Origin of the sequence: Paractinoplanes pyxinae, from assembly GCF_026626335.1 — a bacterium.
GTDB lineage: Bacteria > Actinomycetota > Actinomycetes > Mycobacteriales > Micromonosporaceae > Actinoplanes > Actinoplanes pyxinae.
Window position 1 is genome coordinate 55,200 of the sequence record NZ_JAPNTZ010000017.1, and the last position, 56,883, is coordinate 112,082.

The 56,883-nt window shown below is 70.7% G+C and carries 51 protein-coding genes and 1 tRNA gene (2 of these 52 running past the window's edge); 26 read left to right on the plus strand and 26 right to left on the minus strand.

Features of this window, described 5'->3' with window-relative positions; translation table 11 throughout:
- The 5 genes from OWR29_RS38085 to clpB form a co-directional block, all read right to left on the minus strand.
- Positions 1-246: the 5' portion of an ArsR/SmtB family transcription factor gene (locus OWR29_RS38085; protein ID WP_014440216.1), read on the minus strand. The gene continues 132 nt to the left of window position 1, outside the view; only the first 246 of its 378 coding nucleotides appear in the window; it begins with the start codon at positions 244-246; its stop codon lies beyond the left edge, outside the window.
- A gap of 57 nt (positions 247-303) precedes the next feature.
- Positions 304-699: a hypothetical protein gene (locus OWR29_RS38090; protein WP_267568367.1), complete on the minus strand. Its 396-nt coding sequence runs from the start codon at positions 697-699 to the stop codon at positions 304-306.
- Between the two features lie 560 nt (positions 700-1,259).
- The gene (locus tag OWR29_RS38095) at positions 1,260-2,717 is read right to left on the minus strand and encodes a hypothetical protein (protein WP_267568368.1); all 1,458 of its coding nucleotides are present in this window, start codon (positions 2,715-2,717) and stop codon (positions 1,260-1,262) included.
- Positions 2,718-2,788: 71 nt separating this feature from the next.
- Complete coding sequence (locus OWR29_RS38100) at positions 2,789-3,661, minus strand: hypothetical protein (protein WP_267568369.1); 873 nt, start codon at positions 3,659-3,661, stop codon at positions 2,789-2,791.
- A 623-nt stretch (positions 3,662-4,284) separates the two neighbouring features.
- Positions 4,285-6,876, minus strand: coding sequence for an ATP-dependent chaperone ClpB (clpB, locus tag OWR29_RS38105; protein WP_267568370.1), 2,592 nt, complete (start codon positions 6,874-6,876; stop codon positions 4,285-4,287).
- Between the two features lie 142 nt (positions 6,877-7,018).
- Between clpB and OWR29_RS38110 the strand changes: the two genes are divergently transcribed.
- The 4 genes from OWR29_RS38110 (at position 7,019) to OWR29_RS38125 (ending at position 10,591) form a co-directional block, all read left to right on the plus strand.
- Positions 7,019-8,245 carry a sugar efflux transporter gene (locus OWR29_RS38110; protein ID WP_267568371.1) on the plus strand — a complete coding sequence of 409 codons (1,227 nt, stop codon included), beginning with the start codon at positions 7,019-7,021 and terminating at the stop codon, positions 8,243-8,245.
- Positions 8,246-8,267: 22 nt separating this feature from the next.
- Positions 8,268-8,765, plus strand: coding sequence for a cation:proton antiporter regulatory subunit (locus OWR29_RS38115; protein WP_267568372.1), 498 nt, complete (start codon positions 8,268-8,270; stop codon positions 8,763-8,765).
- 40 nt (positions 8,766-8,805) lie between these two features.
- A complete protein-coding gene (locus OWR29_RS38120; protein WP_267568373.1) occupies positions 8,806-10,014 on the plus strand; it encodes a cation:proton antiporter in 1,209 nt (402 codons plus the stop codon).
- A 127-nt stretch (positions 10,015-10,141) separates the two neighbouring features.
- Positions 10,142-10,591: a hypothetical protein gene (locus OWR29_RS38125; protein ID WP_267568374.1), complete on the plus strand. Its 450-nt coding sequence runs from the start codon at positions 10,142-10,144 to the stop codon at positions 10,589-10,591.
- A 125-nt stretch (positions 10,592-10,716) separates the two neighbouring features.
- On the opposite strand, the gene OWR29_RS38130 is transcribed toward OWR29_RS38125, so the two are convergent.
- The 4 genes from OWR29_RS38130 to dnaK all read right to left on the minus strand — a co-directional run bounded on the left by OWR29_RS38130 (position 10,717) and on the right by dnaK (position 14,978).
- Positions 10,717-11,151, minus strand: a complete 435-nt coding sequence (locus OWR29_RS38130) for a heat shock protein transcriptional repressor HspR (protein ID WP_267568375.1) — start codon at positions 11,149-11,151, stop codon at positions 10,717-10,719.
- Positions 11,152-11,177: 26 nt separating this feature from the next.
- On the minus strand, positions 11,178-12,380 hold the full coding sequence (dnaJ, locus tag OWR29_RS38135) for a molecular chaperone DnaJ (RefSeq protein WP_267568376.1): 1,203 nt from the start codon (positions 12,378-12,380) through the stop codon (positions 11,178-11,180).
- Between the two features lie 67 nt (positions 12,381-12,447).
- Complete coding sequence (grpE, locus tag OWR29_RS38140; protein ID WP_267568377.1) at positions 12,448-13,089, minus strand: nucleotide exchange factor GrpE; 642 nt, start codon at positions 13,087-13,089, stop codon at positions 12,448-12,450.
- Positions 13,086-14,978, minus strand: a complete 1,893-nt coding sequence (gene dnaK, locus OWR29_RS38145; protein WP_267568378.1) for a molecular chaperone DnaK — start codon at positions 14,976-14,978, stop codon at positions 13,086-13,088. Before dnaK ends, grpE begins: the two co-directional genes overlap by 4 nt.
- Positions 14,979-15,187: 209 nt before the next feature.
- On the opposite strand from dnaK, the gene OWR29_RS38150 reads away from it, so the two are divergent.
- The 3 genes from OWR29_RS38150 to OWR29_RS38160 are packed head-to-tail and all read left to right on the plus strand — an operon-like array spanning position 15,188 to position 20,134.
- Positions 15,188-17,194, plus strand: coding sequence for a GTPase domain-containing protein (locus tag OWR29_RS38150; RefSeq protein ID WP_438872707.1), 2,007 nt, complete (start codon positions 15,188-15,190; stop codon positions 17,192-17,194).
- A gap of 26 nt (positions 17,195-17,220) precedes the next feature.
- On the plus strand, positions 17,221-18,885 hold the full coding sequence (locus tag OWR29_RS38155) for a GTPase (RefSeq protein WP_267568521.1): 1,665 nt from the start codon (positions 17,221-17,223) through the stop codon (positions 18,883-18,885).
- Between the two features lie 37 nt (positions 18,886-18,922).
- Positions 18,923-20,134, plus strand: coding sequence for a hypothetical protein (locus OWR29_RS38160; RefSeq protein ID WP_267568379.1), 1,212 nt, complete (start codon positions 18,923-18,925; stop codon positions 20,132-20,134).
- On the opposite strand, the gene OWR29_RS38165 is transcribed toward OWR29_RS38160, so the two are convergent.
- Positions 20,135-21,394 carry a hypothetical protein gene (locus OWR29_RS38165; RefSeq protein ID WP_267568380.1) on the minus strand — a complete coding sequence of 420 codons (1,260 nt, stop codon included), beginning with the start codon at positions 21,392-21,394 and terminating at the stop codon, positions 20,135-20,137.
- Between the two features lie 568 nt (positions 21,395-21,962).
- On the opposite strand from OWR29_RS38165, the gene pdhA reads away from it, so the two are divergent.
- The 6 genes from pdhA to OWR29_RS38195 all read left to right on the plus strand — a co-directional run bounded on the left by pdhA (position 21,963) and on the right by OWR29_RS38195 (position 32,426).
- Complete coding sequence (gene pdhA / locus OWR29_RS38170; RefSeq protein ID WP_267568381.1) at positions 21,963-23,102, plus strand: pyruvate dehydrogenase (acetyl-transferring) E1 component subunit alpha; 1,140 nt, start codon at positions 21,963-21,965, stop codon at positions 23,100-23,102.
- Positions 23,099-24,088 carry an alpha-ketoacid dehydrogenase subunit beta gene (locus tag OWR29_RS38175; protein WP_267568523.1) on the plus strand — a complete coding sequence of 330 codons (990 nt, stop codon included), beginning with the start codon at positions 23,099-23,101 and terminating at the stop codon, positions 24,086-24,088. The genes pdhA and OWR29_RS38175 overlap by 4 nt, the downstream gene beginning before the upstream one ends.
- 5 nt (positions 24,089-24,093) lie before the next feature.
- Positions 24,094-25,515 (plus strand): dihydrolipoamide acetyltransferase family protein, encoded by a 1,422-nt coding sequence (locus OWR29_RS38180; RefSeq protein ID WP_267568383.1) that lies wholly within the window; start codon positions 24,094-24,096, stop codon positions 25,513-25,515.
- A 165-nt stretch (positions 25,516-25,680) separates the two neighbouring features.
- Entirely contained in the window at positions 25,681-25,821 is a 141-nt protein-coding gene (locus OWR29_RS38185; protein WP_267568384.1) for a hypothetical protein, read from the plus strand.
- A 293-nt stretch (positions 25,822-26,114) separates the two neighbouring features.
- Positions 26,115-30,572: an LppU/SCO3897 family protein gene (locus OWR29_RS38190; protein WP_267568385.1), complete on the plus strand. Its 4,458-nt coding sequence runs from the start codon at positions 26,115-26,117 to the stop codon at positions 30,570-30,572.
- A gap of 60 nt (positions 30,573-30,632) precedes the next feature.
- Positions 30,633-32,426 (plus strand): NHL domain-containing thioredoxin family protein, encoded by a 1,794-nt coding sequence (locus tag OWR29_RS38195; protein WP_267568386.1) that lies wholly within the window; start codon positions 30,633-30,635, stop codon positions 32,424-32,426.
- Here OWR29_RS38195 and OWR29_RS38200 read toward each other — a convergent pair.
- Positions 32,423-33,460 carry an aldo/keto reductase gene (locus OWR29_RS38200; RefSeq protein WP_267568387.1) on the minus strand — a complete coding sequence of 346 codons (1,038 nt, stop codon included), beginning with the start codon at positions 33,458-33,460 and terminating at the stop codon, positions 32,423-32,425. The genes OWR29_RS38195 and OWR29_RS38200 overlap by 4 nt on opposite strands.
- Before the next feature lie 23 nt (positions 33,461-33,483).
- Entirely contained in the window at positions 33,484-33,945 is a 462-nt protein-coding gene (locus tag OWR29_RS38205) for a VOC family protein (protein WP_267568388.1), read from the minus strand.
- A gap of 89 nt (positions 33,946-34,034) precedes the next feature.
- On the opposite strand from OWR29_RS38205, the gene OWR29_RS38210 reads away from it, so the two are divergent.
- Complete coding sequence (locus OWR29_RS38210; RefSeq protein WP_267568389.1) at positions 34,035-35,003, plus strand: helix-turn-helix transcriptional regulator; 969 nt, start codon at positions 34,035-34,037, stop codon at positions 35,001-35,003.
- Here the strand turns inward: OWR29_RS38210 and OWR29_RS38215 are convergent.
- The 3 genes from OWR29_RS38215 to OWR29_RS38225 are packed head-to-tail and all read right to left on the minus strand — an operon-like array spanning position 34,993 to position 37,167.
- On the minus strand, positions 34,993-35,745 hold the full coding sequence (locus tag OWR29_RS38215; RefSeq protein ID WP_267568524.1) for a LamB/YcsF family protein: 753 nt from the start codon (positions 35,743-35,745) through the stop codon (positions 34,993-34,995). The two genes, OWR29_RS38210 and OWR29_RS38215, sit on opposite strands and share 11 nt — an antisense overlap.
- Positions 35,741-36,565, minus strand: a complete 825-nt coding sequence (locus OWR29_RS38220) for a 5-oxoprolinase subunit C family protein (RefSeq protein WP_267568390.1) — start codon at positions 36,563-36,565, stop codon at positions 35,741-35,743. The genes OWR29_RS38215 and OWR29_RS38220 overlap by 5 nt, the downstream gene beginning before the upstream one ends.
- A complete protein-coding gene (locus tag OWR29_RS38225) occupies positions 36,562-37,167 on the minus strand; it encodes a 5-oxoprolinase subunit B family protein (protein ID WP_267568391.1) in 606 nt (201 codons plus the stop codon). Before OWR29_RS38225 ends, OWR29_RS38220 begins: the two co-directional genes overlap by 4 nt.
- A 67-nt stretch (positions 37,168-37,234) precedes the next feature.
- Here OWR29_RS38225 and trhA point away from each other — a divergent pair, with 67 nt between their 5' ends.
- Positions 37,235-37,915: a PAQR family membrane homeostasis protein TrhA gene (trhA, locus tag OWR29_RS38230; protein ID WP_267568392.1), complete on the plus strand. Its 681-nt coding sequence runs from the start codon at positions 37,235-37,237 to the stop codon at positions 37,913-37,915.
- Here the strand turns inward: trhA and OWR29_RS38235 are convergent.
- Positions 37,912-38,283: a winged helix-turn-helix transcriptional regulator gene (locus OWR29_RS38235; RefSeq protein WP_267568393.1), complete on the minus strand. Its 372-nt coding sequence runs from the start codon at positions 38,281-38,283 to the stop codon at positions 37,912-37,914. The genes trhA and OWR29_RS38235 overlap by 4 nt on opposite strands.
- 117 nt (positions 38,284-38,400) lie before the next feature.
- Between OWR29_RS38235 and OWR29_RS38240 the strand changes: the two genes are divergently transcribed.
- Positions 38,401-39,249, plus strand: coding sequence for an SDR family oxidoreductase (locus tag OWR29_RS38240; protein ID WP_267568394.1), 849 nt, complete (start codon positions 38,401-38,403; stop codon positions 39,247-39,249).
- Positions 39,250-39,314: 65 nt separating this feature from the next.
- Here the strand turns inward: OWR29_RS38240 and OWR29_RS38245 are convergent, their stop codons facing one another.
- A complete protein-coding gene (locus OWR29_RS38245) occupies positions 39,315-39,611 on the minus strand; it encodes a DUF6458 family protein (protein WP_267568395.1) in 297 nt (98 codons plus the stop codon).
- Between the two features lie 88 nt (positions 39,612-39,699).
- On the opposite strand from OWR29_RS38245, the gene OWR29_RS38250 reads away from it, so the two are divergent.
- Entirely contained in the window at positions 39,700-40,218 is a 519-nt protein-coding gene (locus tag OWR29_RS38250) for a SixA phosphatase family protein (RefSeq protein ID WP_267568396.1), read from the plus strand.
- Between the two features lie 59 nt (positions 40,219-40,277).
- Here OWR29_RS38250 and OWR29_RS38255 read toward each other — a convergent pair whose 3' ends face one another.
- Together OWR29_RS38255 and OWR29_RS38260 are read right to left on the minus strand one after the other, a co-directional pair.
- Complete coding sequence (locus OWR29_RS38255; protein ID WP_267568397.1) at positions 40,278-42,134, minus strand: acyl-CoA dehydrogenase; 1,857 nt, start codon at positions 42,132-42,134, stop codon at positions 40,278-40,280.
- 455 nt (positions 42,135-42,589) lie between these two features.
- Positions 42,590-43,717: a PP2C family protein-serine/threonine phosphatase gene (locus OWR29_RS38260; protein ID WP_267568398.1), complete on the minus strand. Its 1,128-nt coding sequence runs from the start codon at positions 43,715-43,717 to the stop codon at positions 42,590-42,592.
- 100 nt (positions 43,718-43,817) lie between these two features.
- Between OWR29_RS38260 and OWR29_RS38265 the strand changes: the two genes are divergently transcribed.
- Positions 43,818-44,360 (plus strand): phosphoribosyltransferase family protein, encoded by a 543-nt coding sequence (locus tag OWR29_RS38265; RefSeq protein WP_267568399.1) that lies wholly within the window; start codon positions 43,818-43,820, stop codon positions 44,358-44,360.
- Here OWR29_RS38265 and OWR29_RS38270 read toward each other — a convergent pair.
- Positions 44,357-44,632 carry a YciI family protein gene (locus tag OWR29_RS38270; protein WP_267568526.1) on the minus strand — a complete coding sequence of 92 codons (276 nt, stop codon included), beginning with the start codon at positions 44,630-44,632 and terminating at the stop codon, positions 44,357-44,359. The two genes, OWR29_RS38265 and OWR29_RS38270, sit on opposite strands and share 4 nt — an antisense overlap.
- A 33-nt stretch (positions 44,633-44,665) precedes the next feature.
- On the opposite strand from OWR29_RS38270, the gene OWR29_RS38275 reads away from it, so the two are divergent.
- From OWR29_RS38275 to OWR29_RS38285, 3 genes are all read left to right on the plus strand, one after another.
- Positions 44,666-45,640: an LLM class F420-dependent oxidoreductase gene (locus OWR29_RS38275; RefSeq protein WP_267568400.1), complete on the plus strand. Its 975-nt coding sequence runs from the start codon at positions 44,666-44,668 to the stop codon at positions 45,638-45,640.
- 109 nt (positions 45,641-45,749) lie between these two features.
- Positions 45,750-46,229: a YcxB family protein gene (locus OWR29_RS38280; protein ID WP_267568401.1), complete on the plus strand. Its 480-nt coding sequence runs from the start codon at positions 45,750-45,752 to the stop codon at positions 46,227-46,229.
- A gap of 86 nt (positions 46,230-46,315) precedes the next feature.
- Positions 46,316-47,062: a hypothetical protein gene (locus OWR29_RS38285; RefSeq protein WP_267568402.1), complete on the plus strand. Its 747-nt coding sequence runs from the start codon at positions 46,316-46,318 to the stop codon at positions 47,060-47,062.
- Positions 47,063-47,147: 85 nt separating this feature from the next.
- On the opposite strand, the gene dcd is transcribed toward OWR29_RS38285, so the two are convergent.
- Entirely contained in the window at positions 47,148-47,726 is a 579-nt protein-coding gene (gene dcd / locus OWR29_RS38290; RefSeq protein WP_267568403.1) for a dCTP deaminase, read from the minus strand.
- A 103-nt stretch (positions 47,727-47,829) separates the two neighbouring features.
- On the opposite strand from dcd, the gene OWR29_RS38295 reads away from it, so the two are divergent.
- From OWR29_RS38295 to OWR29_RS38305, 3 genes are all read left to right on the plus strand, one after another.
- Positions 47,830-48,330: a pyridoxamine 5'-phosphate oxidase family protein gene (locus tag OWR29_RS38295; RefSeq protein WP_267568404.1), complete on the plus strand. Its 501-nt coding sequence runs from the start codon at positions 47,830-47,832 to the stop codon at positions 48,328-48,330.
- 54 nt (positions 48,331-48,384) lie between these two features.
- A tRNA-Gly gene (locus OWR29_RS38300) sits at positions 48,385-48,455 on the plus strand.
- Positions 48,456-49,285: 830 nt separating this feature from the next.
- The gene (locus OWR29_RS38305; RefSeq protein ID WP_267568405.1) at positions 49,286-50,293 is read left to right on the plus strand and encodes a hypothetical protein; all 1,008 of its coding nucleotides are present in this window, start codon (positions 49,286-49,288) and stop codon (positions 50,291-50,293) included.
- Here the strand turns inward: OWR29_RS38305 and OWR29_RS38310 are convergent.
- Both OWR29_RS38310 and OWR29_RS38315 read right to left on the minus strand, forming a co-directional pair.
- Positions 50,178-51,089 (minus strand): hypothetical protein, encoded by a 912-nt coding sequence (locus OWR29_RS38310; RefSeq protein WP_267568406.1) that lies wholly within the window; start codon positions 51,087-51,089, stop codon positions 50,178-50,180. The genes OWR29_RS38305 and OWR29_RS38310 overlap by 116 nt on opposite strands.
- A gap of 85 nt (positions 51,090-51,174) precedes the next feature.
- Positions 51,175-51,675 carry a hypothetical protein gene (locus OWR29_RS38315; RefSeq protein WP_267568407.1) on the minus strand — a complete coding sequence of 167 codons (501 nt, stop codon included), beginning with the start codon at positions 51,673-51,675 and terminating at the stop codon, positions 51,175-51,177.
- Positions 51,676-51,752: 77 nt separating this feature from the next.
- Between OWR29_RS38315 and OWR29_RS38320 the strand changes: the two genes are divergently transcribed.
- Positions 51,753-52,949, plus strand: a complete 1,197-nt coding sequence (locus OWR29_RS38320) for a helix-turn-helix domain-containing protein (RefSeq protein WP_267568408.1) — start codon at positions 51,753-51,755, stop codon at positions 52,947-52,949.
- Here the strand turns inward: OWR29_RS38320 and OWR29_RS38325 are convergent.
- From OWR29_RS38325 to OWR29_RS38335, 3 genes are all read right to left on the minus strand, one after another.
- Positions 52,933-53,802 carry a laminin G domain-containing protein gene (locus tag OWR29_RS38325; RefSeq protein ID WP_267568409.1) on the minus strand — a complete coding sequence of 290 codons (870 nt, stop codon included), beginning with the start codon at positions 53,800-53,802 and terminating at the stop codon, positions 52,933-52,935. The genes OWR29_RS38320 and OWR29_RS38325 overlap by 17 nt on opposite strands.
- A 98-nt stretch (positions 53,803-53,900) precedes the next feature.
- Positions 53,901-54,956: a hemolysin family protein gene (locus OWR29_RS38330; RefSeq protein WP_267568410.1), complete on the minus strand. Its 1,056-nt coding sequence runs from the start codon at positions 54,954-54,956 to the stop codon at positions 53,901-53,903.
- Positions 54,949-56,277: a hemolysin family protein gene (locus OWR29_RS38335; RefSeq protein ID WP_267568411.1), complete on the minus strand. Its 1,329-nt coding sequence runs from the start codon at positions 56,275-56,277 to the stop codon at positions 54,949-54,951. The genes OWR29_RS38330 and OWR29_RS38335 overlap by 8 nt, the downstream gene beginning before the upstream one ends.
- 100 nt (positions 56,278-56,377) lie before the next feature.
- Here OWR29_RS38335 and OWR29_RS38340 point away from each other — a divergent pair, with 100 nt between their 5' ends.
- Positions 56,378-56,883 carry the 5' portion of a GOLPH3/VPS74 family protein gene (locus OWR29_RS38340; RefSeq protein WP_267568412.1) on the plus strand. 163 nt of this gene lie beyond the right edge of the window, so only the first 506 of its 669 coding nucleotides appear in the window; the start codon lies at positions 56,378-56,380; its stop codon lies beyond the right edge, outside the window.

The following is a 56,883-nucleotide window of genomic DNA, read 5'->3' on the forward strand; positions in this document are numbered from 1 at the left end:
CAGGATCCGCAGGTGGTGGCTCACCGTCGGCTGCGACAGACCCAGCGGAGCGGTCAGGTCGCAGACACAGGCTTCGCCGTCCGTCGCGGACTGGATAAGGCTGAGCAGCCGAAGCCGGGCCGGGTCGGCCAGTGCCTTCAGCACTCCCGCCAGCCGCTCGGCGTCGGCACGTTCAATAGGCTCGCCGGCAAGCGGCGAGATCTGAGGCATTGTCATTTCCGCCAACGCAGTTCCCACGATCTCCATCCTTCCACCAACTGCATCGATTCTCCTGCATGTGCGCAGGAACGAACCGGCTAACTTTCAGGCCGTAAGGCCGACGTCGATCACCGGGACGGTCGATCGGGAGTGGCCGGCAACCCGAGCCTCCGATGCAACCGATACCGCCGTACCGACTTCGGTCTCTGCCTCCTGCAACGCCTCAGCCGCCATGAGGACGCTGCCCATCTGTGTCGAGGTCTCGATCCCCGCCCCGGGAGTGAGACGCCCCACATTGGCAATTCCTCGATCCATTCTGGGTGGCTGATCCGATTCGCCCGGGGCCCGCACCCGCCCCGAGGTCTTCATCTCGCCACCCTGTGTGCTCTTCCGGACCGGGCGGCCCGGCACCGGAAGTTCACGACCCGATGAAAGCACGGCGCCACGCTGCGCGACGGGCAATTCAGTGATGAATTTACGCAGGTCGTGCCGTGCTTGCATGCATCGAGCGTACTTGCTGGAACGAAACCGGAACCTTTCGCCCTGGCAGTGCGCAACGTAACTATTGACGCACAGCATTGGGTCGATCTAAAAAGAAACCTTACAGATGTGGCGGTCCCTTTCGCCCGAAGCCGGGAACATCGATGCAGCTCAAAGCTCCTATGCCGCGGGTCACATGACGGTCGGCCGACAGATCACCCGGTCGAGGGGCTGAGAAGGTGCTGTGAATCGCGCCGACGGACGTTTACCCATCCAGCGAAAAACCCCCTCCGACTGGCCGTGGCGCGCTATCCGGACAGTCGATTGAGCGACATAGCTGGATGACAAACTTACCCGTTCGGGTGACCCATACCCATCAATGTGAGGGGGTCACGCCATCAATATGAGGGGGTAACTGACCGGTAACAACACGGCCGCCCCCTGTCCGGAACTCATCATGCGACTGGGCCCACACCGACGCGCACCCGGGGTCGCGCCTTCGAATGAGGCGCCGCCGCTCCGAACTGGGGACTGAAGCCCCGAATCCGCCCGGAAACGGCCGGCGGCATCCGTCGCGTCCTTTACTTGTTATCCGTCATCTGTTCCGGGGCCGGCGGCTGAACTTCCGCCGGCAGGTGTTCGACCGACGGCTGGCTCGCGGACGGCTGCTCCGTGGGCGGCTGGCTCGCGGCCGACGGGTTCGTGGACGGCCGGTCCGCGGGCGGCTGATCCCCGGACGGTCGCGGGTCTGTGGTGGGCGCCGGCTCCGAGGAGCGCTGGTGGTCCGAAGCCTGGTGGATCGGCGACGGCTGCTCGGGCGCGGCCGGCGCCTCCCCGGTTGCCGGGTGGTCGCTGGCGGGGCGGGCGTACGGGGAGTTGGGGTCGGCCGGCGGGTGCTGGGCGGACGAGGGCTGTACGAAAGCCGGAGGCGTGAACGCCGCATCCGGTGCGTGGCCGGCGGGCCGGGCGTAGGGCGACGGGCCGGCCTGCTCGGAGCCGGGCTGAGCCGCCGACGGGTGAGCCGCGCCGGGCGGCAGGCCGTAGCCGGGAGCGGGCGGGTATGCGCCGCCCGGAGAGCCGGTCGGAGCGTTATAACCCGCGGCAGCCGGCTGGCCCGCCGGTGATGGCAACCCCGAGGTGGGGTAGGCCGAGGACGGGTAGGCGACGCCGGGCTGACAGGAGGCAGGGTACGCCGACGATGGGTAGGCAGCGTCGGGCTGACCGGGAGCGGGGTACGCCGACGACGGATAGGCAGCGTCGGGCTGACCGGGGGCGGCGTAAGCGCCGCCGGGCTGACCGAGCGCGGGATACGCCGACGACGGGTAAGCGCCCCCAGGCTGACCAAGCGCGGGATACGCCGACGACGGGTAGGCGCCGGCGGCCTGGCCGGGCGCGGCGTTGGCGGGGATGCCGTAGGACGGCGTGCCGTAGGACGGCTGCGGGGCCGAGGGGGCAGCCGGGCGGCGGAAGAACGCACGCGGGGCCGTCAGGACGAGCACGCCGACCAGGGCGTAGCCGAGGATCTGGGCGATCGACAGGCCGGCGTTAGTGCCGATCCAGCCGTCGGGGTAGGCGTCGCTCAGCTGGGCGCCCAACGACCACGGCGCCGAGTTTCCGCTGCGCTGGGCGGCGAGCGTCAACACGGCCGCCGTGCCGCCCAGGATGCCCAGGATGCTGACGACCAGCGCGGCGATGCGGGCGGCGTTGCTGCCGCGGCGCAGGGACAGGCCCACCACCACGAACAGCGCGAACGCGATCACGGCGAGGGCCAGCGCGATCGCCGCGCCGAGCCAGACGACGGCCACGTAGTACTCCGGGTCGCTGTCGCCGGTGAAGCTGCGGGACGCCGGCACGGCCGTCACCTCGCGGAAGCGGCTGACCGTGCCGGGCACGATCGCCACCGTCGCGATGGCGTAGACCAGGCCGACCCCGGCCATCAGCCACAGCAGGGCGGCGGCGAACGTCACGGCGGGCGGCCGGCCCGCCGGCGACGCCGGTGGCGTGGTGGCGATCGGCGGCGGCTGGACTGGGTACGACATCGACGACTCCCCGCGGTGATCCGTTGCGCCGAACCTACCCGGGAGCGGGCGCGAGCGGGGTGCGAACCCCGTCAGGCCGGATCGGACGGCGGCTTCGGCGGCTGGTCACGGTCGTCGCCGGACGACGGAGGGTTGGTCGGCGGCGCGAACGGGTCGGAGGCCGGCGGGAACGAGGAGCCCGGCGGCGGCCCGGACTGACCCGGGTACGACGGCAACCCCGGCGCCGGCTGACCCGGCTGACCCTGCTGCCCGGGGTAAGACGGCCCGGACGCCTGGCCGGGATAGGGCTGAGCCGGGTAGGACGGCCCAGACGAAGGCTGCCCCGGGTAGGGCTGAGACGGGTAGGACGGCCCCGACGACGGCTGCCCCGGGTAGGGCGGATATCCCGGCTGCCCGTAGCCGGCCGGCGGGTACGGCATCGACGGGTCCCAGGCGGCGGCCGCCGGCTTGCGGAAGAATTCGTTGGCGGCGGGCAGCGCGAGCAGGATGACCGTGCCGAGAATCGCCAGCAGCGCGAGCACCGACAGCGTTGTGTTGGACGCCGAGTACCAAGACGGAAGCGCGTCCTCGAGCCGGCTCTGCACCTCGGCCTCGGAGGGCCCGCCGGTTGTCGTGCCGGTGCCGACCGAGCTGGTCAACGCCGTACTGCCCAAGCTGGCGCCGAAGCAGCAGAGCGAGATGCCGCCGATCACCCAGGTGACGATGCGCGCCGGGTTCTTGCCCCGGCTGTCGAACACCGCCAGGACGGCGAACCCGATGCCGATCAGCAGGTTGACCACCGCCCCGCCGATGAAGACGACGCCGACGACCGATTCCGCGCCCTCGGCCTCGGTGCCGGCGTAGACGTCGCGGATCGCGTCGGTGAGCCGCCCGGAGATCGCGAAGGTGGTCAGCGCGTTGATCACCTGGATGACGGCCACCACGTAGAGCAGGTAGACCGCCACGGTGACGACCGTCGGCCGCGGCCGGGCTTCGGGTGCCGAAAAACCTGGAACGGTCACAATGCCCCCCAAAACTTGATCCATTCACGGTATCGGGCGGCCGCCAACTGCGCGACCGGGCCGCGCAGCCGGGCAAACTATGGCAACATCGGCCGACGATGCCCGATATATCCATAAATAGGTCGCTCGTTCAGGGGGCGACACGGGTAGGCCGTGATCTCTACACTTTCGTCCGTGGCATCGACGCGGCAGCACCAGCCTCCCGCGATGCCCCCTGCCCGCACGAGTCGCCCGCCCCGCGTAAAGAGCGCCTGGGCCGAGGCAGACCGTCGCCGGGCAAGAGTCCCGTTACGCCGGCCGCGTGACCACACCGCGGCGGCCCCAAACCTGTTAAGGACCGGTGAGTCCCATGCCCCACGCCGACACTCTGACCGTCGTTCACCATGACGACACGAGGACCCGATTCAAAGACGTCCGATATCAGCTCCACCGCGACGGCATCCGGATCTGGTCCGACGAGGGAGAGCAGGTCGTCACCGACGTCCTGCTGACGCACGCTTACCGGCAGCGGCCGGCCACAACTTAAGAGAGAGGTCCCGGGCGAAAAGCCCGGGACCTCTTCGCATCTACAGACCTCGCGTCACCACGAGGCCGTCCTTGGCCTCGCTGAGGTCGACGATCACCGTGTCGCCGTCCCGGATCTCCCCGGCCAGCAGGGCCTTGGCCAGCGCGTCGCCGATGGTCGACTGCACCAGCCGGCGCAGCGGCCGGGCGCCGTAGATCGGGTCGTACCCGTGCTCGCCCAGCCAGTCGATCGCCGGCGTCGTCACCTCGAGGGTGAGCCGCCGCTCGGCCAGCCGGGTCCGCAGCCGCCCGAGCTGGATGTCGACGATCGAGGCGAGGTCGTCGCGGGTCAGCGCGTGGAACACCACGATGTCGTCGAGCCGGTTGAGGAACTCGGGCTTGAAGTGCCCGCGCACCACGGCCAGCACCTCGTCGCGCCGCTCCTCGTCGCCCATGGTGATGTCGGCCGTCTGCGAGCCCAGGTTCGAGGTGAGCACCAGGATCGCGTTGCGGAAGTCGACCGTACGGCCCTGCCCGTCGGTCAGCCGGCCGTCGTCGAGCACCTGCAGCAGCACGTCGAAGACGTCGGGGTGGGCCTTCTCGACCTCGTCGAGCAGCACCACGCTGTACGGACGTCGCCGCACCGCCTCGGTCAGCTGCCCGCCCTCCTCGTAGCCGACGTAGCCGGGAGGCGCCCCGACCAGCCGCGCGACCGAGTGCTTCTCGCCGTACTCGCTCATGTCGATCCGGACCATCGCCCGCTCGTCGTCGAACAGGAACCCGGCCAGGGCCTTGGCCAGCTCGGTCTTGCCGACACCGGTCGGGCCCAGGAACAGGAAGCTGCCGGTCGGCCGGTCGGGGTCGGCGATGCCGGCCCGGGCCCGGCGCACGGCGCTGGCCACCGCGGCCACCGCCTCGGCCTGCCCGACCACCTTGGCCCGCAGGGACTCCTCCATGCGCAGCAGCTTGGCGGTCTCGCCCTCCATCATCCGGCCGGCCGGGATGCCGGTCCACGACGAGATCACCTCGGCGATGTCGTCCGCGCCGACCTCTTCCTTGACCATCGGCGGCTCCTCCGACGACTCCTCGTCGACCGCGGCCGCGGTGGCCAGCTCGGATTCCAGCGCCGGGATCTCCTGGTATTGCAGCCGGGAGGCCGTCTCCCAGTCCGCGTCACGCTGGGCCCGCTCGAGCGAGGCCTTGATCTCGTCCAGCTGCTTCTTCAGCTCGCCGACCCGGTTGAGGCCGCCGCGCTCGCGCTCCCACCGGGCGTTCATCATGGCCAGCTCGCGGTCGCGGTCGATCAGGTCGCGGTTGAGCCGGTCGAGCCGGGCCACCGAGGCCGGATCGGTCTCTTTCTCGAGGGCCAGCTTCTCGACCCGCATGCGGTCGACCTGCCGCTGCAGCTGGTCGAGCTCGACCGGGCGGGAGTCGATCTCCATGCGGAGGCGGGACGCGGCCTCGTCGATCAGGTCGATCGCCTTGTCGGGCAGGAACCGGTCGCTGATGTAGCGGTCGGACAGCGAGGCCGCGGCGACCAGGGCGGCGTCGGTGATCTGGACCCGGTGGTGCGCCTCGTAGCGGCCCTTGAGCCCGCGCAGGATGCCGATCGTGTCCTCGACCGTGGGCTCGCCGACCACGACCGGCTGGAAGCGCCGCTCGAGGGCCGGGTCTTTCTCGATGTGCTCGCGGTACTCGTCGAGGGTGGTCGCGCCGACCATGCGCAGCTCGCCGCGGGCCAGCATCGGCTTGAGCATGTTGCCGGCGTCCATCGAGCCTTCGCCTTTGCCCGCCCCGACGACAGTGTGCAGCTCGTCGAGGAACGTGACGACCTGGCCGTTGGAGTTGCGGATCTCTTCGAGGACGCTCTTGAGCCTTTCCTCGAACTGGCCGCGGTACTGCGCGCCGGCCACCATCGCGCCGAGGTCGAGCGAGACGAGCTTCTTGTCGCGCAGCGTCTCGGGCACGTCGCCGGCCACGATGCGCTGGGCCAGGCCCTCGACGATGGCCGTCTTGCCGACGCCGGGCTCGCCGATGAGGACGGGGTTGTTCTTCGTACGCCGGGACAGCACCTGCACGACCCGGCGGATCTCGGCGTCGCGGCCGATGACCGGGTCGATCTTGCCTTCCCGGGCCAGCGCGGTCAGGTCGACGCTGTACTTCTCGAGCGCCTTGTACGTCTGCTCGGGGTCGGCGTTGGTGACCCGGCGCTCACCCCCGCGCACCTGCGGGAACGCGGCGACCAGGGCCTCTTCGTCGGCGCCGACGTCCTTGAGCGCCTTGCCGACCGCCCCGCCGACCCGGGCCAGCCCGGCCAGCAGGTGCTCGGTCGAGACGTACTCGTCGCGCAGCGGCTGGGCGATCAGCTCGGCCTCGCCGATCGCGTTGACGAACTCACGCGAGAGGCTGGGCTCGGCCGTGCTGGCCCCCCGCGCCGACGGCAGCTGTTCGACGGCGCGCAGGGCGACCCGGCGTACGTCGGCGGGGTTGGCCCCCACCGCCCGCAGCAGGGCCGGCGCCGTGGAACCGCCTGTGTCCAGCAATGAAAGCAACATGTGCCACGGCTCGACGGTGGCGTGCCCACGCCGTCCGGCGTCGGCGACCGCCCCCGTGATCACGTCGCGGCTCTTGGTGGTCAAACGTTCGGCGTTCATGTGCTCCCCTGATCGAACCCGACCGAGACTTGAGCGTACTCAACTCAACTCTATGCCGGGGCCGCCACCGCGACAACGTCAGGTCGTGATGGTGGCCACGAGCCCCGGCAACGAGGGCGGACCACCCGTAACGTAGGGAATCATGGCCGTTCCACCGACGGCGCACGGCTCGATGTCGCGGCGCCTGCTCCCGCTCGCCCTCATCTTCATCGCCGTCGGGATAGGCACCTCGTTCGTCGGGCCGTTTATGGCCCTGTTCCTCAGCGACGGCGTGCACGCCGGCCCGCTCAAGACCACGATCTTCCTGATCGTCGCGCCGCTCTCCGGCGTGGTCGTGTCGTGGCTGGTCGGGCGGCTGTCCGACCGTCGTCCCATCCGCCGCAAGCTGCTGCTGTCGGCCGCGCTGGCCGGCATGGCCGGGGCGGTGCTGACCGCCTTCGTGCGCGACTACTGGGTGTTGCTCGCGGTCACCGTCACGCTGACGTCGCTGGCCGGGGCCCTTTTCCCGCAGAGCTTCGCGTACGCCCGGCAGGTGCTGCAGCAGGGCGACCCCAGCCGAGCAGCCATGGGCATCAGCACGTTGCGCATGCTGTTCTCAGTCGCCTGGGTGGCCGGGCCCCCGCTGGCCGCGCTCCTGCTCGCCCAGCGCGGCTTCGCCTACACGTACGGCCTGGTCGCGATCATGTACGGGCTGGCCGCGGTGATCGTCTACCGCTGGCTGCCCGAGGTCACCGCGCCGGCCGGTCACACCGAGCAGGTCGAGGCGGACGTGCCCGAGGCGCCCCGGTCGGCCATCTTCCTGCTGGTCGCCGGGTTCACCGTCGTGCAGACCGCGATGACGCTGGGCGTGCAGGCGATGCCGCTGTTCGTCAGCACCGAGCTGGGCGGCTCGGTGAGCGGGGCCGGCCTGATCCTGGGGCTGTGCGCGGCCCTCGAGATCCCGCTGCTGCTCGGCTTCGGCGTGCTCGGCGCCCGGCTGCCGCTGCGCTCGCTCATCCTCGTCGGCGTGGTCTTCGGCATCGCGTACCAGGCGGTCGCGGTCACCGCCGGCTCGGTGTGGGTGCTGGCGGCGGCCCAGCTGCTCAACGCCGCGTTCATCGCGGCCGTCGGGGGCCTCAGCATCACGTACATGCAGGACCTGATGCCCGGTCACCACGGGCGGGCCACCACCATGGTCACCAACACCTTCCCGATCGGCCAGATCCTTGCCGCGCCGGCGTTCGGCCTGGCCCAGCAGTTCGACTACCGGCTCGCGTACGGGATCAATTTGGGCCTGTCCGTGCTGGGGCTGCTGCTGATCCTGGCCGCCCGTACGAAGCGGCGTGTCCCGGAAGAGCGGCGTGAGGCCATGCTGAGCGGAAGCGTGTGACGCCTGCGTTACCGTGGTGATCGTGCGTGTACGGGTGGAACAGACTCCGCTGCCGGGAATCGGTGTCCGGCATGACCTGGTGACGTCGTCCGGGCGTACGGTCGGCGTCGTCTCACACCGCAACGGCCGCCGTGACCTGGTGCTCTACGACGTCGACGACCCCGACTCGTGTCTCGCCTCGATCCCGCTGACCGACGACGAGGCCGAGGCCCTGGCCGACGTGCTCGGCGCCTCGCTCATGCTGGGTCAGCTGGCCGGGCTCCGGCAGCAGGTGGGCGGCCTGCTCACCGAGCAGATCGCCCTGCCCGCCGGCTCGCCCTTCGTGCGGCGCAAGCTGGGTGAGACCCGCACGCGTACGCGCACCGGCGCCTCGATCGTGGCGGTGATGCGCGACCGTGAGGTCATTGCCTCGCCCGGCCCCGAGTTCGTCTTCGAGGCGAACGACGTGGTGGTCGCGGTCGGCACCCGCCAGGGTCTGGACGGCGTGACCGCCATCCTGGCCGGCGACACCGACGACTGAACCTCCCCGCGGCGGAAAACCCCAGAGGAAGATCAGTTAAGTGCACGAGACGACGATCCTCCTGATCGAGGTCGGCGCCCTGCTTTTCGCTCTGGGCATGCTCGGCCGGTTGGGCCGGCGCTTCGGGCTGTCGCCGATCCCGCTCTATCTGCTGGCCGGCCTGGCGTTCGGGCACGGCGGGTTCGTGCCGCTCTCGGCCAGCGAGGAGTTCATCGAGATCGGCGCCTCCATCGGCGTGATCCTGCTGCTGGTCATGCTCGGCCTCGAGTACTCGGCGGGTGAGCTGGTCGGCAATCTGCGCGCCGCCGCCCCGGCCGGGTTGCTGGACGCGGTGTTCAACGCTCTGCCCGGGGCCGGGTTCGCGTTCCTGATGGGCTGGGACTGGCAGGCCGCACTGGTGCTGGCCGGCATCACCTGGGTCTCGTCCTCGGGCGTGATCGCCAAGGTGCTCGGCGACCTGGGCCGGCTCGGTAACCGCGAGACGCCGGTGATCCTCTCGGTGCTGGTCATCGAGGACCTGGCGATGGCCTTCTACCTGCCCCTGGTCACCGCCGTGCTGGCCGGGGTGGGCCTGATCGGCGGGGCCAAGGCCCTCGGCGTCGCGGTCGTGACCGTGGTGGCGGTGCTGGTCGTGGCCATCCGCTACGGCCGCCAGATCAGCGCCCTCATCTCGGCCAAGGACGCCGAGGCGCTGCTGCTGGGCGTCCTCGGGCTGACGTTGTTCGTGGCCGGCGTGGCCGAAGAGCTCAACGTGTCGGCCGCGGTCGGCGCGTTCCTGGTCGGCATCGCGATCTCCGGCCCGGTCGCCCACCACGCCACTCAGATGTTGTCGCCGCTGCGCGACCTGTTCGCGGCGGTCTTCTTCGTCTTCTTCGGCCTCTCCACCGACCCGGCCGACATGCCGCCCGTCCTGCTGCCGGCGCTGGGCCTGGCCGTGATCACGATGCTGACCAAGGTGGCCACTGGTTACTTCGCGGCCCAGCGGGCGGGCATCGCCGTGCCCGGACGGCTGCGGGCCGGGCTGGCGCTGATGCCGCGCGGCGAGTTCTCGATCGTCATCGCCGGGCTGGCCGTCGCCTCGGGAGTCGAGCCTGGATTAGCCCCCCTTGCCACGGCGTACGTGCTAATTACCGTCGTGTCCGGTCCGCTGCTCGCTCGGCTGCCCGACTACGACTGGTTCAAGGCTTTTATTCGCCGCTGGCGGCAGCCGTCGCCACCCCCGGTGCAGCCCTTGATCGCCGAGGACTGACGCCGAGGCTGCTCAAAGCTACTGACCGGTATCCGATTGTGAGCTTCCGACACTTTCGCGGGACAAGCTCGGCGCGCTAGTTTCCCCTGCGACAACTACGTGTTAACGGACTTTCTCGGGCGGCGACGTGACAGTGCGTGAGTCGACTTTTTTCGGGTTCGCCAATCCGGTCGATCCTCGGCCGGAAGAGCTGCAGGCGTGGGCGTATCACCCAGAGGCAGTGCCTCTCAGCAGCATGCCCCCCGATTGGGATCTGCTGATTTCCGGCGACGTTCTCGCGCCGACGCTCTTCGAGCTGGCCATGGACAGGCAGTGTCCGGCCCGCCGCTTCGCCCAGCACTGCATGTACATCTACGCCGCCGACGGCGTCCGCCAGAACGCGTCCGGCCAGCGTAAGCGCCGGCTCAAGAAGTTCGTCGAGCGGGCCGAAGAGGTCGGCGACGAGCCCATGTCGATCTGGGCGCACAACTGCCGGGTGCTGATGAGCCGCCCCGAGATCTTCGACTACTCCGACTGGATCGAGGGCGGCCTGGTCCGCTACCCCCGCCGGTTGGGCCTGTTCAACAACCGGCGGTAATGCGGTAATTCTGCGCTCGATCGCGCGTGCGCCGCTGGTGGTTGATGAGTTCGGGCACCGCCCATCGACGACTTCGTCGGCGGTGGGTGGCGCCCGAACTCATCAACGCGGCAACGCGCTCCTCGCTAACGGTCGGCAGCACGCCGGGGGCGCCACACGACCAGCGCGGTCGAGGGGCGTTCCTGGCGCACGAGGTCGCCTCGGGCGTACGGGCTCTCGAGGTGAGCGAGCCGGGTGTACGCGTCGCTGAGCTCGTCCTCGAGCTCTCGCACCCGCTGCTGCAGGTCGCCCACCAGCTGCTCGAGTCCGATGATGCGCTTGATGCCGGCCAGGTTGACGCCTTCCTCCTGGCTGAGTTTCTGCACCTCGCGCAGCAGCGCGACGTCCCGTTCGCTGTAGCGGCGCCCGCCGCCGCCGGCCCGGCCGGGCTGCACAAGCCCGAGCCGGTCGTACTGGCGGAGTGTCTGCGGGTGCATCCCGGCCAGGCGAGCCGCAACCGAGATGATCAGGACCTTCGCGTCGGAGGACTGCTCGACCGAGATGCTGATCTCCTCATGCATGATCCACCTCCCTAGTCGTCACTGACCTAAACGTTCCGGCGCACCCGAGCCTCGAGCCGCTCCCGCCCGGCGGGCGGGGTCAGCTTGGCGAACCGCTCCAGCGCGTCCCGGGCCTCCCCCGTGACGCCACCCGGCATCTGCACGTCGACCGTGACGATCAGGTCGCCGGGTGGTCCGTCCTTGCGTGTCACTCCCTTGCCGCGCGCCCGCAACTTACGGCCGCTCGGCGTGCCCGGCGGCACCCGCAGGGTGACCGGGCCGTCCAGCGTCGGCACCCGCAGATCGGTGCCCAGCACCGCCTCGGCAATGGTGACCGGCACAACCAGGGTCAGGTCATCGCCCGTACGCCCGAACAACTCGTCCGGTCGCACCATGACCTGCACGAACAGGTCACCCGCGGGACCGCCACGGTCGCCCGGCTCGCCCCGGCCGCTCAGCCGGATGCGCTGACCGTCGGCCACCCCGGCCGGGAAGCGGACGTTGATCGTGCGGTTCTTGGTGACCCCGCCGGTGCCCCGGCACTCGGTGCACTTCTGGTCGACGATCGTGCCCGCGCCCTGGCAGTCGCGGCAGGGCTCGGAGAAGCTGAACGATCCCTGGTTGCGCGAGATCAGGCCGCTGCCCTGGCACTGCGGACAGGTCCGCGGCGAGGTGCCGGGCTTGGCGCCACTGCCGTGGCAGACCTCGCACTCGCCGGCCGAGCGCAGCGTCAACGGCAGCGTCGTGCCCTTGACCGCCTGCGCGAAGTCGAGCGTCACCTCGGTCTCGACATCGCGGCCGCGACGCGGACCGCCTCGTCGGGCGGCGCCACCGCCAGGCCCGCCGCCCGAGAATATCGAGCTGAATATGTCCGAGAAGCCCGCGCCGCCGAACCGGCGGTCGCCGGCCGCGCCGCCCGCCGCACCGGCCCCGCTGAACCCGCCGAACAGGTCGGACGGGTCGAACTGGGTGCCGCCGGCGCCGGACCGGGCGCCCCGGCGGAAAGCGCCCGAGCCGAACAGCGAGCGCATCTCGTCGTACTCTTTGCGCTTCTTGTCGTCCGAGAGCACGTCGTACGCCTCGGAGGCGGCCTTGAACTTCTCTTCCGCTTCCTTGTTCCCGGGATTGCGGTCCGGGTGGAGGTCACGGGCAAGCTTGCGGTAGGCCTTCTTGATCTCTTCGGTCGGAGCGGACTTGGGCACGCCGAGAACGGCATAGAAGTCCTTCTCGAGCCAGTCCTTCGAGCTCATCCCGCCTCCCTCCTCCTGCGGCAGGTCCCGCCCGCCGCGAGGCGGCGGGCGGGACGAACGTGTGAGATCACTCCGGGTCGGCCACCGCGACCATGGCCGGTCGCAGCAGCCGCTCGCCCAGCGTGTAGCCGCGGCGCATGACCTCGACGCAGGTCGGCTCGGTGACGTCGGCCGACGTCTGGTGAGCGACCGCCTCGTGGCGGTTGGGGTCGAACGCGTCGCCCTTCTCGCCGAAGGCCACGAGCCCGAGCTTGCCGGTCGCCGCGGTCAGCGACTCGGCCACCGAGGCGAACGGGCCGGCCAGGTCGCCGTGCTCGCGTGCCCGGTCGATGTCGTCGAGCACCGGCAGCAGCGCGGTCAGAACCTGACCGGTGGTCTGCTCGGCCGCCGCCCCCCGGTCGCGGTCGACCCGCTTGCGGTAGTTGGCGTACTCGGCGGTCACCCGCTGCAGGTCGTGCGTGCGCTCCTCCAGCTCGGTGCGCAGGGCTTCGAGCTCCGCGCCCAGAGCGGGCTTGGGCTCCTCTTCGGTCTGCTTCTCTTCTTCCACCTCGGGAGCCACCTCCTCCTCGGGCTCGGACGCCCGGTGGGCGCCGACCGTGGCCTTGCCCTTGGCCGTGGGGGCCTTGGACTCAGGGTCGATCTTGCGTCGATCCCGGATGACGACCCGCTCGGTCGCCTGACCGTCGTTCTCGTCGTCCGTGGCGGTCACTTCTTGTCGTCCTCCACGATCTCGGCGTCGACGACGTCGTCGGCGCCACCCGTGGCCGGGCCGGAGTTCGGCGTGCCGGACGCGCCGGGAGCACCCTGCGGGCCCGCGCCGGGCGCGCCCTCGGGGCCGGCGCCGGCGGCCGACTGGGCCGCCTCACCCTGCGAGTACAGCTGCGAACCGGCCTCCTGCGAGACCTGCGACAGACGCTCGTGAGCGGACTTGATCTTCTCGATGTCGGTGCCGCCCAGCGCGCCGCGCAGCTCGCCCAGCGCCTCGCCGATCTTGTTCTTGCTGTCCTCGGGCAGCTTGTCGCCGCTCTCGGCCAGGAACTTCTCGGTCTGCCACTGCAGCTGCTCGGCCAGGTTGCGGGTCTCGGCGTCGTCGCGGCGCTTCTTGTCCTCGTCCGCGTGGTCCTGAGCGTCGCGCATCATGCGCTCGATGTCGTCCTTCGGCAGCGCGGAGCCGCCGGTGATCGTCATCTTCTGCTCCTTGCCCGTGCCCAGGTCCTTGGCGGACACGTGCACGATGCCGTTGGCGTCGATGTCGAACGAGACCTCGATCTGCGGGACGCCGCGGGGCGCGGGGGCAATGCCGCTGAGCTCGAAGGTGCCGAGCTTCTTGTTGTACGCGGCCATCTCGCGCTCGCCCTGGAAGACCTGGATCAGCACGGACGGCTGGTTGTCCTCGGCGGTCGTGTAGACCTCGGACCGGTGGGCCGGGATGGTCGTGTTGCGCTCGACCAGCTTGTGCATGATGCCGCCCTTGGTCTCGATGCCCAGCGACAGCGGGGTCACATCGAGAAGAAGGACGTCCTTGACCTCGCCCTTGAGCACGCCGGCCTGCAGGGCGGCGCCGACGGCGACGACCTCGTCCGGGTTGACGCCCTTGTTGGGCTCCTTGCCGGTCATGCTCTTGACCAGGTCGGCCACGGCCGGCATACGGGTCGAGCCACCGACCAGGATGATGTGGTCGACGTCGGCCAGCTTGACGTCCGCGTCCTTGATGGCGGACTCGAACGGGCCCTTGCAGCGGTCGAGCAGGTCCTGCGTCATGCGCTGGAACTCGGCGCGCGACAGCGACATGTCCAGGTGCAGCGGACCGTCCGGACCGGCCGTGATGTAGGGCAGGTTGATGCTGGTCGTCGTGGCGGCCGACAGCTCGATCTTGGCCTTCTCGGCGGCCTCGCGCAGACGCTGCAGGGCCATCTTGTCGGCCCCCAGGTCGATGCCGTGCTCGCCGCGGAAGGTCTTGACCAGGTGGTCGATGATCCGCTGGTCCCAGTCGTCGCCACCGAGGTGGTTGTCACCCGAGGTGGACTTGACCTCGATGACGCCGTCGCCCAGCTCGAGCAGCGAGACGTCGAAGGTGCCACCGCCGAGGTCGAAGACCAGGACGGTCTGCTCCTTGGAGCCCTTGTCCAGCCCGTAGGCCAGGGCGGCCGCGGTGGGCTCGTTGACGATGCGCAGGACGTTGAGGCCGGCGATCTCGCCCGCCTCCTTCGTGGCCTGGCGCTGAGCGTCGTTGAAGTAGGCCGGGACGGTGATGACCGCGTCCGTGACCGTCTCGCCGAGGTAGGCCTCGGAGTCGCGCTTGAGCTTCATGAGCACCCGCGCCGAGATCTCTTGCGGGGTGTACTTCTTGCCGTCGATGTCGATCGACCAGTTCGTGCCGACCTCGCGCTTGACCGAGCGAATGGTCCGGTCGGGGTTGGTCACGGCCTGGCGCTTGGCGACCTCACCGACGAGCACCTCGCCGTTGCGGGCGAAGGCGACGATGGACGGGGTCGTCCGGGAGCCCTCCGCATTGGCGATGACGGTGGGCTCGCCTCCTTCCAGAACGCTGACGCAGGAGTTCGTGGTGCCGAGGTCGATACCGACCGCACGTGCCATGGTTGTTTCCTCGCTTCGGGGTTGCTCAGAAAGGTTGAGTGCAACGGACTCAATGATGCCACGGGCGTGCACATCGTCAAGTCGAAGTTGAGTCGCCCGGACGCAACTGCGGTCGTTCACCGCGGCGTCAGCAGTTCGGTAGATACCTGTCCGGTCACGGCATACCGGCACCTGTTGTCCTGCATGCATAGATCGGGCACTCTTTAGCCGTGACGACGCACGGTGACGCGGTCGGTCCGTCGGCCCTGTCCGCCGCACCCGCTGCCACGCGAGAGCCCGAACCGGTTTCCGAAGGCGCCTCGGCGGGCAAGAAAGAGCAGGTCAGCTCGACGACCGCCGATCCGGCGGACCCCACTGATCGTACGGAAGCCGCCGTGCCCCGTCAGCCACATCCGGAACCCGAATCCCCCGAGCCCGCGCCCGAGAAACGCCCCGCCGACCTGGGCGAGGCCGACGCCCTGGCCACGGCGCCCTCGACCGCGCTCGAACTGGCCACGCCGGTGACCGGGGTCGAACGGCTGACCGCGACGCTGAAGCAGCTGCGCACGGCGATCGGCGAGACGGCGTACCCGTTGGTCATGCCCTCGGCCGAAGAGGCCCAGCGCGTCGGCTCGGCACTGGTCACCCAGCTCGACGACTATCTGCTGCCCCGCCTGGCCCGGCTCGACGCGCCCCTGCTGGTGGTCGTCGGCGGCTCCACCGGCGCGGGCAAGTCGACACTGGTCAACAGCCTGGTGCGGGCGCCGGTCAGCACGGCCGGCGTGCTCCGCCCGACCACCCGCTCGCCGGTGCTGGTCAGCAACCCGGCCGACCTGCCCTGGTTCCAGCAGGGTCAGCTGCTGCCCGGCCTGGTGCGCACCCGTGAGCCCAGCAACGAGGCGACCGCGCTGCAGATCGTCTCGGCCCCCGCGCTCGGCGCCGGCCTGGCCTTTCTCGACGCGCCCGACATCGACTCGGTGGTCGACCGCAACCGCAAGCTCGCGGCCCAGCTGCTGGCGGCGGCCGACCTCTGGTTGTTTGTCACCACGGCCGCCCGCTACGCCGACGCGGTGCCGTGGGAACTGCTCACCACGGCCCGGCTGCGCGGCACGGTGATCGCGCTCGTGCTCGACCGGGTGCCGGCCGAGGCCGCGGCCGAGGTCGCCACCCACCTGCAGGACATGCTGAACGTCCGCGACCTGGGCGGCGCGCCGCTGTTCGTGCTGCCCGAGACCAGGCTGGACGGTCAGGGGCTGATCAGCGAGGACGTGATCGGCCCGCTGCACGACTGGTTCGGCCGGCTCGCGGCCGACAGCAACGCCCGCTCGGCCGTGGTGCGCCAGACCCTCGACGGCGCGATCCTGTCGCTGGGCCCGGCCGTCGACGGTCTCGCCGACGCCGCCGACGAGCAGGCCCGCGCGGCCAAGGCGCTGGGCGACAGGGTCACCGCGGCCTATCGCACTGGGCGCCAGACCCTGGCCGAGGGCCTGCGCGACGGCCGCCTGCTGCGCGGCGAGGTGCTGGCCCGGTGGCAAGAGTTCGTCGGCACCGGCGAATTCCTCAAGACGCTCGAGAACAGGGTCGGCCAGATGCGCGACCGGTTCATCTCGGCGCTCACCGGCCGCCCGCTGCCCGGCCGCAACCTGCAGGTGGCGCTCGAATCTCAACTGGTCACGCTGCTGCGGGGCATCGCGGCCGACGCGGCCGAGCAGGCGTACGCGGCCTGGCAGGCCCACCCGGCCGGGGCCGCCCTGCTCGAAACCGACCTGCAGCGCCCCGCGGCCGATCTGCCCGAGCGGGCCGACCGCCTGGTCCGCGACTGGCAGCAGTGGGTGCTCGGTCTGGTGCGGGCCGAGGGCGCCGAGAAGCGAGTGGTCGCCCGGGGCGCCGCGTACGCGGTCAACGGCGCCGGCCTGGCCGTGATGATCGCCGTCTTCACCTCGACCGCGTTCATCCCGACCGGGCTCGAGGTCGCGGCGGGGGCCGGCACAGCCGTGGCCGCCCAGAAGGTGCTCGAGGCGATCTTCGGTGACCAGGCGATCCGCACGCTGGCCACCCAGGCCCGCGAAGACCTGCTGCTGCGCGCGGGCAAGCTCTTCGACGAAGAGGCGGCCCGCTTCACCAGCCGGCTCGCCGCCGTCGGCCTCGACGACGAACCGGGGGCCCGCCTGCGCCGGGCCGCGGCCGACGTGGAGACTGCCCGTACCGAACTCGCGTTGACGGGAAGCACGACGTGAGCCTGATCGAAAAGGTGCGCGAGGCGATGGCGGGCGACGACCGGGTGGACGCCGAGCGGCTGGTGGTGCGGCTCGAGGCGCTCGGCCGGTTCCTGCGCCTGGTCGACCCGTACCTGCCCGACAGCGAGCTCGTCGCCGCGCACACGCTGGTCGAACGGGCCGGCAACCGGCTCTCGCTGTCGCGCGACCACACCGTCGTCGCGCTCGCCGGCAGCACCGGCAGCGGCAAGTCCAGCCTGTTCAACGCCCTGGCCCGGCTCAAGCTGTCGCCGGTCGGCGTGCGGCGGCCGACGACCGGGGTGGCCCACGCCTGCGTCTGGGGCCCGCTCGAACCGGCCAACCGCCTGCTCGACTGGGTCGGCGTGCTGCCGCGCCACCGTTTCATGCGCGAGAGCGCGCTCGACGGCGACGACGAGGCCGCCATGCGCGGGCTCGTGCTGCTCGACCTGCCCGACTTCGACTCGGTCGAGCGCGGCCACCGGTTGGAGGTCGACCGCCTGCTGGGCCTGGTCGATCTGATCGTCTGGGTGGTCGACCCGCAGAAGTACGGCGACCGGATCCTGCACCAGGCCTACCTCTCCCAGTTCCGCTCGCACGCCGCGGTCACGGTCGTGGTGCTCAACCAGGCCGACCGGCTCTCCGCGCAAGACACCGAGCTGGTGCTGGAAGACCTGAAGCGGCTGCTCGACGAGGACGGCCTGGGCGAGGCGCCGGTGCTGGCCACCTCGGCCAAGCAGCCGGGCATGCTCAACGAACTGCGCGGCTCGCTCGAGACCACAGTGGCCGAGCGCCAGGCCGCGCTGCGCCGGGTCGCGGGCGACCTGGAGGCGGTCAGCGAGCCGCTGACCACCATGATCGGCCCGCCCGCGGCCGAGGACGAGGTCGACCGGGCCACGGTGCGGCAACTGACCGACGCGCTGGCCGCCTCGGCCGGTGTCGGGGCGGTGGCCGACGCGTCCGCCGCCGCCTACCGTCACCGGGCCGCGGCCGCCACTGGCTGGCCGCTGACCCGCGGGCTACGCCGGCTGCGGCCCGACCCGCTGCGCCGCCTGCACATCGACACCGAGCCGGCTGACGCCAAGTCGGCCAAGACCGACGCCATCTCCAAAGAGATCGTTCCCCGCACGTCGCTGCCCGAGGCCGACGCGGCGCAGAAGTCGGCCGTCGGCCTGGCCGTCCGCGCGGTGTCCAGCCGGGCCGCCGCGCCGCTGCCCGAGGCCTGGAAGCCCGCGCTGGCCGACGCCGCCCGATCCCGGTCGGCCGACCTGCCCGACGCGCTCGACCGGGCGGTCGGCACCACCGAGCTGGGCCTGAGCAAGGCGCCGCTGTGGTGGCGGGCCGCCGGCGCCCTGCACTGGCTCTTCCTGGCGGCCGCGGTGTTCGGGCTGGGCTGGTTGATCGCGGGTTACGCCGTACGGGCGCTCGGACTGCCCGAGTTGGACGTTCCGAAGCTCGGCGTGGTCCCGATGCCCACTGTGCTGCTGCTCGGTGGCCTTCTCCTCGGGCTGTTGTTGTGGCTGGTCCTGCGCCCGGCCGTCGGATGGGGCGCCCGGCGCGCCCGCAGACGGGCGGAGCAGCGCCTGCGGGCGTCGGTGACCGAGGTCGGGCGCGAATACGTCGTGGCGCCGGTGCGCGAAGTGCTGAATGCGTACGCACAAGCGCGTGAAGCTTTGACCACCGTGCGTTCGTAGTAGTCCGGCCACGCACCGTGCCGGGTAGGCTCGCGACATGCCCGCACCACAGACTCCGTACGAGGCGGTCCTCCACGCGGCCCGCGACGTGGCGAAGCTCGGCTGCGCGCTGGATGCCGAGATGCTGGGCACCGCCCTGCTCGGCAGCGTCTACTCCGTGGCCCACGACGACCGGGGCGCCGCCCTGCGCACCTTCGTCCGTGACTTCCTGGCCGCCACCACCCGCCGGCGCTCGGCCTCGGCCACGACGATCCGTGAGGTCTTCGCCGCCCTGGTGCCCGACGCCGAGGGCGCGGCCGACGTGCGCCCCGGCGCTCAGGCGCCGGCGTGGACGGCTCAGCTCGGGCGGGTGCGGCCCACCGGCTGCTACGCGTACGGCGACGTCTACGGCGACCAGACGTCCTATTTGGTGACTTACGCGTACGACGACGCCGAGGCCGGCGGCCCCGAGCACGCGGTCGTCGCGCTGATCGACCACAACATCGGCATCGCCAAGGACGTCTTCGTCGGCTCCTCGGCCGGGCGGATCCTCGATCAGGTCCGCCAGATGTGCGCCGAGGACGATCTCACCTGGTTCCGCGAGGAAGACCCGGGCCGCCTGCGGGGCGAGATCGACCGCCATCTCGAGATCACCGACAACCTGACCGACCTGCCGTCCGAGGGCTCCCTGGCCACCGACCGGGCACTGGCCGGCGCGCGGCTGGCCCTGCTGCCGGCGGCGACCACCCCGGCGCTGAGCGAGCCGGCCGAGGTGAGCAACACCGACCTGGTGCGCGACTTCCTGGCCTCACCCGAGGCGGCCCGGTTCTCCCTCGACCAGGTGCACGCCGACGACGAGCTGGCCTCCCTGCACTTCTGCCTCAGCCTGATCCTCGACCACGCGGCCAGCCTGCCCGACCCCGATCCGCTGCGGTGGAGCCCGGCCGTGGCCGGGCTGTTCCTGCTCGACTGGGTGCACCGGCGGGCCGTGCTCGACATGGACGACGCCGCGATGCTGCCCCGGGTGACCCGGGCCTGGTCGGCGTACGCGCTGCGCCGGCGCGACCTGCCCGAGGCGGCCACCGAGCAGACCGACCAGGTGGTCGAAGACATGATCCCCGAGTTCGCCCGCCTGTACGCGACGGGCGAGAAGCGCAGCCCGGCGACGGCGGCGGTGGCCCAGCTGATCTCCGAGGGCGTCGACCCCAACGACGCCGACGCCATCGACGCCTGGCTCGACGCCAACCGCTACCGCCTGGACGGCAGCTGATCACCAGCGGCCGCTGAGGTCCTCGCTGTGCTCGGCGTGGTGCCGGCCCACCCGCGAGCTGCGCTGCTGGTCCGGCGTCTGATCGTCGACGTGGTGCATGCTGCTCGCCCGGTGACTGCCGCGGTAGGAGTGGTTCTGGTTCTCCTCGGCGCGCGCCTCGGGAGGCACGCGGTGCGCGTGGTTGCCCCCGTTGGCGTAGCTGCGTTGCAGGATGGCGGTCGGGCGGATGTTGTGGGGACGTTCGGCCACAGCTGACCTCCGGCTGTGTTCGGACCGGTCGCGCGACCGGTGACGGCTGTGCTGGTTCTCCTCGCACCGGCCTTCCGACCGGTCGGGGCGATGGTGGGCCGGGCGGTGACGGGCGGCGCGACGGTGGGCGGGCTCGTCGGCCGGCTCGTCGCCCTGGTCGGCGTCATCCGGGTCTTCGTCTTGACCTGCGTCATCCGGCTGGCCGGCGTCATCCGGATCCTCGGACTGGCCGCCGTCGTCCGGATCCTCGGATTGGCCGCTGTCGTGCGGATCCTCGGACTGGCCGGCGTCATCGGGTTCCCGGGAATGGTCGGCGTCATCCGGCTCTTGAGATTGGTCGCCATCATCCGGAACATCCGGCATATCGGGTACAAGCGGTTTGCGACCGGTCACGGGCGGAAGTGGCTCGCCGTCGGCCGGATCGTCCGGAACATCGGGCAGCCCCGGCACGAGCGGCTTGGCCGGCTTCGCGGGTCGGGTGGGCTTGGTGGGCTTGGCGGGTTTCGCAGGCTTCCACCGAGCGGGCCGGTCACGATCCCGGCCGCCGCGATCGCTGTCCCGGTCATCGTCGCGAGAGTTCCCAACCCCATTGCGTACGTCGTGACGACCACGCCCACCAGTCGGGGCACCACCTCGCGGCGCGGCCGGCTCGCGCTTCCCGGCCCGCCCGATCAGGCGCCCCGCGCGCACCGCGGCATCAGCGCTCTGCGACGCCCCGCGAGCCGACCCGCTCCCGTCACCATCCGCAGAATCGCCGCCATCCGGCGACAAGCCGTCATCCGAAGACGGGCCGCCGTCCGGAGACAAGCCGTCATCCGGCGACAGGCCGTCATCAGGGGGAAGGCCGCCCGAGGGCGTCGGCGAGGACGGATACTGCCGCACCGGCCCCGACGAAGCGGGCGGCAGGAAGGGGATGTCCATCGTGTCCGTACGGCCACCCGACAGCTCCCGCGAGCCCGCCGTGATCGCGGCCAGCGTCGGCATCGAGGCCAGCCCGACCAGCATCGCCACGATCAGCACGTAGCGGCGGGTCGGCCCGTTGAAGCCGGAGTCGGCCCGATAGACCCCGTTGAGCCGCTTGCGCATCACCTTCATCGGCGGCACGAGATCGTCGTCGTGGTCGTCCGGCACCGGTCGGCTCCCCCTCACACGCGTCGGGCATCGACTACGGGCAGGCGGCTGCAATGATCAACACCGATCCGCCGTGGTCATGGGGGTGAACGACGCATGGGCCCTTCGGCAGCGGCATAAAAGGGTCGTTCGTACAGTAGTGACCGTACGAAAGCCGCTTAATTGGACAAATACGGGCACCGATATGACCGGAGAATTTCGCGACTGTGATCTCCCTGACCTGTAACGAGACTCACGTTCTCTGTCAGGATGGGGGCGACGGCACCGCCGCCGTCGCTTCCGCCCATCCAGCGGGGCACGAGGTGGGGACCGTCACTCCCCGGCGGGGTCCAGGCCCGCGCCGAATCGCCGCGCGGCAACCTCACCCGGGCCAGGCGCGGCGACCACCGGTCCGCCGCGCGGACGGGCGACACCCGTCGCGGGCGCAGAGATGAACAGGGAGACACGGATGGCAAACGGCGTGAGCGACGTTGGAGCTGATGCTCCAGCCGGCGGTTTCGTCCAACTGCTGACCCCCGACGGTGAGCGCATCGACAGCGTCACCACCGCCGACGGCACCACCTATTCCGTCGACTTCACCGACGAGGAATACCGCGGCCTCTACCACGACCTCGTGACCGTCCGCCGCCTCGACGCCGAGGCGACCGCCCTGCAGCGCCAGGGCGAGCTGGGCATCTGGGCCAGCCTGCTGGGCCAGGAAGCGGCCCAGGTCGGCTCCGGCCGCGCGCTGCGCCCGCAGGACATGGCCTTCCCGACCTACCGCGAGCACGGTGTCCTCTACACCCGCGGGATCGACCCGATCATGCCGTTCGGCCTGTTCCGCGGCGTCGACCAGGGCGGCTGGGACGCCAACGAGCACCGCTTCAACGGCTACACCATCGTGATCGGCTCGCAGACGCTGCACGCGACCGGCTACGCCATGGGCGTGACCATGGACGGCAAGACCGGCACCCCCGACGGCGAGGCCGTGATCGCCTACTTCGGCGACGGCGCGACCAGCCAGGGCGAGGTGAACGAGGCGTTCGTCTGGGCCGGCGTCTTCAACGCCCCGATGGTCTTCTTCTGCCAGAACAACCAGTACGCGATCTCCGAGCCGTTGGAGCGGCAGACGCGCATCCCGCTGTACCGCCGGGCCGCCGGCTTCGGCTTCCCGGGCGTCCGTATCGACGGCAACGACGTGCTGGCCAGCTTCGCGGTGACCCGGGCCGCGCTCGACAACGCGCGCAACGGCCAGGGGCCCACGCTGATCGAGGCCTACACGTACCGGATGGGCGCGCACACCAGCTCGGACGACCCGACCCGCTACCGCATCGCCAGCGAGGTCGAGTCGTGGAAGGCCAAAGACCCGATCTCCCGGCTCCGCGCCTTCCTGACCAAGCAGCAGCTGGCCGGCGACGACTTCTTCGCCGCGGTCGACGAGTCGGCCAAGGACCTCGCCCTCAACCTGCGCGAGCGCGTCCTCGAGATGCCCGACCCGCAGCCGGTGAGCATGTTCGACCACGCCTACCCGAACGGCTCGCCCGAGGTGGACGCGCAGCGCGCCCGGTTCGCCGACTACCACGCCTCGTTCGAGGGGAGCGACCACTGATGGCCGAGACACTGACTTTGGGCAAAGCCCTCAACCACGGCCTGCGTCGCTCTCTGGAAGAGAACGAGAAGGTCGTCATCATGGGCGAGGACGTCGGCAAGCTCGGCGGCGTCTTCCGCATCACCGACGGCCTGCAGAAAGACTTCGGCGAGGACCGGGTGATCGACACCCCGCTGGCCGAGGCCGGCATCGTCGGCACCGCGGTCGGCCTGGCCATCCGCGGCTACCGCCCGGTGTGCGAGATCCAGTTCGACGGCTTCGTCTTCCCGGCCTACAACCAGATCGTGGCCCAGGTCGCGAAGATGTTCTACCGCTCCAAGGGCAAGGTGCGGCTGCCCATCGTGATCCGCATTCCCTTCGGCGGCGGCATCGGCGCGGTCGAGCACCACTCCGAGTCGCCCGAGGCGTACTTCTCGCACACCCCCGGCCTCAAGGTCGTGACCTGCTCGAACCCGTCCGACGCGTACACGATGATCCAGCAGGCCATCACCTCGGACGACCCGGTCGTGTTCTTCGAGCCCAAGCGGCGCTACTGGGAGAAGGGCGAGGTAGAGCTGGGGGCCGACCTGTCCGGCGCCTTCCCGCTGCACGCCGCCCGGGTGGCTCGCGAGGGCAGTGACGCGACCCTGATCGCGTACGGCCCGATGGTCCGCACCGCCCTCGACGCGGCCACCGCCGCCGCCGAGGACGGACGCAACCTCGAGGTCATCGACCTGCGCTCGCTCTCCCCGGTCGACTACGAGACCGTGTACGCCTCGGTCCGCAAGACCGGCCGGGCCATCGTGGTCCACGAGGCGCCGGGCAACATCGGCCTGGGCGCCGAGGTGGCCGCCCGCGTCACCGAGCACTGCTTCTATTCGCTCGAGGCGCCGGTGCTGCGGGTCACGGGCTACGACATCCCCTACCCGGCGGCCCGGGTCGAAGAGGATTACCTGCCCGACCTGGACCGGGTGCTCGACGCCGTCGACCGCTCGTTCGGCTGGTGACGCCGATGTCGCGGATCAAAGAGTTCAACCTGCCCGACCTCGGCGAGGGTCTCACCGAGGGCGAGATCCTGTCGTGGCTGGTCAAGGTGGGCGACACGATCGAGCTGAACCAGCCCATCGTCGAGGTCGAGACGGCCAAGGCGGCCGTCGAGATCCCGGCCAAGTGGGCCGGGGTCATCTCCAAGATCTTCGTCGAGGCCGGCACGACGGTCGAGGTCGGCGCGCCCATCGTGGCCATCGACACCGACCCGTCGGCCGGTCCGCTGCCGTCGGATCTGCCCGGCCCCGTACCGTCGGCCGAGTCGCTGGCCGCGGTCGAGATCGCGCCGGCCGAGGGTGCGGTCGAGCCGGGCCTGATCGGAGGTCCGGCGCCGGGCGGCCGGACGGCTGTCCTGGTCGGCTACGGCCCGAAGAACACCACGGCCAAGAGGCGACCCCGCGTGGGTACGCCGAGTTCTCCCACCCCGGTCGAGCCGGTGGCCGCTCCTGCGGCCCCGCCGGCTCCGGTGGTCGCCGAGCGGATCAACGCACGGGTGCTGGCCAAGCCGCCCGTACGCAAGCTGGCCCGCGACCTCGGCGTCGACCTCACCGGGATCGTCGGCTCGGGCCCGCTCGGGTCCGTCACCCGGGACGACGTACACCAAGCCGCCGCAGGCGCCCTCGAAGCGCCCGTCGCGACTCCCACCGTGACCACCGCCCCGGCCGCGGCGGTCTTCGACGCGAGCCGCGAGCAGCGCATCCCGATCAAGGGCGTGCGCAAGCTCACGGCCGAGAACATGGTGGCGTCGGCCTTCACCGCGCCGCACGTCACCGAGTTCCTCACCGTCGACGTGACCCGCACCATGAAGGCGATCGAGAAGCTGAAGGGCCGGCGTGAATTCCGCGACGTGCGGATCTCGCCGCTGCTGCTGGTGGCCAAGGCCGTGCTGCTCGCGGTCAAGCGCCACCCGATGGTCAACTCGACCTGGTCGGCCGGGACGAACGAGATCGTCGTCAAGGACTACGTGAACCTCGGCATCGCGGCGGCCACCGACCGCGGTCTGATCGTGCCCAACGTCAAGGACGCCGGGCGGCTCAGCCTGCTGGAACTGGCTGAGGCGCTGAACACACTGGTCCAAGTGGCGAAGTCCGGAAAGACGCCGCCATCCGACATGGCCGGCGGCACCCTTTCCATCACGAATGTCGGAGTGTTCGGGGTGGATACGGGAACGCCGATCCTGCCGCCGGGCGAGTCCGCGATTCTGGCCTTCGGAGCGGTCCGGCCGATGCCCTGGGTACACAAAGACAAGATCAAGGTGCGCCAGGTCACGACGCTGGCCCTCTCGTTCGACCACCGGATCGTCGACGGCGAACTGGGCTCGAAGTTCCTGCGGGACATCGGCGACTTCCTCACCGATCCGGAGGGCGCACTACTGTCGTGGACCTAGCGTTCATAGGCAAGCGAATTTCTTGACCTTCGATCGTTAGGCACGTGCGCGGCGTCACCCCTTAAATCGTTGGCAGCTCGCTCCCGGGAAGAGCACAATGGAGTCACACCAGGAGCGAGCACCACGATGGGCCGGCGATCCCGGCCCGAGGGAAGTGAAAAGGCAATGAGCAGCATCGTCGACCGCGTCCGCCAGCGTCGATTGATCAACCGCCAGAACCGCGCCATCGACCGGGCCTGGATGACCGCGCCCACGCAGTCGATGCGTGACGAGATCGCCATCTTCGCCCAGCGCCGGAACATCTGACGTCAACGGCGCCACGGCCCGTCCGGAACCCCCACCGGACGGGCCGTTTGCTTTTCGCGGCATCCTCAAAGATCGCTTCGAGGTTCCCCTCCGGGGCGTACGCCGGGATTCCTCCGGCCGCGATCGCCCGGTACGGTGGGGCACGGTCATCGAGCCGGCTCGGCCGGTCGGCGCGGGACCGGGGCTCCGACCGCGAGCGGACCCCGCACGGCCTGGCCTCAGAGCTGGGCACGACGCCGGGTCACCGGCGTCCGTGCAGAGCTGGCACGGCCGCACGAATCGAGGAGGCGCTCATGACGTCCGAGGGGCACTACGCCGGTTCTCAACCGGCCGAGGCCACGTCGGGCGGTCCGACGCCGGAGGGTTTCCCGCCGGACACCGACGGTCAGCGGATCTCGGGGCGGGCCTCCGCCCAGCCGCCGGCTGACGGTTTCCCCAGCTCTTACGGCCCGCCGCCACCAGCCACACCGAACGGCGGCTCGCCGTTCGTGGTTCCCGCCGTGCCCACGTTCGGCCAGGGCCCCGACGGCCCGCGCCCGGCCGCCGGCACGTCGTACGGGTCGGCCCGCGTGCCCGCCCCCGAGGAAGGCAACGCCCTGCCCCAGCGCAACCCCGAGGGTGGTGGGCTGCCGCAGCGTGGCGCCGCTTCCCCGTACGGATCGGTCTCCCCCGGCGACGCCGGCCACCACGGCGAGGGCGCTTCCGGGTCGCCGTTCGGCCCGTCGCCCGTCTTCGGCGCTCCGCCGTCCGAGGCCCCCGCGGCCTCCGGCGAGCAGCCGCAGTCCGTCTGGGGGCCGCCGCCCGCGCCCCCGGCCCGGGCCCCGCTCGAACAGAACTTCATCCAGCGTCCCGGCGCCCCGCTGCCGCAGCGCAACGCCAACCCGGTGAACGTCGACGGGGTCGAGGGCTTCGACGGCTTCGCGGCGGCCTCGCGCGGGCCGGCACCTGAGGCGTCCGCGCCCGAATCCGGCGAGTCGGTCGACCCGGCCACCGGCCGCCCGCCGGGTGTGTCGGCGTTCGGCGCCCAGCGCGTACGCGTCCCCGGCGCCACCCTCACCGGCCTGCCCGACGCGCCCCCGCCGCCCGCCCGCTCCGGCGACAGCGGCGGCTTCCCGCTGCGGGGCGCGGCCGGCGCCGGTGGTGGCGGCTCGGCCTTCCCCACCCGCCGCGGTGACAGCGGCGGCTTCCCGCTGCGCGGCACCCCCGGCAGCGAGGGCGATTCGTTCCCGCCCGCCGCCACGACGCCGTCCGGCGAACTGCCGGTGCGCAGCCAGCAGGCCCCGTTCGCCCCGCCCACCGGCGCGGCCCAGGTGCCGCCGGCCACGTCGAACGGCTTCAGCGCATTCGGCCCGCCGGCCGCGGCCGCCGAGCAGGCCCCCCACCCGTACGGTCGTCCCGAGCCCTTCGCCGACCCGTTCGGCCGTGGCTCGTCCCCCGAGGGCGCTCCCGCACCGGCCAACGAGCCGTCCCGCGGCGGCGAGCCCGAGCGCGGCGGCCTGCCCGACCCGTTCGGCCGCACCTCGGGCTCGGGCGCACCCGCCGACCAGCAGTCCGGCCCGCCGGCTGCGTTCGGCTCCGCCCGTCCGCCCTACGGCCAGCCCGAGAACGGCTCGGCCCCGGCTGTGCCCGGCAGCGGCGGTCCCGCCTTCGGCTCCGCGCGGCCTGGCTCTGACAGTGAGGCCCCGGCCTACGGTTCGGCCCGCCCGGCCGGCCAGTCCGACGACAACGCCGGCGCATACGGCTCCGCCCGCCCAGCCGGCCAGTCCGACGACAGCTCGGGCTCCTACGGTTCCGCGCGCCAGGGCAGCCAGTCCGAGGACAACTCCGGCTCGTACGGTTCCGCGCGCCAGGGCAGCCAGTCCGAGGACAACTCCGGCTCGTACGGTTCCGCGCGCCCGGTCTACGGCCAGTCCGAGAACGGCTCGGGTCCGGCCACGCCCGGCAGCGGCGGCCCGGCCTTCGGCTCCGCGCGCCCGTCGGGGTCGTTCGGCTCGGCCGACAACGACTTCGGCTCGGCCCGGCCGCCCTATGGCCAGTCCGAGAACGGCTCCGGCCCGGCCACGCCCGGCAGCGGGGGTCCGGCTTTCGGCTCCGCGCGCCCCGGCGGACCCTTCGGCTCGGCCGACAACAACTTCGGCTCCGCTCGACCGCCCTACGGTCAGTCCGAGAACGGCTCCGGCCCGGCCACCCCCGGCAGCGGCGGGCCGGCCTTCGGCTCCGCCCGCCCGTCAGGGCCGTTCGGCTCGGCCGACAACGACTTCGGCTCGGCCCGGCCGCCCTACGGCCAGTCCGAGGACGGCTCGGCCCAGCCGTCCGGTCCGGGCGAGAACGGCTTCGGCTCGGCCCGGCCCGGCTCCGACGGCGAGGCTCCCGCCTACGGCTCGGCTCGGCCCTCCTCGCCGTACGGTCAGCCCGAGGGCGGGAACGACCAGTCCGCAACCGGCAGCGGCGGGCCGGCTTTCGGCTCCGCGCGCCCGTTCGGCCAGCCGGACGAGAACTCGAGCACGCCGGGCGGCGGCCCCGCTTTCGGCTCGGCCCGCCCGTCGGGCGCGTACGGCCGGTCGGGGAACGACTCCAGCGAGTCCGGCTCGGCCCAGCCCGGCAGCGGCAGCCCGGCCTTCGGCTCCGCCCGCGCCGGCGGACCCTTCGGCTCGGACGACAACAACTTCGGCTCGGCCCGCTCCGGCTCCCCGTTCGGCTCGGCCGACGGCGGCTCCGACTCGGCCGCACCCGGCAGCGGCGGCCCGGCCTTCGGCTCCGCCCGCCCCGGCGGACCCTTCGGCTCGGGCGACGACAACCTCGGCTCGGCCGGCAACGGCTCCGAGTCGGCTACGCCCGGCAGCGGCGGTCCCGCCTTCGGCTCGGCTCGCCCCTCGGGGCCGTACGGCCGGCCCGAGGGTGACTTCGGGGCTGACCAGGGCGACTCCCGCGCCGCCGCGCCGACCTACGGTTCGGCCCGCCCGGCCCCGCCGGACGACGACGCCGAGTCGCCGTTCGGCGAGCAGTCGTCCTCGCCGTTCGGTGTGCGGCGCGAGCCCGGCGCGGCCTTCGGCGCCGGCCGGGGCGCCTCGCCGTTCGGACCCGGTGGCGACGACCAGTCCGGCGCCGACAACCCGTCCGGCGACAACCCGTTCGGCTCGCGGAACAGCGACAACGGCTTCGGCCAGCCGTCCGGCGACAACCCGTTCGGCACGCGGAACAGCGACAACGGCTTCGGCCAGCCGTCCGGTGACAACCCCTTCGGCACGCGGAGCGGTGACAACCCCTTCGGCCAGTCGTCCGGGGAGAGCCCGTTCGGTCCGCGCAACGAGCAGGACGGGCAGTCCGACGACAAGCCGGGCGGCTACCCGCAGCGGGTGCCCGGCGCCGCGCTCGGCGCCCTCGGCTCGCCCGCGGCGGCCGACTCGCGCAACGTGCCCGCGCCGCGTGACCCCGCCGAGAACCCGCCGGCCACCGGTTCGGCCCGGCCGGTGGCGGCCAGCGCCTCGGTGCCCACGGCCAGCCGCACCGCGCCGGTCGAGGCGTCCGAGATCCCGCCCGCGACCTCCGCGCCGCAGGCCCGGGTCTACGGCCGCCCGGCGCCGGCCCCCTCCGACGATGCTGACGACGAGGCCCCGGCCGAGCCGTCGCGCGACGCCGACCAGGGTTTCGGGGCGTTCGGCGCCGACTCCCCGTTCGGGCCGCGGCCGGGCGACGACCGGCCCGCGCCGGCCGCCGGCGGCTTCGGCTCACCGGCGTACCAGGCAGGCGCCGTCGAAGGCTCCCCGGCGTACCAGGCAGGCGCCCCCGAAGGCTCCGCGGCGTACCAGGCAGGCGCCCGCGAAGGCTCCGCGGCGTACCAGGGAGGCGCCCCGGCCTACCCGGGTGGCGCCCCGGCCTACCCGGGTGGCTCCACGGCGTACCCGGGAACGGCGAACGACCCGAACGGACCCGGCAGCGAGCCCGGTGCGCCCGGCATCGCGCCGCAGTCTCCGGCGCGTGCCACCGCCCGCGCCTCGGCCAGCGCCCGCGTCGCCCCGACGAGCGGTCCCGGCAACCCGCCGACCGGCATGTCCGCCCCGGCCCTGCCCGGCACCGCGCCCGAGCCCGCGCCGCCCGGCTCGCCCTACTCCGACCGTCCCGGCGCGCCCGGCCCTCGCCCCGGCGAGCCCTACAGCGAGCTGACCACCGACATCGCGGGCCGCGAGCAGCAGTCCTACGTGCCGGCGCCCGCGCTGCCGCCGATGCCCCCGGGCCTCAACGGCCTCGACCCGGCCACCCAGCCGCGATCCGGCGGATTCGGCCCTCCCCCGGACAACGGTTTCCCGGGGTCGACCAGCCGGGCCACGGTGACACCCCCGACGCCGGAGGACACCACGAGCTGGCCCGGGGTCGAGGCCGACCAGGGCCGGTTCGACAGCTTCAAGCCCGAGGCCGAGCCCGCCCCGGCCAAGCCGGAGACGCCGCACGTCCGCCTGCTGCCGATCCTGATCGCGGTGGTGGTCGCGGCCGGCCTGATTCTGGGCATCGTGTTCGGCATCGTCTACCTGGTGGCCGGCGGCAAGGACCAGTCGCTGTCGGTCATTCAGGGCGAGTGCGTGAAGCGGGACGGCGAGGCCGCGGTCAAGGCCGAGTGCTCGGACGCCACGTCGTTCCAGGTGGTGTCCATTGTGGCCGACAAGGCCGAGTGCGCCGACCCGCAGCAGCCGTACGTGGTCAACAAGACCTCGGACGGCAAGAACCAGGTGCTCTGCCTCAAGCCGCAGGGCTGACGCTGTCATCCTGACCACCTTCGTGCCGTGCCGGGGCAACCGGTACGGCACGATGGTGCGATGACTGCACGTGTGCGGGCGCCCGAACTGCGGGGCCGTGGCTGGCTCAACACCGGCGGCAAGGATCTGACCCTGGCCGACCTGCGCGGCAAGATTGTCATCCTGGACTTCTGGACCTACGGCTGCATCAACTGCCTGCACGTCCTGGACGAGTTGCGCCCGCTCGAGCAGAAGTACGGCGACGCGGTCGTGCTGATCGGCGTGCATTCGCCCAAGTTCCAGCACGAGCGCGACCATGCCGCCCTGGCCGCGGCGGTCGAGCGGTACGGCGTTCATCACCCGGTGGTCGACGACGCCGACATGCACCTCTGGCAGCAGTACGCGGCCAAGGCCTGGCCCACCCTGGCTGTGATCGACCCGACCGGCTACCTGGTCGCCTCGATGGCTGGCGAGGGGCACGCCGAGGGCCTGTCCCGGCTGGTCGACGAGCTGATCGCCAAGCACACGGCCGACGGCACCCTGCACCGCGGTGACGGCCCGTACGTGCCCCCGCCCGCCGCCGAAACGGTCTTCCGCTTCCCGGGCAAGGCGATCGAGCTGCCCGACGGCCACCTGCTGGTCAGCGACACCGCCCGGCACTCGATCGTCGAGGTCGAGGCCGATGGCGAGACGCTGGTCCGCCGGTTCGGCAGCGGCGAGCGCGGCGACCCGTTCAGCGAACCGCAGGGCCTGCTTCTGCTGCCGTCCGAGGTGGCCGCGGTTTCCGGGTACGACGTAGTGGTGGCCGACACGGTCAATCATCAGCTGCGTGGCCTCCGCCTGGCCGACGGCGAGATCACCCTGATCGCCGGCTCGGGCCGCCCGTGGCGCTCGGCCGTCGACGAGCACGCGCACGACGCCCTGGCCACCGACCTCAGCTCGCCGTGGGACGTGGCCTGGTACGACGACCGCGTGATCATCGCGATGGCCGGCATCCACCAGCTCTGGTGGTTCGACCCGATCAAGCGCACGGTCGGCGTCTACGCCGGCACGACGGTCGAGAGCCTGCGCGACGGCCCGATTCCCGACGTGTGGATGGCCCAGCCGTCCGGCCTTTCCGTCGGCGGCGACCGGCTGTGGATCGCCGACAGCGAGACGTCGGCGCTGCGCTACATCGAGGCGGGCGTGCTGCACACCGCCGTCGGCCAGGGCCTGTTCGACTTCGGCCACGTCGACGGCCCCGCCAAAGAGGCGCTTTTCCAACACCCGCTCGGCGTGGCCGCGCTTGCTGACGGCTCGGTGCTGGTCGCCGACACGTACAACGGCGCTGTCCGCCGCTTCGACCCGCAGACCGACGACGTGTCCACGGTCGACTCCGGTTTCGCCGAGCCGAGTGACGTGCTTGTTACGCGTACGGGCGAAGTGCTCGTTGTCGAATCGGGTGCCCACCGCCTGACCCGCCTGGCCCCCGGCGCGGTCCGCACTGTCACTGGAGAACGGCACCGCACCGAGCGCCCGGCCAGCCCGGTGGCCCCCGGCCCGCTCACCCTGGACATCGTTTTCACTCCCGCCCCCGGCCAGAAGCTGGACAACCAGTTCGGCCCGTCCACCCGCCTGGAAGTGTCGGCTTCCCCGCCCGAACTCCTCCTCGAGGGCGCCGGCCAGACCACCGACCTCTCCCGGGCCTTGGTGATCAACCCCGACGTCTCCGAGGGCATCCTGCAGGTGGTCGCTCAGGCCGCCACCTGCGACGTCGACGTGGAGTTCGCCGCCTGCCACCTGACCCGTCAGGACTGGGGTGTCCCCATCGTCGTCACTCCCGACGGCCCCACCCGCCTGCCGCTGATCCTGCGCGGCATGGACGAGGGCGCCTAGGCCGCCGCACGGTCGTCCATCGCGCGCCGGCGCAGCCCGGACTGCGCGAGGGCGGGCTGCACGTAGGAAACGTCGAGCGGGCTCAGGTCCACGCCGGGCGGCACGACGTCGTCGATCTCGTCCAGGACGTCGTCGCCCAGCGTGGTGCCGGCGCCGGCGAGCAGGTCGTCGAGGTGGGCCATGGTGCGCGGCCCGATGATGGCCAAGGTGACCGCCGGATGACTGATCACGAAGGCCAGGGCCAGGTGGGTCAGTGACAGACCGGCGGCTTCGGCGACCGGGACGAGCTGTTCGACGGCGTCGAGCTTGTTCTCGTCGGTCATGTGCTTGGGCACCCAATGCATGCGGGCGTTGGACGGCTGTTCCGGGCCGCCTTTGCGGTAGCGGCCGGTGAGCAGGCCCATGGCCAGCGGGCTCCAGACCAGGGTGCTTAGCCCGTAGCGCTCGCAGACCGGCAGGACGTCGCGTTCGATACCGCGGTTGAGGATCGAGTACGGCGGTTGCTCGGTGCGGAAGCGGGCCAGGCCACGCCGTTCGGCCACCCACTGAGCCTCGACGATCTCCGCCGCGGGCAGACTCGAGTGACCGATCGCGCGTACCTTGCCCGCCCGGATCAGATCGGTGAGCGCGCCTAGGGTCTCTTCGATGTCGGTGCCGGGATCGGGATGGTGAACCTGGTAGAGGTCGATGTGATCGACTCCCAGCCGCTGCAGCGACGCCTCCACCGCGGTGACGACGTACCGCCGTGAGCTGCCGCGCTGGTTCGGGCCCGGGCCCATGGCGCCGTTGAACTTGGTGGCCAGCACGACGTCGTCGCGCCGGCCACGCAGCGCTCGGCCGACGATGCGTTCGGTTTCACCGTCACCGCCGTAGACGTCGGCCGTGTCGATGAAGTTGATGCCCGCGTCGAGGGCCCGGTGGATGATCCTGACGCAATCGTCCGGGTCGGGGTTGCCGTTGGGCCCGAACATCATGGTGCCCAGGCAGTAGGGACTGACCTGGATTCCGGTACGGCCCAGGGGTCTAGTGCGCACGTTGTGTTCCTCCGGAAGGCGGATCAGCCGGCGTGGGCGGTGTTGACCTGCAGGATCCAGGTGACACCGAAGCGGTCGGTGAGCATCCCGAAGCCGGGGCTGAACGGGGACGGGCCGAACTTCTCGACGATCTCGGCGCCGTCGGCCAGCTTGTCCCACAGCGCGCTGACCTCGTCGGCGGTGTCGCCACCGATGGCGACGAAGAACCGCTCGCCGGTCAGCGTCAGGCCGTTCTCGCGGGTCGTGGCGGTGAGCGGGGCGGTGGCCACGGCGTGGCTGGGGATGTCGTACGCCAGGATGGTGAAGCCGTTGTCGGCGCTCACCTGGCCGAAGACGATCTTGTCCGCGTCGGGCAGCTCCTTGGGCAGGCCGAAGTCGCTGTAGGCGACGGCGGTGAGGTGGCCGCCGAACACGGACTGGTAGAACTCCAGAGCCTGGCGGGCGTCGCCGCGGAAGTTCAGGTGGGTGTTGGTGGTGATCGCCATGGTGATGACTCCTTGTCGCTGGGTTGTGAGCCAAGATTCGCAGCCATAGGTGCCAGGTTGTGGCACCTACTCCGGGCAGAATCAAAGTCATGCCGAAAACTTCCGCCCGGCTCCTGGCTCTGCTGTCCTTGCTGCAAGCTCGCCGGGACTGGCCCGGCACGCTGCTGGCCGACCGCCTCGACATCAGCCTGCGCACCGTGCGCCGCGACGTCGATCGGCTGCGGGAGCTCGGCTACCCGATCGCCGCGATCAAGGGCCCGGACGGCGGCTACCGGCTCAGCGCGGGCACCGAGTTGCCGCCGCTGTTGTTCGACGACGAACAGGCTGTCGCTCTGACCATCGCCCTGCAGGTCGCCGCCACCTCCACCGGCGACGCCCTGGCCGAGGCGGCCGCGCGAGCGCTGACCACCATCCGGCAGGTCCTGCCGGCCCGGCTGCGGAACCGTGTCGAGGCCCTGCGGGTCACCGCGGTCGAGCGACCCGCGACCCGGCCCGCCGCACCCGTCGACGGTGACGTGCTCCTGGCCATCAGCGCCGCCGTCCGCGCCCGCGAGGTGCTGCGCTTCGACTACGGCGACGAGGACGCCGACCGGGCCCCGCGCCGGGCCGAGCCCCACCACGTCATCACCTGGGACGGCCGGTGGTACCTGATCGCCTGGGATCTCGACCGCGCCGACTGGCGTACTTTTCGAGCCGACCGCATGTCTTTGCGGACACCCAACGGTCCGCGCTTCACCCCCCGCGAGTTGCCCGGCGGTGACGTCGCGACCTACGTGATCGGGAAGTTCCGGGGTTCCGAAGATGGGAACTGGCCCTGCCAGGGCACCGTGATCCTCGACCTGCCCGCCGCCACCGTGGCCCTCTACACCCGTGACGGCATCATCGAGGAGGCCGGCCCCGGCCGCTGCCGGCTCACCCTCGAATCATGGTCATGGCCTGCCCTCGCCGCCGCCATCGCCCGCTACGACGCCGACATCGAGGTCGTCGGGCCCGCCGAACTGACCGACGCCTTCGGGCACCTCGCCCGCCGATTCGCCAGAACAGCGGCTAAGAGCTGAACGGCTCGACCGACAAGCCAGCGGCCGTCAGCCCGGCTCGGACTTTCGCGGCTAGATTCACCGCGCCCGAGGTGTCGCCGTGCACGCAGATCGAGGCCACCGGCGTCGGTACACGTTCGCCGTCCGGGGTTTCGACGACCTGCTCGACTGCCATGCGGACGGCCCGAGCCACCACCTCGTCCGGCTCGTGCAGCACGGCATCCGGCAGCGAGCGCGGCATGAGCGTCCCGTCCGCGCGGTAGCCCCGATCAGCGAAGCCCTCACCGATCACCGTCAGACCGGCCGAGGTCGCGAGCCGCGCCAGCACCGATCCCGGCTGGCACAGCACCGGCAGCTCCCGGTCATAGGCGACGACGGCGGCCACCACCGCATTGGCCTGGCCCTCGTCGACGGCGGCGGTGTTGTAGAGCGCGCCGTGCGGCTTCACGTAACGCACCCGCCCGCCGGCCACCCGGCAGAACCCCTCCAAGGCCCCGATCTGGTACAGAACGTCGTCGCGCAGCTCATCCAGGTCGTAGTCGATCCGCCGGCGCCCGAAACCGGCCAGGTCGCGATAGCCGACCTGCGCCCCGACGGCGACGGACCGCTCGACCGCCACCCCGCAGATCCGGTGCATCGTGGACGGATCGCCGGCGTGGAACCCGCACGCCACGTTGGCCGAGGTCACGATGCCGAGCAGGGCGTCGTCGTCGCCCAGCGACCAGCGGCCGAAGCCCTCGCCGAGGTCGGCGTTCAGATCAATGGAGCTCACGGAACCGCACCGTACTCCCCGGCCGCGCCTGCGCGAGCGGGGTCACGTCGTCCACCACCCCGACGACCGGGTAGCCGCCGGTGGTCGGGTGGTCGGCCAGGAAGATCAGCGGCTGCCCGTCCGCCGGCACCTGGATCGCCCCCAGCACGACCCCCTCGGACGCCATCTCACCGTGGCGAGCGCGAGTCAGCGGCGCGCCCTTCAGGCGGCACCCGACCCGGTTGCTCATCGGGGTGACCTCGTACGCGGTATCGAACAACTCCCGCCCCGAGAACCAGTCGTCCCGCGGGCCGAGCCACACGCCCAGCTCAAGCTGGCCCGAGATATCCGATTTGTCGGCCGCACCAAGAGGCGACTGCAGAAAACCGACGGCCAACGTCGTGCCGTTCACCAGCTTGGGCGGCCCCAACCCGGAAAGCGTGTCGGTCGAGCGACTGCCGAGCACCGGCTCGACGTCCAGCCCGCCGTCGACGGCCACATAGGACCGCACGCCGTGAATGGCCCGCCCCACGTCGAGCACCGAGCCGGCCGGCACCTCGATCACCTCGGCTTCGACCGGAACTTTGTCGAGCTTGACGACGGCCTGAGCACCGGCGACCGCCACCCGCGCCGGCTCATCGAAGCGCAGCGCGCACCCCAGCAGCGTCGTCTCGAGTGCGGCCGCCGACGGTGGGTTGCCGACCAGGGCGTTCGCCCGCCGCAGGGCCCGTTGATCGAGTGCTCCCGAGCGAGGCACGCCCAGATGGGCGTACCCGGGACGCCCTTGATCTTGGATCGTGGTCAGCGGGCCGGCCCGCACGACCGTGATCACGCCGGCACCAGGCGCACGCGCGTGCCCGGCCCGAGCAAGGCTGGTGGCTCCTCGCGTACGTCGAAAAGGGTCTTCGCAGTACGCCCGACCAGCCGCCAGCCACCGGGCGAAGCAGTGGGATAGATGCCGCAATACTCACCGGCCAGCCCGACCGAACCGGTCGGCACCCGCGGCCGGGGAGTGTCGAGCCGCGGCACTCCGAACTTTTCGCCAAGCCCCCGCATATAGGCGAAACCGGGCGCGAACCCGCAGAACGCGACGGTGAATTCCGTGCCCGCCAGAAGGTCGATCGCTTCCGGTCCCGACACGTTCCAGATCCGCGCGACGTCGGCCAGGTCCTCGCCGTCGAACACGGTCGGCACCTCGACCAACGGCCCCTGATCTCGGGAAATGGAGTCCGGCGGCGGCCACGTCACCAGCTCCTGGACAAGGCCGGGATCAACGCCATCGAGCAAGATCGTGTGCGCGCCGGGAACGATCTCCGCGACCTGCAGCTCACCGGCCTCGCGCCGCCGCCACAGCTCGCGCCGCCAGGCTTCGACCTGTTCACCGCCGCGACACTCGATCAGCAGGGCCGAGGCTCCGACGCGTCGTACTCTCATGAGCACCATCGTGCCAGTGAACGAATTCACTACCTACGGGTAACTTACGATACCGTAACCTGGAGCCGTGACGACCTCCGCCCCGTTCCGGATGAAACCGGCCGACCTCGGCAAGCCGAGGCTGCGTGGCCGGTTGCATCAGTACGCGTTCTTCGTCGCGCTGGTCTGCGGCATCGTGCTGTGCTCGATCGCCCTCAGCCGGCCGGGTATTGAGCCCTTTCTGAGCACGCTGATCTACAGCTTCACCGTGTGCGGGCTGTTCGGCATCAGCGCGCTCTACCACCGGCGGGTCTGGAGCGAACGCGGCTACCAGATCATGCGCCGGGCCGACCACTCGATGATCTTCATCTTCATCGCCGGCACGTACACCCCGTTCTGCATCGAGCTGCTGCCGGCGGGCAAGGCGACGTTGATGCTCAGCCTGATCTGGGGTGGCGCGCTCGGCGGGGTGGCGCTCAAGACAATCTGGCCGCACCTGCCCCGCTGGGCCGGGGCGCCGCTCTATCTGGCGCTGGGCTGGGGCGCGGTCGCCATCCTGCCCGAGGTGCTGCGCGTCGGCGGCGTCACCTGCCTGGTGCTGCTGGCCGTGGGTGGCGTCATCTACAGCGTGGGCGCGGTCTTCTACGCCCTGCGCCGCCCGAACCCGTGGCCCGAGGTCTTCGGCCACCACGAGTTCTTCCACGCCTGTACCCTGGTGGCGGCCATCTGCCACCACATCGCCATCTACTTCGCCCTGTACGCCGCTTAGGCGCTCACTCGCACGCCGGGGTTGTCATAGGCCGCGCGAGCCGCCTGCACGTCCTCGATATGGGTCTCGGCCCAGTTCTCGAGGGCGCCGACGAGCACGAGCAGGCTGCGCCCGAGTTCGGTGAGCTCGTAGTCGACCCGGGGCGGCACCTCGGCGTGCACCGTGCGGCCGATCAGCCCGTCCCGCTCGAGACCGCGCAGCGTCTGGGTGAGCATCTTGGGGCTCACCCCCTCGATCCGCCGGGACAGCGCCGTGTACCGCTGCGGGCCGTCGGCGAGCATCATGACGACGAGGACGCTCCAGGTGTCGCCGATCCGGTCGAGGATCTGCCGGCTGGGGCAGTTTTTCGCGTACGCACTGGCTTCCACCTCATTACTATCTCTCGGGTGAGTACTGCACTTCAAGGTGCCTTCTATCCATCGGGAAGTGATGTCTGACCTGCGGCGTTAGCCATCGTTGTCAGAACAACCTTCCAGGAGGACAGCATGACCATCGTCATCACGGGCGCCACCGGGCACCTCGGGCGGCTCACCATCCAGTCGCTGCTCGCCAAGGGCGTACCCGCGAGCGAGATCGTCGGTCTCGGCCGTCAGGTCGACAAGATCGCCGACCTCGGCGTCACGGTCAAGCAGGTCGCGTACGAGGATCCCGAGGCGCTGCGGGCCGCGTTCGAGGGCGCCGACAAGCTCCTGTTCATCTCGGGCAGCGAGGCCGGCAACCGCCTCGCCCAGCACCGCAACGTGGTCGACGCGGCCCAGGCGGCCAACGTGGGCCTGATCGTCTACACCAGCGCGCCCAAGGCCGACACGACCGACATGAAGCTGGCCGCCGAGCACAAGACCACCGAGCAGTGGATCAAGGACACCGGCCTGCCGTACGTCTTCCTGCGCAACAACTGGTACGTCGAGAACTACAGCGTCGAACAGGCCCTCGCGCACGGGCTGTTCGGCGCGGCCGGCGACGGCAAGATCAGCGGCTCCCCGCGGGCCGACTACGCCGAAGCCGCCGCGGCCGTGCTCACCACCGACGGTCACGAGGGCAAGGTGTACGAGCTGGGCGGTGAGGCGTTCACGCTGACCGAGCTCGCGGCCGAGATCGCCCGGCAGTCCGGAAAGCCGGTCACCTACACCGACCTCGGCGAGGAGAAGTTCCGCGAGATGCTGGTCGGCGTGGGCCTGCCCGAGGCCTTCGCGGCGATCCTGGCCGACGTCGACCGGGCCGCGTCGCAGGGTGCGCTCTTCGTCTCCCGCGAAGACCTGGAGAAGCTGCTCGGCCGCCCGGCCACGCCGCTCGCCACGTCGATCAAGGCCGAGCTGGCCGCCGTCCAGGGCTAAAACGGCGCGACGCCGGCAGCCGCCAGGGGGATGAGCGGCTTGCCGGCGTCACGAGTTCGGGTGGATCAGTAGCCCGGGGGCGGGGGCGGCGGGGCGTCGTCGCGGCGGGTCTCGCGGTACTCGCTGCGCACCTGCTGCTGCGGGTAGACACCGTCACCGGCAACCGGCGTGGCGGTCTGCCGCGTCACGACGGTGCGACGGCGGCTGTTCCAGAACCAGAGGGTGATGACGAGGCCGATCAGGCCGGCCGCCATCAAGATCCAGCCGATGATGTTGACATCGATCCCGCTGATGTCAGCGTTGACGGCGAACGCCAGGATGGCGCCCAACGCCAGCAGGAAGATGCTTCCGCCGATGCCCATCGCGGGCCTCCTTGATCCTCACCGTGGTCAATGCGTCTGAACCGGGTTTACCCACGCGCCCGAAAACTCAATCAGGCAAGCTGGGCACATGACCCCAAGGACGCTCGTTCTGCTGCGCCACGCCAAGGCCGAGAGGCCGGACGGACTCTCCGATTTCGACCGGAAACTCACCGAGACCGGCGAGACCGATGCCGACGCGGCAGGCGCCTGGCTGGCCGACGAGCGGCTGCATCCGGCCCTGGTGCTCTGTTCGTCGGCGGCCCGCACCCGCCAGACGTGGCAGGGCGTTTCGATCGCGCTGGCCCAGGCTCAGCCCGGCGGCGGCACACCCGAGGTCCGCTACGAGGACGGGCTCTACCACGGCGGTGTCACCGAGGTCTTCGATCTCGTACGCAAGGTGTCCGACACGGTCCGTACGGTGCTCGTGGTCGGCCACAACCCGTGGGTGTCCGAGGTGTCGCTGATGCTCATCCCGGACGACCAGTGGGACGGCGAAGAGGTGGTGCTCAAGACGGCCGGGCTCGCCGTCCACCGCTTCGACGGCCCGTGGTCGTCGTTCGAGCCGCGGTCGATGCGGCTGATCGAGCGGCACACGGCCCGCGGCTAGAGCGGAAAAGAAAAGCCGGCGGATGGGGGCATCCGCCGGCTTTTCTGTGGGGGGCTACGTCAGAAGACGTCCTCGGAAATGTCCATGATGTCCAGGGTCGCGCTCTCGATGATCCGGCGGTCGGAGCCGACCCGCGGCAGCACCTCGCGCACGAAGAACCGCGCGGCCGCCACCTTGCCCTCGTAGAAGTTCTTGTCGGCCGCCGAGACGTCGCCGCCCAGCGCCTTGAGGGCCACCTCGGCCTGACGCAGCAGCAGCCACGCGAGCACCACGTCGCCCAGGGCGAGCAGGATGCGCCGCGAGTTCAGGCCCACCTTGTAGAGCTCGCGGGTCTCCCCGCCCTGCACCGAGCCCAGCCAGCCCATGGTCGCGCCGAGGATCTGCTGCATCTCGCCGAGCGCCTTGCCCAGGCCGAGCCGCTCCAGCTTGAGCTGACCGTTGCCGGCCTCGCTCTCGACGAAGGCCTGCATCTCGGAGGCCAGCGTGGCCAGCGCGACGCCCTGATCCTTCACGATCTTGCGGAAGATCAGGTCGAGGCTCTGGATCGCGGTGGTGCCCTCGTACAGGGTGTCGATCTTGGCGTCCCGCACGTACTGCTCGAGCGGGTAGTCCTGCAGGAAGCCGGAGCCGCCGAACGTCTGCAGCGCCTCGTGACCCAGCAACTCGTACGCCCGCTCCGAGCCCACGCCTTTGACCAGCGGGAGCAGCAGGTCGTTGACCTTGCTGGCCTGCTTGGCGGCCTCGACGTCACCCGCCGCCTGCGCGATGGCGACCTTGTCCTGCCAGGTGGCCGTGTAGATCACCAGGGCGCGCAGGGCCTCCGAGTACGACTTCTGGAGCATCAGCGACCGGCGTACGTCGGGGTGGTGCGTGATCGTGACGCGCGGGGCGGCCTTGTCGTCGTTCTGCACGAGGTCGGCGCCCTGGACGCGGTTCTTGGCGTACTCCAGGGCGTTCAGGTAACCCGTGGACAGGGTGGCGATGGCCTTGGTGCCGACCATCATCCGGGCGTACTCGATGATCATGAACATCTGCCGGATGCCCTGGTGCTTCTCACCGAGCAGCCAGCCCTTGGCCGGGGTGCCGTGCTCGCCGAAGGTCAGCTCGCAGGTGTTCGAGACCTTGAGGCCCATCTTGTGCTCGACGTTGGTCGCGTAGACGCCGTTGCGCTCGCCCAGCTCGCCGGTCTCGGCGTCGAAGTGGTACTTCGGCACGATGAACAGCGACAGGCCCTTGGTGCCCGGGCCGCCGACGCCCTCGACGCCGACCGGGCGGGCCAGCACGTAGTGGATGATGTTGTCGGTCAGGTCGTGCTCACCCGAGGTGATGAAGCGCTTGACGCCCTCGATGTGCCACGAGCCGTCGGGCTGCGGGATCGCCCGGGCCCGGCCGGCGCCGACGTCCGAACCCGCGTCGGGTTCGGTCAGCACCATGGTGGAGCCCCACAGCTTCTCGACGAAGAGCTTGGCCCACTTCTTCTGCTCCTCGGTGCCCTCGGCGTCGACGACCGACGCGAACGAGGGGCCGGACGAGTACATCCAGACGGGGGCGTTGGCGCCGAGCACGTTCTCGGCCAGACCCCACCAGAAGGCGCGCGGGGCGAGCGTGCCGCCGAGGCTGCCGGGCAGATCGAGCCGCCAGAACTCGGAGGCCATCCACTGCTCGAACGACTTCTTGAACGACTCCGGCAGCGGAGCGGTGTGCGTGGCCGGGTCGAAGACCGGCGGGTTGCGGTCGGCCTCGACGTAGCTGGCGGCCAGATCCTCGGTGGCGAGGCGGTTGACCTCGGTCAGCACGTCGCGCGCGGTGTCGGCGTCGATCTCGTCGTAGGGCGCCTGGCCGAACGCCTGGTCAGCCCCGAAGACCTCGAACAGATTGAACTGGAGGTCCCGAAGGTTGCTCTTGTAGTGAGTCATGGTGCTTGGCCCCGCTCTCCGAACGCCGCCGGTTTTTCAGTTACCCGTCAGTAACAGCCACTGTATTACTGATCGGTAGGACCGGACAACCCGCGAGCAGTTTCGTGACCAACCACCCTCCGGTGGGGGTCGGTCCGTCGGTTCGAACATCAAACCCCTCCGATCGGGTGGCCAGCAGGATGTCCGTTCGGCTATTTAGGTACTCCCATGCGCACCTGTCGTATCGGTGCGCGGCGCGGCTCGTTGCTCCGGATAGACACGAAGCTTTTCTGCTTCGACGAGCCGCCAAGGGGGCGCGCCATGTTCGCCACGCTCAAGAGCCTCATTCCGGAGCCCCGCCAGGCGGATCAGCCACGCCACTACATCGGGCGTCACCGCCGTCCTGAACCCGTGCCCGTACCGGTCTCGCCGACCCCCAGCGAAGCCTCGGGCGACGCCGAAGCTCAGCCCGCCGCCTAACTTCCGGCGGCGCCCACTTCCCAGCTCGGCATCGGCACCGTCGCGCCGTCGTCCGGGCCGGCGTACTCCAGCAGCACCAGCGCGATGTCGTCCTCCAGGCGGCCGTGGACCCAGTCCACCAGGGCCGTCTCGAGGGAGGCGAGACCGTCGCCGACCGTGCCGTGGCCGAGCAGCCGCCACGCCCGGTCGGCGGTCGGGAAGAACTCGCCGTCGCGCCGCGCCTCACCCAGACCGTCGGTGAACAGCAGCAGCCGGTCGCCGGGTTCGAGCCGCTCGACGCGGGGCTTGACCTCGGGCATGAAACCGAGCGGCGGCGCCGGCGACGGGGGCTCGAGCGGGATGACCTTGCCCCGCCGCAGCAGCAGCGGCGCCGGATGTCCACAGTTGACGATCGTCAGCGTGCCGCCTCGCTCTTCGACCAGGGCGGCGGTGACGAAATCCTCGTCGCCGACGCTGCGGGCTACGGCCCGGTCGAGGTCGGTCACCATCGACTTGAGGTCGGCCCGCTCGTACGCCACATGCCGGTACGAGCCGAGGACGATGCTGGCCAGTCGCACCGCGTCCAGACCCTTGCCCCGGACGTCGCCGATGATGATCCGCACGCCGTACGGGGTGTCGAGCGCCTCGTAGAGGTCGCCCCCGATGTCGGCCGCGGCCGTCGCCGAGATGTAGCGCCCAGCGACCGCGAGCGCGCCCACCTGCGGGCCGAGCGGCCGCAGCACCGCCTGCTGAGCCACCGCGGCCAGCCGCTGCAACTCGGCGATCTTGTCGGCCTGGCGTTCCCGCAGCATGGCCACCGCGATGGCGATGCCGGTGGCGAGCAGGATGCCGACGATATTCACCCCGCCGGAAACGGTCAGCGGCCCGGCCATGCCCACGAAGACCATGCCCACGATCGCGGCTAGCACCCCGGCGGCCAGCACGGCCGGCCAGAACGCGAAGACGGCGGCCAGGAACGGGACGGCCGCCAGCAGGCCCACGAAGTCGGCTTTTCTGCCGTCGGAGAGTTCCACGGCGGACACGATTGCGAGCAGCACAACAGCCGCGCCGAGTCCGGCGCGGGATCCAGGGCTCAGCGGGCGTCGGCCCGGCGGCAGGTCAGGCATGGCTACGCGACACAGCATGCACGATCGAGGCGACCGACCGCACTAACTTGACCCCTAGTCTGAGCGGGTTCTGACCGGGCGGCCGAACGGGACGGTCGGGCAGTGACAGGATGTCCGCGTGACAAGCGATCTGCGTGACCAATTGCGGGCCGCGTTCCGCTGGACCGATCCCGGCGACGGAAGCGGCTATCTGGTGAGCGATCGCTCCGGTTGGTGGCGCGACCCGGCGATTCTGGCCGGGCTCGGCGACGGGCTGGCCGAATTGTTCCGCGCCGATCGGCCCACGGTCGTCGTCTCACCCGAGGTCACCGGTTTTCTGGTCGGCCCCCTGGTCGCCCGGGCGCTCGGGGTGGGCTTCGTCGAGGCCTATCGGGCCGGGGCGCGGCGCCCGATCGCGGAACCCATGATCTGGGCCGAGGTGCCCGCCGACCATCGCGGCGAGAACCAGCATTTGGGCGTACGGCGGGAGCTGGTGAAGGCCGGCGATCGGGTGCTCATTGTTGACGACTGGGCAGCCACCGGCGCTCAGGCCCGGGCTCTGCGCACACTCTTCGCCGACCGGTACGTGGGCACCGCGGTGATCGTCGACGAGTGCCCGCCCGAGGTGGCCCGTGAGCTCACCCTGCGCGGGCTGCTCACGGGCGACGACATCGAGCCCTAAGGCTTCGGGTAGTCCTTCAGCGCGCCGCGGGTCGGCAGCCAGCCGGTGGCCGAGTATTCGGCGACGCCCCTCAACACGTACGGGTCCTGCGAGATCAACTCTTGGGCGCGCGCCTCGTCGTCGACGTTGAGCAGCACGACGCCGCCGTTGGCCGGAATCTGACGGCCGGCCGTGACGACGAGGTTGCGAGCCTCGAGTTCGTCCAGATAGGCCAGATGCGCGTCCCGCACCTCGTCGACCTGCTCGATCGGCACGAGGTACTTCGAAATCATCAGATACACGACTGCAATCGTACGATCGACCTCGTGAACAACCTTGGGCGATACGGCATCTGGGTCTCTCATCACGCCTGGCCGCAGGAACCGAATGTGATCGCGGCCGCGGCCCAGGAACTCGAGGCACTGGGCTACGGCTCGGTCTGGATCGGCGGCAGCCCGCCCAACGACCTCGAACTGCCCGAGGCCATCCTCGCCGCCACCACGAACCTGGTCGTGGGCACCAGCGTGGTCGACATCTGGCACAGCCACGGCGAGACCCTGGCCGCCGCCCACGTGACGCTGAGCGACCAGTTCCCCGGGCGGTTCTATCTGGGTGTGGGCTCCGGGCACGCGCCGACCGCGGCCGCCGTCGGGCAGAGCTACGTGAAGCCGTTGACGCGACTGCGAGACTTCCTCACCGAGAAGCTGCACCGGGTGCCGCCGGCCGAGCGGATGATCGCCGCCCTGGGCCCGAAGGCGCTGGCCACGGCACGCGAGATGACGGCCGGCGCGCTGCCGTACCTGATGCCGCCCGAACACACCGCCGAGGCGCGTTCGATCCTCGGGACAGATCGGCTGCTGGCCCCCGAACAGAAGGTTTTCCTGGGCACCGATCCGGAGCAGGCCCGCGCGGTCGGCCGGCGGGTGCTGAAGACGTATCTGTCGTTGCCGAACTACACCAACCCATGGCGCCGGTTCGGCTTCACCGACGACGACCTGGCCGGCGAGGGCAGCGACCGGCTGGTCGACTGGGCCGTGGCCTGGGGCGACGCGGCCACGGTACGCAGGCGGGTCGACGCCCATCTCGAGTCCGGCGCCGACCACGTCGCCGTGCAGGTCTTGTCGGCTGACCCGAGCCGGCACCTGCCCCGCGCGGAGTGGCGAGCGGTCGCCGAGGCGCTATTTACGCCGCTTGGCGATGACGAGAGAGATCGCCGCGACGATTCCGGTCACGCCCAGAAAGCAGCTGAACAAAATGAGCAGTTGCCACGGCTTGATCGCTCCCATGGCGGCACAGCCTAGGGGATCGGCGACTTCGGCCGGATTTCGCCTCATGTCCGGCGGTCGGCGGCCGAGCGGTCGGCCGTGCGGACGATGACGGGGCGCGCCCGGCCAAGGTTACCTTTTGGGAGTGTTTCTGCAGATCATCGCGCGTCCGGACCCCCGCCTTACCGCCGAAGCCCTGCGCCACGGACTACGCCGGCCGGTGCTGCTCGCCCGCCTCGCCGGCTGGGCGCTGCTCGGCCTGGCCCTGCTGCTCCAACTGCACGGCGACGGCCTCAACTTCACCATGCTGGTCGCGGGCGTCGCCCTGGCCGTCGTAGTCCCGATGTTCCTGCTGAACGGCGGCGTACGCCGCGCCCTCCGCGACGCCAGCCCGACCACAGTCGAGATCAGCAACGACGGGGTGGCCTGCTCATCGGTCGAGAGCCGGCACGCGTACGCATGGAACGCTTTCACCAACCTCGACCACCTGCCCGGCCAAATCGTGCTCGGCCTGGGCGCCGGCCGTTTCGTCCAGATCCCGACGCGCGGCCTGACCGCCGAGCAGATCCACCAGGTGCTGACCACCGCCACCGCACACGGCGTCCCCGGCCGGCGCTCCAAATAGGCCGGTAATCAGGTTTAGACACGATGGCATAACCCGAACGAAGTCCTTGGCGGAGCGCTGCTCAGAAATCCACCTAGAGTGGACATATGACCCAGAACGCTACTCTCCCCCGATCCCGGCGGCCGCTGCTGGCCGCCGCCGTGGTGATGACCGCGGCGACCAGCCTCGTCGCGGTCGCCCAGCCGGCGATGGCCACGTCGCACCGGCCCTGCACGGTCGTCAAGCACAGCAGCACCGACGGTGTCGCCAAGCAGGGCACGGCCACCGCCACCCTCGGCGCCGACGGCCTCAAGGTCACGACGGCCCCCGGCAAGAACGACGACAAGGTGTCGTGGCGCGACAACTTCCGGCCGGTGGCCGCCAACACTGTCAACGAGCTTTCGTACGAGACGGTGAAGCTGGACGAGGCCGGCGAGGGCGTCAACGACGCGGCACTGCCCGCCTACCACATCTTCGTGAAGACGCCGGCCGGCGAAGGCAGCCTGGTCTTCGAGCCGTACTGGTACCTCGGCCAGGTCGGCCTGCCCGGCAACCCGCAGCGTGGCCTGCGCACCGAGTGGAACGTGCTGCAGGGCAAGCTGTGGACCCCGTCGACCACGATCAACGGCCTCACGAAGACCGCCGGCGGCCCGCCCGAGAAGACGTTCGCCCAGGTCGTGGCGGACAACCCGAAGATGACGGTGACCGGCATCGGCTTCGGCCTCGGCACCTACAACCCCGGCACCACGGCGATCATCGACGACCAGCGCTTCGCCACGAAGACGTCGTGCACCGACCACCAGTGGTCGACCGGCTTCCGCAACGGCATCTGGTGGCCGGGCTGGCTGCGCTGACTTTCGCTTTTTCCCCGTACGTCGTTCATCGGGCCGAGCCCTGCCGGGGCTCGGCCCGCACGTCTTTCAACGCGCCGGCGTCAGCTCAGCTCGTGGGCCAGAGCCGGAAGTTCTGCGCCGACCGGCTCGGGGTCGGGCCGCGTTGGCCCTGGTAGCGGCTGCCGTAGACGGCCGAGCCGTAAGGGTGCTCGGCCGGGCTCGAGAGGCGGAAGATGCACAGCTGGCCGATCTTCATACCCGGCCACAGCTTGATCGGCAGATTGGCCACGTTGGACAGCTCGAGCGTGACGTGGCCGGAGAAGCCCGGGTCGATGAAGCCGGCGGTGGAGTGCGTCAGCAGGCCCAGACGGCCGAGGCTGCTCTTACCCTCGAGGCGGCCGGCGAGCTGATCGCCCAGCGTGATGACTTCGAGCGTCGAGGCCAGCACGAATTCGCCCGGGTGCAGGACGAACGGCTCGCCGTCGGAGACCTCGACCAGGGCGGTCAGGTCGTCCTGCTGCTCGGCCGGGTCGATGTGGGTGTAGAGGTGGTTGTTGAACACCCGGAAGAAGCGGTCGAGCCGCACGTCGATGCTGGACGGTTGCAGCAGTTCCGGCTCGAACGGCGCCAGCGCGAGGTCGCCCGCCTTGATCTCGGAGACCAGGTCACGGTCGGAGAGCAGCATCGCCACACCATACCGACCGGCGCCCGGCCGATTTTGCCGCACACCCGTCACCCGATCGGCGCGTTCATGGGCGTGTCGAACGTATGTTCGATAGAATCACCTCATGGCTTCCTGGTCCGATTTCGCCGCCTCCGATCCTGCGCTCGCCGCGGGCATCCGAGCGCTCCTGCAGCAGTACGGTCCCGGCCTGGCCTACCTGGCCACGGTCCGCCCCGACGGCGCCCCACGCCTGCATCCGGTCTCCCCCGTGATCACCGACCAGGGCCTCTACTGCTTCCTCATCCCGTCCCCCAAACGCCGCGACCTCGAACGCGACGGCCGCTACGCCCTGCACTCCTATCCCCCGGAGGAAAACGACGACGAGGCCATCCTCACCGGCCGAGCCACCCCCGTCCACGACCCGCGAGTCATCGCCCGCCTGGCCGCCGACCTGCACGCCTCCCCCCACGTCGCCTGGCGCCTGTTCGAACTCTCCATCGAATCCGCGCTCCTACGCACCCACGGCCCCGCCGGCGCCCTCCCCCTGGCCGCCGGCCCCATGGTGACCCCACTGACCCGCTCCTGGCGCGCAGAGTTACCCCGCCCCCTGGCCGCCGTGAGCTGACCCGACGGCCCAGTCGCGCCACCACCCCCCGAGATCGGGTACAGTGAGGCCGCCGCGGGTGTAGTTCAATGGCAGAACATCAGCTTCCCAAGCTGACAGTGCGGGTTCGATTCCCGTCACCCGCTCGTCGGTGAGAGGCCCGTGTTCGCGGAAAGCGCGAACCGGGCCTCCTCGCATTCTCACCTGGGGGCCGAGCCCCCAGACCCCACGGTGCGGTGGGCGCGGTCGGCGCGTCGGCGTCGGGGATCGTTTGGGTTTCACGGCTCGGCTGCGCCATTGCGGATGGCGGTGGCTGGGGCCGTTAGCTCGGCTGCGCCGTCGCTGGTTGCGGTGGGTGGGTGGAGGCCGGCTCGGCTGCGCCATCGTGGGTTGCAGTGGAGCGGTGAAGGCCGGCTCGGCTGCGCCATCGTGGGTTGCTGTGAAGGGGTGAGGGCCGGCTCGGCTGCGCCATCGTGGGCAGCAGACCGAGTGGGTACGGCCGACTTCTGCTGTGTTGCCGCAAGGAACAGTCCGTGGGCGACGTTCTCAAATTTGTTTCGCGGTTACGGGAAGTGGACTTGGGGCTACGCCGGCCTTGAGTGCGTCACCGCGGGGGCGACCGAAGTGGGCTCGACTTCGCTACGCCACCGCAGGGAGCGGGCAACGGGTGATGCTCGACTTCGGCGGCGCCGACCCGCTGACCGGGCTTGGCAACCGGGCCATGCTGCGCGAACGGCTCAGCGACGCGCTGGTCCGGCGGCTCGCTCTTGGTGGTTAACGCGGCGCGTTTGCGCTTGGGGGGTGTGGGGGTGCTTGAGACTGGAATTAGCGGCGGCCGGGGTGGTGGTGTCGCGATCGTGACATTGGAGGGTGAGCTGAGGTTTGGTCACGCTAATAAAGTGCGTCTGAGTTTTCCCTCGGCGTTGGGGACCGCCGGTCGTTGAACTGGGCACCATCGGAGTGGAGTCGTTTAGCGGTGTACCAAAGGGATATTTACGACGAGCGTTACCTGGGGTCGGGCTATGACGAGCGGTCGGCGATCCGGGTGCTCACGGCTGAGTCCGTTGCCTTGCGAGAAGCGGTTGGGCGCGCCCTTGAATCGCTTTCGGAGCGGAACGTTCTTTCGGTGCTCGATTTCGCTTACGGCACGGGGCGGGTCACCAACGAGTTCGCGCTCGCCTATCCCACCGGCCCGGTCGAAGGGTGCCACGATCTGCGGGTCGTCGCGTATGACGTCTCGGCCGTAGGGCTGAAAAAGGCCGCCACGGCGCTCGTCAAGCTGCACGGCTTCGACGTGGACGCCCCCTTCACCTTCGAACCGGACGCGGCGGAGGTCTACGTCGCCGGCTCTGTCGCGCGGCTTACCAAAGGCGTCACCGTCACCGTGGTCTTCGTTCACGGCAGTGAGGATGCTTCGCCTGACGTCGTGCGGAAAGTTCTCACCGCAGCCAACGACGACGAATCGTTTGCCGTGACCACCTCGTGGTACAGCGGCATCGCTCACATCCCGACCGCGGCCCGTCGGGAGGAGTTCTTCCGCATGCTCGGCGAAGTCACCGATGCGCGAGGCGAACTGCTGGTGGCTCCCTCTGTCTCGGGTGATCTGGTTGAGCTTCAGGCCCAATGGCTGGAACGGTTGAAGACAGGCGACGTCGGCGACCACCCGATCGAGCAGGCCGGCGACGTGATTTACGAGACCGAGCTGGGGCAACGGAACTTCTACCACGTGTTCGGTCCGGATCTCTTCGATCTTCTGCAGGCCACGTGCAGCCCCGGCCAGCGATGCTGGCTCGAGGCCATCCGCATGCCGGACGAAGAGTTCTCCTCCCGAGCGGCGGAGGCCGACAACTTTCGCCGGGTACGAGACTTCAATGCCCGGCTTGGTCGTCAGCCATGGCAGCCGGAGGACTATCGCCAGGTGCACACGGCGCTGGCGGTTCGGAGTGGACATCCGGGCGACGCTGAGCGGGAACCGGAGAACTGAGCGGCGCGGGCGGGGCCGGCAGAGGCCGCAAGGACACTATTGACGTGGCCAGGATCTGATCCTGATGAACCTCCACCCGGAACAGGCATTCGAAGTTGCCGAGGCCGACGCAACGTTTCTGGAAGTCCGGGTCGAGCGGAAGACGAGCCGCCGCCCACGTGCCGTAGCCGTATACGCCAGCCATGACGACCAAGGTGCGGTCCGGCGCAAACGGGTTCTGCCCCCTGATCAACAATCCGTAATCGGCGCGAAGCCCGCGGCCGTCCACCACGCCGTTCGGATCGACGAGACCGGACCAGCCGGGGCCGGCGTCGGCCAAGGCGCTGCCCTGCATCCCGTCCCACTCCGCGCCATACGTCTCGCCGGTGTCTCGGTCGACAATGGTCATGGCATCCACGTCGACCCGGAACCCGCTCCCAATTCTTTCGAAGACCCTCGACGTCAGGCTGTTCACCTCGTCCAGACCCAGAAGGATGAGGTTCTCCAACTGCTGGCCGTCGGAGACGTGCGAGGCGTACACGATCTTGAATGAGGAACCGAGCCGGCCGAGGGTGGTGGCCAGTTCATGAACCGCATGGCTGTCACCGGCACCGACGAAGCCGGACGGTTCCAGGTGGTTCAGCCGCGAGAACGTGCCGATGAACAGGTACGTCCGGCCGCGCAGCATCTTCCGGCCCCAGAACGCGCGCCCGCGCCACGAGCGGATGTAGCCGAGCAGGCCTCGAGCACAGACACCGGCGACGAACACGATGACGGCCGCGACGATGTTGATCAGAAGATCCTGGAAGCTGTCCATCGCGTCACCCCTGCACGAAAAGTAATTGCAAGGTAACCAGAAGTGCCTTCCAGTTTTCTCCGGCGACTCTTCCTGGGACGCACGGCTAGGCGCCGCGGGCGGAGCCGATGATCACGATGGTCAGGTTGGGCCAGCCGTTGCGGGGCTCGGTTGGCGGGGGTGGGCGCATCATGGTCAGGCGGACTTCGCGGGGCCACCAGCGGGTTGGTTCGCGCCAGGTGCATTCGAGGGTTCGGGCCTCGGGATTGTCGGCGCAGTTGCCGACCTCGGGCCAGTGGTCGAGTTGGGTGGCGACCAGCTTTCGGGACTGCAGCCACGGCGAGTTCGGCGGCAGCGCGTACGTGCGGACGGTGGCCGGGCCGCGGTCGTTGCGCAGGGCCAGGGCGACCAGGGTGGCTCGGTTGTCGACCACCGTCTCGTACTGCTCGCCCTCGGGAAGCTGGGTGGTCGCGCCGCCCGGCGGGAGCACCGGGTGGGCTGTGCCGGCGGCGTTCCACCGTACGAAGGCAAGCGCACCCAGGGTGACGGCGGCGACCAGCAGAAGTCCCGCCAAGGCGGCGCCCAGACGCCGTCGACCGATCCGCACGAACCGGAGTGTAGGGAACCCGCACCACTGGTACAGGCATGGACCACACGCCGTGGCGGCGGGGATAGCGTCGGGGCATGAGGGCGCGACGCGGTGAGCCTGAGGTGGGGGAACGGATCCGGGCCCGGCGGCTGCTGCGGGGGTGGAGTGTCCGGTATGCGGCCAGCCGGGCCGGGATTTCGCACGCCACCTGGAGCCGGATCGAACGGGGGCTGCAGGCGGCCGACAACCGGTTCATGCTGGCGGACATCGCGGGTGCGTTGGAGTGCGCGCCGGCCGATCTGACCGAGACCGGGATGCCGGCGCACGAACCTCAGGTGAATGTGCTGGGGCTGCGGCGGGCGTTGATCGACATTGATCTCGGGGAACCACCCGCCGGTGGGGCGCCGACGATCGCTGAGCTGGGACGCAGCGTCGCGCTGGCCGACGCGTTGCATCAACGGTGTGACTATGCCGGTGCGGCGCGGCTGCTTCCTGGGCTGCTGCGTGACCTGCACACCGAGACGGCCGGGCCCGATCACGTTGAGGCATTGCGGCTGTTGTGCGACGCGACATCCATCGCCGCTTCGGTGCTGCGCAGCCTCGGACATCCGGCCGACGCGTGGTTGAGCGCGGAACGCTGCCGGGACGCGGCCGAGGCCGTGGGTGACCCGGTGTTGCGAGGGCATGCCGCGTACGCGATGGCCCGAGCCGCCATAGCCTGCGGGTCGCCGCAACGGGGACAGACGCTGGCCGAACGAGCCGTGGATGATCTCGGTCCCCACCTGGGCCGGGCCGGCGGGCCGGAGGTGCTGGGCTCGCTGTACCTGGTCGCAGCCCTGGCCGGCCGGTGCCGCCGGCGCCTCGACGACAGCCGGGACTGGCTGACCGAGGCCGCGAGCCTGGCCCGCCGCACCGGTGAGACCAACACGATGGGCATGTTCTTCGGTCCCACCAACGTGGACATCTGGCGCATGAGCATCGAGGTCGACGACGGCGACCCGGTCCGCGTGGTCGAGATCGCCCGGCGCACCGACCCCGCGGCGATCGAGGCCGGCGTACGCCAGGTCTTTTACTACGCCGACACGGCCCGCGCCCTGACCCGCCTCGGTGGCCGCGACCGCGAGGCCATCCGCTTCCTGCTCACCGCGGAACGGATCGCACCCCAACACGTACGCACGTCGGACGAACTCACCGAAACCGTCAAGCTGCTGCTGGACCGCTCCCGCCGCCAAGCCGGCGGCACCGAACTACGCGCCCTCTCCGAACGGATGCTCCTCAGCCGATCTGGATGAAGACGTTGTCTATTTCGCCGGCGAACTGGTCGTTGGATTTGCTGGTGCCCTTGCCGCCGACGCGCAGTGGTTCGGCGTTGGCGATCGAGAGAGAGGCGGGTACGGGGACCGTCGCGGCGGGGACGTCGTCGATGGTCAGGGTCAGTTTGTCGCCGGCCCGGACGCATTCCAGTTTGTGCCAGCGGCCGTCGGCCACGTTGGTGGCGGGCTCGGCCCGATAGATGGCGCCATCCCCGGCCAGTACGCAGCTCGGGTGGCCCTGGCGGTGGTCGACCTGCAGCTTGTACTGGCTGATCCGGCCGACCGAGTAGCCCTTCTGCACGACGTTGGCGCCGTCGGAGAGGTCGGCCGCGGTCATGCGGACCGCCGCCCCGTACCGCAGGCGTTTTGTTCCGGGGTTGAGGGTGTCGTCGCGGTCGCCTTCGAGGATCGCCCGGGGGCAGTCCCGTTCGCGGGCCAGGCGGCAGCGGTCGGGGTAGGCAAGGGCAAGACCCGACCCTTGCCGTACGAGTTTCAGCGCGCCACCGTTCTGTCCGAGTGGCCGCAGCTCGTGGCCCCCGAGGTGGTCGGTGATCGGACGGCCGACGCCCCCGTCGAAGGTGTACCGCACCGTCACCGGACCGGCGGCGATCTTGACGCGGCCCGGCGGCGTGGGGGTCGTCGTGGCGTCCGGTTCCTGAATGGGCAGCAGGCCGGCCAGCGCCCCGGCGACGCGCTGGACCGGATCCGCCGGTGAGGCGGCCGGCCGCCCGACCGCGAAGGCCGGCGGCGACGAGGGTCGCTGCGCGTGAACGGCCAGGCCGATGAGAACCGATGCCCCGACCGAAGCCACGAACCAACGTTTGCGAGACATACAACTATTGTCCGAAATGGTGGACGGGCTATGTCAGTCGGCCCGCCGGACCGTCTGGAAACAACCCGCAGGCGGTCGCCCGACCACCCGAGAAAGAATCAGCCGACCGACCGGGGCTGGACGGCGGTCGCCGGCAGCACCGGGTGGGCCGGCTCGCCCACCACCGCGTGGATCACGTCGTCCAGGGTGATCACGCCCAGTGGCCGCCGTCCGTCGCTGACCAGCACGATGTGCAGCCGGTCGCGCCGCATCACCAGCAACAGGTCGGCCAGCGACCGGTCCGGGGCCACCACGGCCAGGGGCCGGATGATCTCGGGCGGGATCGGCTGGGAGCGGCGCTCCGCGGAGTACCCGAGAATGTCTTTGACGTGCACGAACCCGAGCACCCGCCGCGTCTCGCGCTGCACGACCGGGAAGCGGGACCGGCCCGTCCGGGTCGCCACCGCCTCGATCGTCGCCGGTGACACGTCGTCCGCGACCGTGGTGACGCTCGACCAGGGCCGAAGCGTGTCCCGGGCCGTACGCCCGTGCAGTTCGAGCGCCGCGTGGATGCGCGCGTACTGTTCCGTCCCCAGCAGCCCTTCGCTGCGGGCCTGGGTCACCATGCCCGCCAGCTCCTCGGCCGTGAAGACGGTCTTCACCGAGTCGGTGGCCTCGATCGACCAGATCTTCAGCACCACCCGGGCCGCCCAGCGCATCGCGTTGAGCAGCGGCTTCGTCGCCGTGCAGAAGGCCAGCATGAACGGGCCGAGCAGGAGCGCCGCCCTTTCCGGCCCGGCCAGCGTGATGTTCTTGGGCACCATCTCGCCGATGACCGTGTGCAGGAAGACGACGATGCTCAGGGCCAGCACGAACGCCACCGGATGGACCGCGTTCTCGGGCAGGCCGAGCGCGTGGAAAGGCCCCTCGAGCAGGTGGGCCAGCGCCGGTTCGGCCAGGGCGCCCAGACCCAGCGAGCAGACGGTGATGCCGAGCTGAGCGCCCGCGATCATCAGCGGGATCTGGCTCATGGCCGACAGCGCCCACCGGGCCCGTTTGCTGCTCGCAGCGAGCGGTTCCAGCGCCGTACGCCGGGACGCGATCAGCGCGAACTCGCCCCCCACGAACAACCCGTTGCCGACCAGCAGCAGGACCGTGACCAGCAGCTCAGTCATCGTCCGGCTCCAGCGAAGACGGGGCGACCACGCGCACTTGTTCGATGCGGTGCCGGTCGACGGCTGTGACGGTGAACTTCCACCCCTCGGTCTCGTACGACTCGCCGACCGCCGGGATGTGCCCCATCCGGGCCAGCAGGAAGCCGGCCAGCGTCTCGTACGGGCCCTCGGGCAGCACGAAGCCGGTCTGCTCGGCGAGTTCGTCCTCCCGCAGCAACCCGTCGACCAGCCCGTCGGGCGCCGTGAGCTCCTGAGTCAGTGTGTGGGCGGGCTCGACGTCGTACTCGTCGGCGATCTCACCGACCAGTTCCTCGATCAGGTCTTCGGCGGTGACGACGCCGTCGGTGCCGCCGTACTCGTCGACCACGATGGCCAGGTCGGCGTCGGCCTCGCGCAACGCCGCCAGCACCTTGTCCAGGGCCAGGCTCTCGGGCACGTACACGGGCTCCCGCGCGATCGTCGACACCTGGGTCGTGGCCCGGCGTTCGGGCGGCACGCCCAGCGCGTCGGGCACGCCGACCACGCCGATGACCAGGTCGATCGTGTTCTCGTAGACGGGGAAGCGGGTGTGCCCGGTCTCGCGGGCGACCGAGATCAGCTCGGCCACGCTGGCGGTCGTCTTGAGCCCGACCACGTCGACGCGTGGGGTCATCGCCTTGGCGGCGCGCTTCTCGCCGAAGCGGATCGTGCGCCGCAGCAGGGTGGCCGTCTCGGCTGGCAGCGCGCCGGCCCGGGCGCTGATCGCGGCCAGCAGACCCAACTCTTCCGGCGAGCGGGCGCTGGCCAGCTCTTCCTGCGGTTCGATGCCGATGCGGCGGACCAGCCAGTTGGCCGACCCGTTGAGGCCGCCGATGACCCATTTGAAGGCTTTCGAGAACGTACGCAGGGGAGCCGCGGTCAGCAGCGCGGCCCGCATCGGCCGGGCCAGGGCCGCGTTCTTGGGCACCAGCTCGCCGAAGAGCATCGAGAGCAGGGTGGCCACGACCAGCGCGATGGCGTGGGTGATGCCGTCGGTGGCGTCCCCGGCGATCGGCTCGACCAGCGGCTCGAAAAGCTTGGAGAGCGCGGGCTCGGCCAGGTAGCCGGTGAGCAGCGCGGTCAGCGTGATGCCGAGCTGGGTGCCGGAGAGCTGGAACGACAGCTCGTGCAGGGCGTGCTCGACCGTACGGGCGCGGCGCTCGCCTGTCCGCGCGCGAGAGGCAATCTCGGCCCGGTCGACGGTGACGAGCCCGAACTCGGCGGCCACGAAGAACGCGTTGCCCGCCGTGAGCAGCGCGAACGCCGCCAACGGGAGCACCGCGGTCAGGAACAGGCCGTCCATGATCGGTTCACCTCGGTCTCATTGTGCCGGAACCGGGCGAGTCCGGCGTGCCCACCCGAGGTGAGGATTGGCACGCCGGAAATCTGGATACCGTCAGGGTATGAACCTGGTCGAAGAGTTCACGCTGCTCGCGTACGCCGACGACGGCACGCCGCTGACCGACGGCACCCACCTCGACCACGGCCTCGGCGGCGGGCTGCTGCTCGAGCTGGCGCTGGCCGGCCGGGTCGACGTCGTCGACAAGAAGGTGGTCGCGCTCGACATCAGTCCGACCGGCGACCCGCTGGTGGACGGCGCGCTGATGCGCATCGTCGGCGACGACAAGCCCCGCAAGCCTGGGCACTGGGTGTCGAAGTTCGCCAAGGACACCCGGCCGCAGGTGCTCGACCGGCTCGTGGCCGAGGGCATCCTGCGTACGGAGAAGGACAAGGTTCTCTGGGTCTTCCCGCGCACGAAGTATCCGGCTGCTCACGGTGTCGAACCCGTGCAAGAGACGGCGGCCCGGGAGCGGATGCGGCACGCCGTCCTGGGCACCGGCGAGGTCGATCCGCGTACGGCCGCGCTTTGTGCCCTGGTCCTGGCCACCGACCTCGACGGCAAGGTCTT

Coding starts and splice junctions, on each gene's coding strand:
- OWR29_RS38160 (WP_267568379.1), top strand. CDS start 18,923: ATGCCCGCACCACAGACTCCGTACGAGGCGGTCCTCCACGCGGCCCGC.
- OWR29_RS38240 (WP_267568394.1), top strand. CDS start 38,401: ATGACCATCGTCATCACGGGCGCCACCGGGCACCTCGGGCGGCTCACC.
- OWR29_RS38185 (WP_267568384.1), top strand. CDS start 25,681: ATGAGCAGCATCGTCGACCGCGTCCGCCAGCGTCGATTGATCAACCGC.
- OWR29_RS38245 (WP_267568395.1), bottom strand. CDS start 39,611: ATGGGCATCGGCGGAAGCATCTTCCTGCTGGCGTTGGGCGCCATCCTG.
- OWR29_RS38310 (WP_267568406.1), bottom strand. CDS start 51,089: ATGGACAGCTTCCAGGATCTTCTGATCAACATCGTCGCGGCCGTCATC.
- OWR29_RS38225 (WP_267568391.1), bottom strand. CDS start 37,167: ATGAGAGTACGACGCGTCGGAGCCTCGGCCCTGCTGATCGAGTGTCGC.
- OWR29_RS38110 (WP_267568371.1), top strand. CDS start 7,019: ATGGCCGTTCCACCGACGGCGCACGGCTCGATGTCGCGGCGCCTGCTC.
- OWR29_RS38250 (WP_267568396.1), top strand. CDS start 39,700: ATGACCCCAAGGACGCTCGTTCTGCTGCGCCACGCCAAGGCCGAGAGG.
- OWR29_RS38190 (WP_267568385.1), top strand. CDS start 26,115: ATGACGTCCGAGGGGCACTACGCCGGTTCTCAACCGGCCGAGGCCACG.
- dnaJ (WP_267568376.1), bottom strand. CDS start 12,380: ATGAGCTCGAAGGACTGGCTCGAGAAGGACTTCTATGCCGTTCTCGGC.
- OWR29_RS38285 (WP_267568402.1), top strand. CDS start 46,316: ATGACCCAGAACGCTACTCTCCCCCGATCCCGGCGGCCGCTGCTGGCC.
- OWR29_RS38195 (WP_267568386.1), top strand. CDS start 30,633: ATGACTGCACGTGTGCGGGCGCCCGAACTGCGGGGCCGTGGCTGGCTC.
- OWR29_RS38325 (WP_267568409.1), bottom strand. CDS start 53,802: ATGTCTCGCAAACGTTGGTTCGTGGCTTCGGTCGGGGCATCGGTTCTC.
- OWR29_RS38210 (WP_267568389.1), top strand. CDS start 34,035: ATGCCGAAAACTTCCGCCCGGCTCCTGGCTCTGCTGTCCTTGCTGCAA.
- OWR29_RS38255 (WP_267568397.1), bottom strand. CDS start 42,134: ATGACTCACTACAAGAGCAACCTTCGGGACCTCCAGTTCAATCTGTTC.
- pdhA (WP_267568381.1), top strand. CDS start 21,963: ATGGCAAACGGCGTGAGCGACGTTGGAGCTGATGCTCCAGCCGGCGGT.
- OWR29_RS38335 (WP_267568411.1), bottom strand. CDS start 56,277: ATGGACGGCCTGTTCCTGACCGCGGTGCTCCCGTTGGCGGCGTTCGCG.
- dnaK (WP_267568378.1), bottom strand. CDS start 14,978: ATGGCACGTGCGGTCGGTATCGACCTCGGCACCACGAACTCCTGCGTC.
- OWR29_RS38095 (WP_267568368.1), bottom strand. CDS start 2,717: ATGTCGTACCCAGTCCAGCCGCCGCCGATCGCCACCACGCCACCGGCG.
- OWR29_RS38180 (WP_267568383.1), top strand. CDS start 24,094: ATGTCGCGGATCAAAGAGTTCAACCTGCCCGACCTCGGCGAGGGTCTC.
- OWR29_RS38330 (WP_267568410.1), bottom strand. CDS start 54,956: ATGACTGAGCTGCTGGTCACGGTCCTGCTGCTGGTCGGCAACGGGTTG.
- clpB (WP_267568370.1), bottom strand. CDS start 6,876: ATGAACGCCGAACGTTTGACCACCAAGAGCCGCGACGTGATCACGGGG.
- OWR29_RS38090 (WP_267568367.1), bottom strand. CDS start 699: ATGCAAGCACGGCACGACCTGCGTAAATTCATCACTGAATTGCCCGTC.
- OWR29_RS38205 (WP_267568388.1), bottom strand. CDS start 33,945: ATGGCGATCACCACCAACACCCACCTGAACTTCCGCGGCGACGCCCGC.
- OWR29_RS38155 (WP_267568521.1), top strand. CDS start 17,221: ATGGCGGGCGACGACCGGGTGGACGCCGAGCGGCTGGTGGTGCGGCTC.
- OWR29_RS38320 (WP_267568408.1), top strand. CDS start 51,753: ATGAGGGCGCGACGCGGTGAGCCTGAGGTGGGGGAACGGATCCGGGCC.
- OWR29_RS38260 (WP_267568398.1), bottom strand. CDS start 43,717: ATGCTGTGTCGCGTAGCCATGCCTGACCTGCCGCCGGGCCGACGCCCG.
- OWR29_RS38270 (WP_267568526.1), bottom strand. CDS start 44,632: ATGATTTCGAAGTACCTCGTGCCGATCGAGCAGGTCGACGAGGTGCGG.
- OWR29_RS38295 (WP_267568404.1), top strand. CDS start 47,830: ATGGCTTCCTGGTCCGATTTCGCCGCCTCCGATCCTGCGCTCGCCGCG.
- dcd (WP_267568403.1), bottom strand. CDS start 47,726: ATGCTGCTCTCCGACCGTGACCTGGTCTCCGAGATCAAGGCGGGCGAC.
- OWR29_RS38130 (WP_267568375.1), bottom strand. CDS start 11,151: ATGCATGAGGAGATCAGCATCTCGGTCGAGCAGTCCTCCGACGCGAAG.